Here is a 47,400-nt window from a genome sequence, read left to right on the forward strand (position 1 = left end):
GTCCTGCGTATAAACGCATCGTACCCTAAACGTTTCACCAGCATTCAAATAAGAAATAGAAGATAAGTTGTGGTTGACTGTCAGTGTTCTCTCACCGTGTCCTGTTGATATTGAAGCCAGCGTCACTGTGGAAGAAGAAACTTTTTGGATCGAAGATTTTGCTGTTCCTGCAGTATATCCGTTTCCATTCAAGCTCAGGTCATAAGTGATGTAAGGCACGATATTGTAAAAACCAGCCTTCACGACTGTAAACAATCCCGTAGTTGAATTATAAGTCAGATACGCATTGTCGATTTTGTTGCTCACGTTATACACATACGTCTGCGTGTAGCTTTCGTGCGTGCTTACGGGGTTACTTCCTGTTCCTGTATAGCTTCCGGATGAAGGATTGATGTTTGTTTTGTTTCCGACAAAAATTACTTTCAGAAAATTTTCAGAAGCAATATTTTTCCAAACCGGAGCATTTCCGGAACCATTGGATACCAAAAAATCACCGGGGTTTCCGGAGCTTCCTGTGGTTTTCGGACCACCACCGACGTTCAGATCTTTTACAACCTGTAAAGAACCGTTGACGTGCAATGTGTGTTGTGGAGTTGGAGTAAGAATACCTACTTGTGCATTTAGGCTGCAGGACATGACAAATAATGCCATATATGATAGCTGTTTTTTCATCGAATGTTTATTTTTTGTTGAAATAATTTTCGACAAATATAAATTCTTTTAAAAATATCAATATTTTAAAGAAATTTTAAACATATTCATCTATGGGTGTGATCTGAATACTTTGTAGAAAATATGATCTTACTTTATCAATCGGAAATATTTTATCCTTATCGATCAGGAAATGAAAAGTACAAATGTTAAAGTTTAAAAAAAAGAAAAAGCATATTAATTTCTTTCTCAAAAAACTAATATGCTGTGATTTATAATTTATAAAATGTTGATTTTTTAGAATGTCATTCCGACAGTTCCGGAGATTCTGCCGCCGTCTGATCCAGTGAAGTAATTCAGCCTTGCGGAAAACATATCCAGGATACTTAGCCATAATCCGCCTCCAATAGACTGGTGCCATTTTCTTGAATTTTCATGATCGTTCCAGACTCTTCCAATATCGTAACCAACTAAAATTCCCATATTAGCCGGAATAATAGTATTTTTTACTCTTCCAAAATCCCAACGAACTTCAGAATTATTGGTAAAATAAGATCTTCCTGAGAACCTATCGTTTCGGAAAGCTCTCATTCCGTTATTTCCGCCGATACTTGCCGCCTGATAGAATTCAAAATTATTATTGTTGATCCACATCGCGTTGCTGGAATTTGCAAAGACAAAATTTCCGCGACTGTCGAGTCTGTGGTCGAAAGCCAATGTTCCTGTTAAGATTAAAAAGTTTTTATCAAAATCCGAAAGGTTGGTTTTCCAGTCGGCGTTTACCGTAAATTCCAAACCTAAAGTAGGGAACGCGGTATTATCAAAGTTTTTATAGCTGAATGTATAATTTGCCCCTCCAAATTGCTGATTTGTAAATACTTCAGGCTTTACATCGGGAGAAACATCTACAAAACGGTCTCCATTTCTCTGAACTTTATTATTTTCAAAGGTTAGCTGAAATTGGTTAAATATATTCGACCAGCTTTTCTTGGAAACAGAAGGCGCAAAATTGATCTTTGAAATCCTTGCTCTATTGTATTTTCTATCATCTGCCTCTTTGTCGTATTCACTTTCATTTGATAATCCGAAAAAGTTTTCAGAAAAACGAGGAGTGGTAAATCCGGCATCAATGTTGAAATCCCAGTCCGAAATCGCTTTCTTGAAAATTCCCTTGTACACAGCCTGGAATCCACCTGTTGCCGTATAAAAATTAACTTTAAGGCTATGTTTTTGCGTGAAAGGATCGCGGATGAAATTATTCACCGTATAATTGGCCAAAACTCCTAAAATTACCCCATCGTCCGGGTTGTAATCTGCATTGGGATAGCCTGCGACAAAACTATATTTAGGATGTTTATAATCGTAAGTATTGATATCATAGTCGTCCGAAATATTTTTCGTCGCACCGTGGGTATTGTATGTATTTTTTTGAGATTTAAAATCATAGATTTTTACCCTGCTTCCATCGGCAACATTATACGTGTCGTGATTGTAACCGCCGATCAGCCTGATGTTCATTTTCGGGTTTCCGTCTCCTGAAACTTCGTAGATATCATCGTCTTCAAGACCATAGATCCACAGTTCTTTAGTTTTTGAGTCGTCATACGTTTTTTCAAAAACAAGTTCAGGATTTTCTTTGTTTTTATCTAATTTGTATTGTTTTACATTAACAGATTTTCCTGTTTTTGTGATCACAAATTTATCAGGATTTACGGTTCCTGCCAACGGAACTTTTTCCTGTAAAACGTTGAAATACTGCGTCGCGTAGGACTGTAATTTTGCTTTTCTCAGTTTTAATTTTCTTTGAATATCAGCAATTGTTTCATCTTTTACTTCCTTCGGAACGTTGTTGAAAGCTTCGTCAATATCTTTATCCGTCAGATGTTCCTGGATATATTTTGCCTGTGCAATCCAGTCTTCTTCATTGGAACCTTTTAAGAAAGCCAAATCCAGAGGATAAGGCTCTACAGCCAGCCATTTTACACTTTTAAGATCTTCTTTAAATGTCTTGATGTGGCGGATTGCCGGAATGTTCATAATGATTTTGAAGGCATTTCCGTCATATTTACTGAAAGCCTGATCTCTGTCTCGCGGAATCGGCTTGTAGATCACTTTGTTGCCCTCTTCATATTCTGCCCATTTCCATTGGTCGGAATGCCTGTCCCAGTCACCGATCAGCATATCAAAAATTCTGGCTCTGATGTAAGATTCCTGGTCGATTGAATATTTATAATTTTTATTTAAATTTTTCAAAACATCCTCAGTCGAAACAATGTCTTTTGCATTATTAAGCGATGCCAATGTCTTCGGATCAGAAGAAAAACGTTCTTCCACCATGTACATCTCATCACCGTAATTCATGTTATAATTTCCCAAAGCTTGCTGTTTAGGAATATAATATAATCTTGGATTACTGTGAAAAATATTTATTTTATCTGCCATATTTCCAACTGAAAACGGCGTAAACGGATGGTTTGCGGTATAAAAATCCAGCAAGAATTTTTCAGGTAAGGTATTATTCAATTCATTTCCGAAAGTGCTTTTCTTGAAAGCCACATTATTAAGGAAACGAACCGCGCTTTTTTTTACTCCTCTCATCACATATTCCTGTCCGTCCTGGCTCATTAATCTTAAACTGTTCGACTGATTGCCACCTCCTTCTCGGAAAGGTTTGTAACCGCCATCGAGTTCAGAAAGATTAGCCGTCGGAGCTTCGATAGGCATTCCGTAATATTTTCTGTAGTGCTCACCCCAAAGCCACCTGTAAATTTTCCCTTTTTTTGTTAATTTTACAGGATAAATTGTAGATGAAACGGTGGCAGGAAAAGAGTTGGGATAATTGTTGACAAATTCTTTCGGTTTTTCAATAACCTGAATATGGGAAAGTTTTTCTAATTTATTATCTTTTGTAGAAAAATATTCAACATCTGAACTTTGATCTTTCCTGATGTTTAAAACAGCAAAACCACTTCCGCCGTATGAAAAATCTGTTCTTTCGCCAATTGTCGCAGGATCGACCTTTGAGCCAGCTCCACTGATAATTTGCCTGATATTCCTGTCGGCATGATATTGTAAATTATGGTCGTGTCCGGATACAAAAATGATGTTGTCTTTATCCTGAACGATGCTTTTTAATCTATTGGTAAGGTCTGCATAATGTTGATTGTTAATATCTTCCGGGCTTGCTCCCGAAGAACTCCTCAAAACATTCAAGACACTTGCTACTCCCGGAACTGGTATTTTGCTTTTGAAAGGAAAAAGGTGGGATTTTGCAGAAGTATACCCCGCATGAGTTCCGGTGCTGATAATCGGGTGATGAAGGGCAACGATGATTTGTTTATCCTGATTTTTATTAAGCAAATCTTTAAATTCAATGAAAAGATCTTCTCTGGTTTTGATATCACAGTTTTTATTAATTCCTGGATATTTGTCCCAGTTTAGCAAAGCCCATTCTGTATCTATTACAATTAGCTTAATATCTTTTGTAAGACTGATGTCATCAATAGGGCAGGAATTTTTTGGAAGAAAAGCTTTTTTATCATTAAAATAATTTTTCACAAAGTCTTCCTGAGCTTTCCTTCCGTCTAAACCGCTGTACCAGTCATGGTTTCCGGGAATCACCAATGTTTTTCCGGGAAAATTTTTTACAATCGATAATTGATCTTCCAGCTTTTGTTTGGCCAAAGGATACTCTTTATCAGATTCTTTAGGCATACCGTTTGGATAAATATTATCTCCCAAAAAGATAAGCATAGAGTTTTTATCTGCAGTTTCGAGCTGTCCTTTAAGTAAATTCAACGTATTCTGAGCCTGAGCTTCATCTGCATTTCCTGCATCGCCAACTAAGAAAATTTTAAAGTCATTTTCAGATTTTATATCAGAATTTTCTACTTCAGATAAGTTTTTACCCTTTTTTACGTTATATGTTGCGCAGGAATAGAGAACTCCGGCAGACAATACTACTCTAAGGACAATAGAAGTATTTTTTAGATGAGTTTTCAAGGATAAATTCATAAATTTACATTAACAAAATTTCAGTGATGAGCATTTTACAAAAAGCCAAAGATTATGTTGAAATCTTATTCAAAGATAAGCTATCTTCAGTATATTTTTATCATAATTTTATACATACTACGTATACAGTAAACAAGGCTGAAGAAATTATGAGAAATACTTCCGTTTCCCAAGAAGATCAGGAAAAGGTATTATTGGCTCTTTGGTTTCACGATACCGGTTATATAGAATGTGCAAAAAATCATGAGGAAAAGGGAGTTTCTATAGTGAAAGATTTTCTACAAAAAGAAAATTATCCCGAAAATAAGATCGAAGAGGTTACAAAATTAATTTTAGCAACCAAACTGACTTATGAACCTCAAAATCTTCTGGAAAAGATCGTAAAAGACGCCGATTGCAGTCACTTTGCGAGCCATTATTTCAACAATATATCAGATGCGTTAAGAAAAGAATGGGAGCTCACCAATGTGCGATGCTTCACCAATGATGAATGGAATGAAGAGAATCTTGATATGTTGAAAAATAAACATCGATATTATACAGATTACGCGAAAGAAAACTGGCAGCCTCTCAAAGAGAAAAATATTAAGAAAATTGAGAAAAAGCTGGAAAAAGATAAAGATGAAGACAAGAAGGAAAATTCTGAAGGTAAAAAAGATAAGGATAAAGAAAAAGAGCCTAAATCGGACAGAAGCGTAGATACGCTGTTCAGAGTGACATTAAACAATCATACAAGATTGAGTGATATTGCTGACAGCAAAGCGAATATTTTACTTTCTGTAAATGCGATCATCATCTCGGTCTGTCTTTCTGTTTTGGTTCCGAAATTGGATACTCCGAAAAATTCTCATTTGATTATTCCAAGTTTTTTACTGCTTTTGTCAAGTGTTTTAACGATTATTTTTGCGATATTATCTACAAAACCAAACGTTACAAAAACAAGATTTACTAAACAGGATGTGGCAGATAGAAAAGTAAATCTTTTATTCTTTGGTAATTTTAATAGAATGCTTTTCGACGATTATCATGATGCGATGAAAGATTTAATAAAAGATCGTGACTATATTTATGATTCGATGGTGAAAGATTTATACTATTTAGGTAAAGTTTTAGATAGAAAATACAAACTTTTGTCGACTACGTATAAAATTTTTATGGCCGGAATTATTATTTCGGTATTATCTTTCGGATATGCTTTTCTTAGACTTTAATAAATAGTAGAAATTTATATAACGAAATCGTTCTTTTGTAGAACGATTTTTTTTATTGTGCTAAAGAAACTCTTAAGGCAAGAAGCCCTGTAATTCCCTGTAGATCTTCTACTTTTAAAAACTCAACATCATTTTGAAGAATATTTTTTTTCTGAAGTTTATTGATGTATTCCAGATATTCTTTTTGGTTTTCCATGCCGAAATATACGATCGTGATTTTTCCCGGACAGGTAATTCTTTCCGTTGAATCTTTTATATGTGCTTTATCAAGGCGTTTTTTGATGATTTCGTAGTAAGAATTATAGGCTCCGTCTACATCAAAACGTTTTTCATCCATTCGGAAACGGATGTCTATTTTTTCATTATAAACAAAAATCAGCGAGGCAATATCCAAAGGAATCGGAAGATCTCTTTTGAAATTCTGAAACTCAAGTTCCATATTACAGATCGTTTTCAACTGCCAATATCTCAGCTTATGAACAACTTTTGAGCTATAGTGAAGTTCAGGAGCTATATTCTGACCTGTGTACAAATTATGTTCTACACCATCAGATTTAAATCTTTCATAATAATGCGGAAAAATAAGCTGGGCTTTTTCCTGGCCTTCATCCAATAGGTCGGCTAATTTCCTGTTGACCAATGTGATAGAATCGTCAAGGCTTTTTCTATTGGTATAAAAAAGATCACTTTGAGTAAAAACCTGCATGAAATAATCTTTGATTTTAGCCTTCACTTCACTAGAAGATTTTATCTCTAGTTTTGCCTGTAAATAAGGATGAACTTCTTCTCTCAATAGCCTCTGGAAGCGCTGTTCGGTATCAGCTTTAATCTCGTTATTCAATTCATTTTCAAAAATATCCAAGGCTAATAAATATTTTTCTGAATCTGAATTAAGCAAAGAAAAAATTCCGTGCAGAGAATCAATCTGCTGATTGAGGTCTTCAAGCATTAAATTGAGCCGTTTTTCAGAAGATGAACGAATGTCTGAAAATCCGAATAATGGCGTAAGATTTTTAAACGAAATTTGCTTTAAAGTGTATATTTTTTTCGAAAGAGAAGCATTGAAATATTTCTCGGCCTCATTTCTGAATTTCCACACAACACTGTCATGGATGGTCGTATATTCTCTTTGGATAATAGCTTCAATCTGATAATTTTTCTCAAAACTAAAACGGTTCAGGGAAAATAATATCATATCAGTAAAAAACTCCATTTTTTTTGCTTTCAAGCCATTGAAACTATTGGCAATCGGTGAAGTAAATTCCATAATGGCCAATAATTCACTGTCCTTCATGATAGGGATTACCATGAAACTGTTGATTTTATTCCTTTTTAAAATATCAAAAGAAGGTAGTGATTTCACCTCATGCTCCAAATTGTCAACATTGGAAATAACGATGGGCTTCGAGTTTTGATTTAAATTATCAAAAGTAGTTTTTCGGATTTCGTCATCAAATGTATTGATCCAAAAATCCAAAATATGATTCGTAAAAAGGTTTTCATAAATCGGAACTTTTTCAAGTCTTTGATCTTTTTTGTTGAAAAGCATTAACCCAAAATTGAGTTCTGAAACATCAAAATATGATTTAAAAATTTCAATCAGATTTTCATCTGGCGAAAGATTTTCCGGATCGATACTTATCATGCTTGATTTTAAGTCTGATAAAGCGACTTCCGACGTACAGTCAACAAGGGAAATAATGGTAAACCCTCTCAAGATCCATGATTCTGACGGGAAATATTTTTTCCAAAGTTTAAAATCGTCCAGGCTTTCCAGCAGCATGTCTATGACTTCATCGGAAGGGATTTTTGCTTTCTCGGTAGGAAAAATTTCAGTAAAATCTGAATTTACCGTAATTTTATAATGTTTCATGATTCCGTGTTTGTTCGGAATATCATAATAAAGGGGGAGGTTACTTCTGATGTCTCTTTTAAAATAACTTTGCAGAATCAGGCAGCAGCAGAACACGTAAAATTCGTCGTCGTCGATATTTCTAAGCTCTATTTCAAAATCTTTTCCTGCATCTTTCAAAATATTTTTAAATCTCTCGGTATAATTGAAAGTAATGTTGGAAAGCGGAATGCTTGCTGCTTTTATTTCGTTGTTAGTCAGTCCGGTAGGGAAAAGGTCTGCCAACAAAAGCTTGATAAGCTCTTCATGTTTTTCCAGTAAAGAAATATCCTGAAATCCATCTTTGAATTCCTGAAAATTTTTCGTTTTGTCAATCAAAGATTGTGCATAATTGACACGGTACTCCAAACGGTCGTTATATCGAATATGCTCAAGCACATCCAAGTATTTTTTGAACGAAATGTATACCTTAAATGGAGCGTCTTTTTTGTAGAGATTTGACAAAAGATGAAATTTAGAGTAAAGTTAAAAAAAAACCACAACTTTGGTGTTGTGGTTTAATATATTTTGTCGTGACTTTTTACAATCCGAACTGTCTCGCAAACAAGTCAGGGAAAACTCCCAACACAATAATGGAAGCTATTACCACTACTGCAACAATATTGTACGTAAGTGTTACTTTTTCTGAAGATTTGAATGAACTTTCTTTGAAGAAGAACATCGCAATAATTAATCTCAGGTAATAAGCAATTGAAACTGCGGAACCCAAAACAGCTATTAAAACCAGGAAAGCCGCACCGTTCATTGCTTGGGAAAATAAAGCAAATTTACCCATAAAACCAGCTGTTAATGGAACTCCCGCCATTGAAAGCATGGAAATTGCCGCTGCCGTAGCCAATAAAGGTTCTGTTTTTGCCAATCCTTTGAAAGCTCCGAAAGATGTTTCTCTTTTTAGTTTTTCCACGTAGATCAGACACATGAAAACTCCTACTGTTGATAAGGCATATGCAAACAAATAGAATGCTAAATTATACGTAGAAAGGCTTGTCATTCCGAAGAAAACCAACCCGATGTATCCTGCGTGGGAAACTGAAGAGTAAGCCAACATTCTTTTTGCATTGGTCTGGGCAAGACCCATAACGTTTGCCAAAAGTAATGTGATGATCAGGAAAACTCCTAAAACATTGATCCATTCGTGAGTCACGCCCGCAAAACCAATGGTCATTAATCTGAATAATGCGAAAAATCCGGAGATTTTTACCACACTCGCCATGAAAGCTGTGATCAATGAAGGTGATCCGTAATAAACATCAGGGCTCCACATGTGGAAAGGTGCTAATGCTACTTTGAATGCCAATGCACAAAGGATTAATAAAACTCCTAAAATGAACATGACATCCTTAGGATTTGACGTTCCGAAATCATGGATTTTATATAAATCGAAACTTCCTACACTTCCATAGATAAATGCAATCCCGAACAGTAAGAAACCTGTCGCGAATGCACCCATTAAGAAATATTTAATAGAAGCTTCATTAGATCTTAGATCAGTTTTGTTGGCTCCAGCCATTACATATAAAGGAATAGAAAGAATCTCAACTCCTAAGAATAGCGTCACCATATTCTGGAAACCGAAAAGGATAATTCCACCGCAAAGAGCAAAAAGCATCAATGCATATAATTCTGACTGGTGGCTTCTGTGGTTGCTGAATGCAAAACCTCCCAAAAAGAATAGTAATAATGTCGTTACGATTGATATTTTAGTGAATAACGCAGTATTTGCGGTATAGTCATACATATGTCTGTACTGTTCGAAGAACGCACATTCTGGCATGAAACTTACACATAATGCGATGATTAATCCCAAAATCCCAATGTATCTTGCGAATTTCCCTTGTTCAAAAACTCCTGAAAATAACGCAACAACTGCCGTTAGGAAAACAATAATTAAAACACTCATTTTTTAAAATATCAAATTAACTTACCATTGATTGGTAGATAAACTTCAACGAACTATTCACCATTTCGATTACCGGTTGTGGGAAAATACCAAGTAAAATCACAAAAACCGCTAAACTTGCCAATACAGAAAATTCTACTCCGGATAAATCTTTTGCTGTACTTAAAACCGCTTCATCACCCTGTCCAAACATTGCTTTTCCGTAGAATCTCAATAAGTACACTGCACAAAGAATTACCGTAAGACCGGCGATTACAGCTGCCAATCCGTTAAAATCATATACAGATTTCAACAAGATAAATTCTCCGATGAAGCCATTTGTCAATGGAACTCCCATAGAACCTAATATAATGATCAGAAATAAAACCGCAAACTTAGGAGCTACTTTTGCAAGACCTCCCATTTGTCTGATGTCTCTTGACTTAAATCTTTTGTATAAAATATCACAACAGTAGAATAGACCCACCACGTTGATACCGTGAGCGAATGTCTGTACCAATGCCCCTTCAGCACCTTCAATATTGAAAGTTCCTCTTAAGGTAATCACTGCAGAAGCGAAGATACCTGCCACCATTAATCCAACGTGAGAGAAAGAAGAATACGCAATGATTCTCTTCATATCTGTCTGGATGATAGCGATTAATGCACCGTGAACAATTCCTACAATCGCCAGAATAATTACAATCTGCCCTGAAATTCCGGCAATCGGAATCGGAGTGATCGGTAATAAATAACGCATAACTCCGTACACCGCCATTTTCAGCATGATCCCCGATAACAACATCGATCCTTGAGTAGGAGAGTAGGTATACGTATCAGGCTGCCAAGTATGGAAAGGGAATACCGGTAATTTCACTGCAAAAGCAAAGAAAATGAACCAGAATACCACTGTTTGCTGTGTTTCGTTAAGCTGAGCATTATATAAATCCGTTAATGCAAATGATGCAGAGTGATTGTAAACATAAATCAATCCTGCTAACATGAATAATGACCCAACGAATGTATAGACGAAGAATTTCGTAGTGAATTCAAATCTTTTATTTTCCTGCCCCCAAAGTCCGGCAATGAACCAGATCGGAATCAAAGTTACTTCCCAGAAAATGTAGAACAACAATCCGTCAAGCGAAGTGAAAACTCCCACCAATCCGAACTGCATCAGCAAAATCAAACCGTAGAAAGTGTTTCTGTAGCTTACATTTTCATTAAAAGAAGATAAAATAATGATTGGCGATAAAATATTCGTCAACAATAAAAGAAGCATGCTCATCCCATCGATACCGAAGTGAAGAGAGCTCTTCATGAATTGTGACCAGGGATAATTGATCTCATGCTGCAATACACTATCTACAGTCGGAGTAAAATTGAAATCCGAAAGTATATAGAATGTAAGAAGCATCTGAACCAATGCAATTCCCAGTGCCAAATATTTGCTGGATTTATCTTTCCATGCAAAAACTAATCCCGAACCTACTAGAGGTAATAGTAATAATGTTAATAATAAACCAGACATTATTGTAATATAAAGTTAACAATCAGTATAATTCCCACAGCTAAAGACATGATAAGAATGTAATTCTCAACATTTCCGTTTTGGATACGCTTCATCGCTTTTCCGCTATCTTCAGCACCATCACCCACAAAGTCTACAAAACGGTCTAAAATACCCTTATCAAACATCTTTCCTCCGCGTCCTAATCCTTCAACAGTTTTTACAATTAATGCATTGTAAAGTTCGTCAATATATAGTTTTCTGGCAGACAGTTTTTCCCATCCTGTGTATTGCTCCTCTGGTAATGCTTGTTTTTTCTTATTGACATAAGTATTTTTAACAATGAACCAAACGGCGAAGAACATAAGAACAGTCGCTGCCAAAAGTGTCATTTCAGTACCAAACGGAACTGCAGATAGCGTAGTTTCCATTTGTTTAAAGCTTTCCTCGGTAAGAACCGGCTTCAGCCATTCCATTAATTTGGCATAATGACCGTGACCGATAAAGTGAGGAAGATTAATCAAACCACCCAATACAGAAAGAATAGCCAATACGATTAATGGTAATGTCATATTCGACGGGCTTTCGTGTAAGTGGTGTTTTTGTTCTTCCGTACCTCTGAACTCTCCATGGAAAGTAAGATAGTACAATCTGAACATATAGGTTGCTGTAACAGCCGCTAATACAAATAAGAATACCCAATAGATTGGATTTTTAGCAAAAGCTGCTACTAAAATTTCGTCTTTAGAAATCATCCCTGATAATAAAGGGAATCCTGAGATAGCCAATGTCCCGATAAGGAAAGTAGCGTGTGTAAGAGGAATGTATTTTTTCAAACCTCCCATGAAACGCATATCCTGCTCGTTGCTCATGGCATGGATTACAGAACCTGCTCCCAAGAACAATAATGCCTTGAAGAAAGCGTGTGTCATTACGTGGAACATTGCTGTTGTGTAAGCTCCAAGACCTAAAGCGATGAACATGAATCCAAGCTGTGAAACTGTAGAATATGCCAATACTTTTTTGATATCGTTCTGACGTAATGCGTAGAATCCTGCCAAAGCAGCCGTTAAGAATCCGATGAATAAAATTCCTCCCTGAACCGTAGGTGCCAAAGTAAATAAGAAGTTTGATCTTACTACCAAATAAATACCCGCCGTTACCATCGTCGCCGCGTGAATCAACGCAGAAACAGGAGTCGGACCGGCCATCGCGTCCGGTAACCATGTATATAATGGAACCTGAGCAGATTTACCCGTTGCACCGATAAATAAACTCGCTGTAATAAAGATAATTACTGTTCCGTCTAATTCAAATTTTCCGGCGTTTTCCGCTACCGAAAGATAATCCAAAGCATTGGTCTGAGAAGCAATCATGAAAATACCAATCAATAACGCAAGGTCACCGATTCTGTTCATGATGAATGCTTTTCTCGCTGCTTTACCATATTCTTCGTTGGTATACCAGAATCCGATTAGTAAATAAGAACAAAGACCTACACCTTCCCATCCGATGAAAAGGATTAGATAATTGCTTCCCATTACCAATAACAACATTGAGAAGATAAATAGATTAAGATAAGTGAAAAACTTATAGAAACCTTTATCGTGGCTCATATATCCGATAGAGTACAGGTGAATCAAAGAACCGATTCCTGTAATGATCATTACCATCATTAAAGAAAGCTGATCGATCTGGAATCCGAAATTGATCTGAACTCCATTTACTCTAAACCATTCAAAAGCTTTTACGATTACGGGCTGGCTCTCAGAATTGAAATTCATGAAAAGGCTTACAGCGATACAGAAAGATCCGAAAACCACTGCCGTTGCCAAAGATCCAACCAATATTTTTGGAAGATTTTTCCCGAATAAACCGTTTATAAGAAACCCTAAAAGTGGTAGAAGTACTATTGCATATACTAAATTTTCCATTCTTATCCTCTTAATTTATTAAATATACTTACATCTACAGAACGGGTATTTCTATATAGCATAGCAATAATTGCCAAACCTACCGCTACTTCAGCAGCAGCAACCACCATAATGAAGAAAACTAAAAGTTGTCCGTCTCCGTTGCCCTTATACGCTGAAAAAGCAGCCAATAAAAGGTTTACAGAATTCAGCATAAGCTCTACACAACCCAAAATAACAATAGCATTTTTTCTCAATAATACTCCCAACACTCCCAGACAGAATAATACTGAAGAAAGAATGATGAAATAATTCAGAGGGATGCTTTGTATAAATGTATTTACTTCTCCCATAATTTATAAATCTTTTTTACCGATTAATACCGCACCTACAATACCTGCCAAAATAAGGATGGATGCAAGCTCAAACGGTAAAACATATTCATTAAACAAAAGTCTACCCAGATTTTTCGTAAGACCAACGCCCTTGTCTACATTCTCAACAACAACATGATTGTCCTGAACTCCTCTGAATACGCCTAAAACTCCAATTAATAAAAGACCTGCCGTAAAAACTCCAACAAATTTTAAAGTATTGTTCTTCTTACTTTCGTCTTGCTTATTAAGGTTAAGCATCATCAGGATATAAAGGAACAATACCATGATCGCCCCGGCGTAAACAATAATCTGGATAATCGCAAGGAATTGTGCATTCAGAAGAATGTACATGCCCGCAATAGAAAACATTGTCACAATTAATGACAAAATAGCATATAAAGGATTTCTGGCAAATACGAAATACACCGCACTGGCCACTGCTAAAAACGCTACCAAGAAAAATAAAAACTGATCCATTATTTTACCGCATTTTTTTGTTTCTCGGATTGTCTTTCTGTGATATCAATCCTTTCATTTATTTTTTCAACCAATTTATCTTTTCCATAGATGAAAGAACCTCTGTTGGTTTCCACATCTACCAATCTGTCTGTAAGATAGATCGCAGATTTCGGACAAGCTTCTTCACACATACCGCAGAAAATACATCTCAGCATGTTGATTTCGTATACCGATGCATATTTTTCTTCTCTGTAAAGGTGCTTTTCTTCCTTGGTTCTTTCAGCAGAAGTCATCGTAATTGCTTCTGCAGGACATGCCACTGCACAAAGTCCGCAAGCGGTACATCTTTCTCTGCCTTCCTCGTCTCTTTTCAAAACGTGCTGACCTCTCCAGATATCTGCTCTCGGTTTCTGTACTTCCGGATACGAATATACTGCGGGAGCACCTTTCAATACGGTTCTTACAGCATGCTTAAATGTAATCCCCATTCCTGTAAAAATTGCAGGTAAGTAGATTTTTTCAGCAAGGGTCATTTCTTTATTAGAAACAACTTTTGATCTGTTCGTAAGTTTCATTTATTTTAATTTTTTAGGCTGAACTTCTATTCAGCATTTAAAAATATATTCTTATCTCTTAGTTTGCAAACGCTAAAATTACAGCTCCTGTAATTAATAAGTTTACCAATGCCATCGGAATTAAAGTTTTCCAACCCAAGTGCATTAATTGATCATATCTAAATCTTGGAAGCGTCCATCTGATCCACATAAAGATCAAAATTCCGATTATCGCTTTTGTTAAGAATGCTACGATACTCAAGATTCCTGCCGTGTTTTCACCCCAGTTCTGAGTTACCCATTCGATTCCCGGATAGTTATAACCACCGAAGAAAAGAACCACCATGAAAGCATTGGAAATAAACATGTTCACGTATTCCCCGAACATATACAATCCTAATTTCATTGAAGAATATTCTGTAGAATATCCTGTTACCAATTCAGATTCACACTCAGGTAAATCGAAAGGGTGTCTGTTGGTTTCTGCTAAAGCCGCTACGAAGAACACAAGGAAAGCGATCGGCTGGTAAAAAATATTCCAGTTAAGACCAGAAACCCAAGGAATGAATCCCCAAAGTTTGCCTGTTGTCTGGCTTTCCGTAATTTCTTTTAAATCTAAACTTCCCGTCATCATAATGATAGAAAGCAAAGCCAATCCCATTGCCAATTCGTAAGAAATCATTTGGGAAGAAGCACGGATGGCGCCTAATAATGAATACTTGTTGTTCGAAGCCCAACCTCCGATCATGATTCCGTATACCCCGATTGAAGCCATTCCGATGATGAAAAGTACACCAACATCGATGTTGGCAACCTGAAGATCATAAGAAGTACCTGCAATATTTAAACTTTTACCCCAAGGAATAACCGCTCCCGTGATTAATGAAATAAACATTACCAAAGCCGGTCCCAATACGAAAAGAAATTTTTCTGCATTGGCAGGTGTAAAATCTTCTTTAAAGAAAAACTTTCCACCGTCAGCAAGAGGCTGCAGCAATCCGAAAGGTCCTGCTCTGTTGGGACCAATTCTATCCTGCATGATAGAGGCAACTTTTCTTTCTGCCCAGGTAGAGTAGGCTGCAATCGTTAATGAAAGCAGGAAAAGCGCTAATACAAGTATAAGTTTAAATGTAAGTAAATCCATTTTTTATTTTAAATGTTTGAAGATGGGAGTTGGAAGCTGGACGTTTATCACGTCATGGTATCAACTCATCATCACATTACCAATTTATTTTATTTTTAAATGATTGAAATTAAAAGTAGAAGTGTAATGTTTTACGTTACAAACTTCCATCCTCCAGCTTCAAGCATCCAACTATTCTATTTTTCGTCTTTTTCACTGATTTCCTTAGCCATCGGATTGTCTAAAACTCTTAGCTCATCCTTAGGTTTTTCATAGTGATTCAATGAAATAACTGAATGTCTGTCGATGTGTCTAGGACCTTCGATATTCCAGTCAGAAAGTTCTTTTCTTTCGAAACGGCAAGTATCGCAGATGAATTCTTCAACTTCACCCCACTGATCTTTTCTTGCAGTTACTCTCACAATTTCGTCACCTTTCATCCAAACGGTGGCTTTTCCGGAACATTTATCGCATTTACAAGAAGCGTTCATTGGCTTTGTAAACCAAACTCTGCTTGCAAAACGCGCTGTTCTATCTGTTAATGCTCCAACCGGGCAAACGTCGATAACGTTTCCGATGAAGTCATTATCTAAAGCTTTATTTAAATAAGTAGAAATTTCAGCATGATCTCCTCTGAAAAGAATTCCATGTTCTCTTTCACCTGTTAACTGATTGGCAGCTAATACACATCTTGCACAAAGAATACAACGGTTCATGTTCAATTTGATGTGTGGCCCAAGATCGTCGGCTTCGTAAGTATTTCTTTCGAATTCTGTTCTTGTATTCTCAACACCGTGCTCATATCCTAAATCCTGAAGATGACATTCACCAGCCTGATCACAGATAGGGCAGTCCAGCGGGTGGTTTACCAACAAAAACTCGGTAACAGCTTTTCTACCTTCCTGAGCCTTATCAGAAGTAAGATTTTTTACTTCCATGCCATCCATCACATTCGTTCTGCAGCTTGCAACCAATTTTGGCATAGGACGAGGATCTGCTTCAGACCCTTTAGAAACTTCTACCAGGCAAGTTCTGCATCTTCCTCCACTGGTTTCCAATTTGCTGTAGTAGCACATTGCAGGAGGTACAGATTTTCCACCGATTTGTCTTGCTGCTTCCAGAATAGAAGTACCAGGCAAAACTTCAGTAGTCTGTCCGTCTATAGTTATTTTGAATTTTTTAACCTCTTCGCTCATATTCTATGCTTTTTGCTTATGCTGTTTAAGCGGATAAGCTCTATTTTATTTTTGCTTTTTTGTATTAAATGTATATCCAATCCCAAATACCAATTCGCAGAAGGTAAAATCCTGGGTTGCTTTATCCACTTTTACATTTTCTACGGTTGTTCTTACACTTGGTAAATTGATATATCCATATTTTATATCAGCTTTTGCCACAATATGGTTCCATAATACGACATTAAGACCTGTTCTTGCATCCAAACCAAATCCGGCTAAATGGAAATGATCACTTTCTTCTTTCCCCATCAATGTAGCATCAGTTTTTGGAATTAAAGCACCGGCTCCTAAACCATATGCCCAAAATACATCAAAATTCTTTTTATTAAGAATCTGCTTGTATTGCTGAACACCAACGTTAAGGTAATTTAACCCGTTCGTATGCTCGTATTTCAAAAATTTGGCATCTGAAAGATCTATTTTTCCATTTTTTACCATGGCTGCATATTCCGGATTAGAAATATTCCCATTAAAATCTACCACCTGATCCTGATCCATCACATATTTCATATGATCTAACCCAAGCGTAATTCCTAAATTATCCTTAATAAAGTAAGTGATGTTATAGTTTACCTGTGGAATAGACATTTTTAAAGGATTGATATAATGGTCAAATTCCTTTATTGGAGTAGGTCTGTCATGTGCCGATACATTTTGCAGGGTAAAGTTGTAATCCTGACCAGTAAAATGAATATCAGAATCTCCAAACCAACCTCTGTTCCAGCCCCAAAATACCATTACTGATCCTTTTTTGAACGCTTCTCTCTGAGCACTTACGCTCATGGTTACTGTTAATAAAAACAGTAATAAAAATTTATTTCTCAATTTAAAATTTCTCTTTTATTAGGTACTAAACTGTTGGCGCCGGAATAGGATCTGCATAGTTTGCCAAACCGTAGTTTTGTGTCAAACACAATTCCGGGTTTTTAATGTGCCATTCAAATTCATCCCTAAAATGACGGATCGCTGCTGCAACAGGCCAGGCTGCAGCATCACCTAACGGACAAATGGTGTTTCCTTCAATTTTTCTCTGGATATCCCAAAGAAGATCGATATCTTCCATTTTTCCTTCTCCTTTTTCAATTTTCTTTAAAATTTTGTACATCCATCCCGTACCTTCACGGCAAGGAGTACACTGTCCGCAACTTTCGTGATTGTAAAATCTTGCTAAAGTCATGGTATGTTCTACGATACACTGGTCTTCATCCAATACGATGAAACCTCCTGAACCCATCATTGTTCCGGTAGCGAAACCACCGTCTGCCAATGATTCGTAGTTCATGTATCTTGGTTCTCCGTTTACAGTTTTAAGCAACAAATTGGCTGGAACGATCGGAACAGAGCTTCCTCCAGGGATACAAGCTTTTAATCTTTTTCCGTCTTTTATTCCGCCGCAATATTCATCAGAGTAAATGAATTCTTCAACGGTAATCGTCATGTCGATTTCATAAACTCCCGGTTTGTTGATGTTTCCACAAGCAGAAATCAATTTTGTACCTGTAGATCTTCCAACACCGATTTTAGCGTATTCCGCTCCTGTAATATCAATGATAGGAACAACTGCTGCGATAGATTCAACGTTATTTACAACCGTTGGTCTTTCCCAAAGTCCTTTTACAGCTGGGAATGGCGGTTTTAATCTAGGGTTTCCTCTTTTACCTTCAAGAGATTCAAGCAATGCAGTTTCTTCACCGCAGATATATGCTCCACCACCTCTTTGAACGTAGATTTCACAATCGAAACCGGTTCCTAAAATATTTTTACCTAAAAATCCTGCTGCTTTTGCTTCTTCAATAGCTTCTTCTAAAATATCGGGAATCCATGAATATTCTCCACGGATGTAGATATAAGAAACATTTGAGCCTAAACAATAAGACGAAATCAGCATTCCTTCAATCAATAAATGAGGAAGAAATTCCATCAGATATCTGTCTTTGAAAGTTCCCGGCTCAGATTCATCGGCATTTACTACCAAGTGTCTTGGAACACCTTCCGGCTTTGCCAAAAAGCTCCATTTCATCCCTGTCGGGAATCCGGCTCCACCACGTCCACGAAGTCCTGAAGCTTTTACTTCTTCAAGAATTTCATCGGGAGTCATCTTCAAGGCCTTTTCAGCTGCGGTGTAACCTCCCTGTTTACGGTATGTTTCAAAGTAGCGGATGCCTTCTATATGTGCGTCTTTAAGTAAAAGTTTTTTACTCATTTTTATTATGCTTTTAGCGTTGGCTATTGCACTTCGACAAGCTCAGTGTGACAGCTTTCAGCTTTTTATAATTATTTTTAAAAATTAACTCAAATTAGTCTAAAGCGATTTGTCCCTGTCTGCAAAGATCAAGGATTTCGTCCACTTTTTCTATCGTTAAATTTTCGTGAAAGAATTTTCCTAACTGCATCATCGGTGCATATCCACAAGCGCCAAGGCATTCTGCCGGTTTTAATGTGAACATACCGTCTTCAGTAGTTTGTCCGTCTTTAATGTTCAGTTTGGTTCTGATATGATCCAGGATTTTTTCGCTTCCGCAAACCATACAAGGTCCCGTTCTGCAAACTTCCAAAACATATTTACCTACCGGCTTCATATTGAACATGGTATAGAAAGTTGCCACTTCATATACTTCAATTGGCTTAATACTTAGTAATCCGGCAACATAATCCATTACTGGAACGTCTAACCAACCTCCGAATTCTTTCTGTGCCAAATGCAGAACAGGAAGAAGAGCAGATTTTTGTCTTCCTTCAGGATATCTTGCGATGATTTTGTGTACCTGTTCTAAACTTTCCGGTTTAAAAGCTATTGTTTCGCTCATTTTTTATCTAAGATTAAAGAACATAGAAAAAAGAGTATAGACTCTGAGATTCGTGTTCTAAATTCAATTTATATTGGGGTGATGAAAGTCTTTTATCTTTCATCTGTTTCTTAATTCTAATTATGCGTCTAATTCTCCCGCAATAATATTCATACTACACATCGTTACAATCGCATCAGAAATTACAGAACCTGTAATCATCTCAGGATAAGCTTGATAGTAGATGAAACATGGTCTTCTGAAATGCAGTCTGTAAGGACTTCTTCCGCCATCACTCACCAGATAGAAACCTAATTCTCCGTTTCCTCCTTCTACAGCGTGGTAAACTTCACCTTTCGGCACATCTGTTTCTCCCATTACGATTTTGAAATGGTAGATTAATGCTTCCATTTTTTGATAAACATCAGCCTTTTCAGGAAGATAGAAATCAGGAACATCCGCGTGGAATGGCCCTTCAGGAAGATTTTCGTATGCTTGTTTGATGATTTTAATAGATTCCCAGATCTCCTGCTGACGAACCATGAAACGGTCGTAAGTATCTCCTGATGTTCCCACAGGAATAATAAAGTCGAAATCCTGGTAAGAAGAATAAGGCTGTGCAACTCTTACGTCATAATCTACTCCTGCTGCACGTAAATTCGGACCTGTAAAACCGTAGCTTAATGCTCTTTCTGCAGAAATAGCTCCTGCTCCGATGGTTCTGTCCATAAAGATTCTGTTTCTTTCCAATAAAGTACAGAATTCTTTGAATCTTGGTGGGAAAGTTTTAAGGAAATCCTTTAATAACTCATGGAATTTTGGAGTGAAATCTCTTTCGAAACCTCCGATTCTTCCCATATTGGTAGTCATTCTCGCTCCGCAGATCTGCTCGTACATATCATAAATACGTTCTCTTTCGATGAACATATAGGTAAGACCGGTAATTGCTCCGGAGTCCATTCCGGTTACCCCGTTACAGATAAGGTGGTCACCGATTCTTGCCAGTTCCATTAAAATTACACGCATATAATCTACACGTTTTGGAACTTCAACTCCGATTAATTTCTCAACTGTCATGTGCCAACCTAAGTTGTTGATCGGTGCAGAACAGTAGTTCATACGGTCGGTAAGGGTAGTGATCTGAGAATAGTTTCTTCTTTCAGAAATTTTCTCAAATGCTCTGTGGATGTATCCCACCGTTTGCTCAGCGTGAAGGATTCTTTCTCCGTCCATCGTTAAGATATTCTGGAAAATCCCGTGCGTTGCAGGGTGAGTGGGTCCTAAATTGAGGGTATAAAGCTGTCCGTCAATTTGCTCCTTACTGTCGTATTGGTTAAGTATATTAGATAATGAGTTATCTTTCATAATTTAAATGCTTTAGGCTCTAGGCTTTAGGCTTTAAGCTCATTGCTTATAGCTTACTGCTTATTGCATTATTTTTATCTTCCGAACATGCTATCGTTCTTATCGGTTCTTGTTCCGTCTTCCAAACGATATTCCTTCAACATTGGGTGGTATCCCAGATCTTCCATATTTAAAATAGGTCTAAGATCAGGATGTCCTTTAAATTTAATTCCGTAGAAATCATAAGTTTCTCTTTCCATCCAGTTGGCTCCGGCGTATAATTCTACTAAAGAATCTACCTCGATGTTTTCTCTGGACATAAAGATTTTCAGACGCAATCTGAAGTTAGCCATCATATTATGTAGGTGGTAAATCACTCCGATTTCTTTTTCTGGAAATTCTGGGTAATGGATTCCACAAATATCTGTAAGGAAATTAAATTCCAATGATGAATCTTTCAGATAGTGAATGATCTTTTTAATATCATCTTTCTTTACTTCAATAGTCAACATCCCATAAGGTTCTGAACTCGCGATTACAGACTCCGGAAATTCTCTGGTGATTGCTTCTAATACAAATTCGTTTGTCATTTCCGTTAGTTGCTAATATTGTAAGAATCTAATAATTTTTGGTATTCAGGCATATCTCTTCTTCTGATGCTTTCGCTTTCTGCCAAAGCCTGAACCTGCATTACACCTTCGATAATCTGTTCCGGTCTTGGAGGACATCCGGGAACGTATACGTCTACAGGGATGATTTTATCAATTCCTTGCAATACAGAATACGTATCAAAAATACCACCGCTGGAAGCACAGGCTCCAACTGCCACCACCCATTTCGGCTCTGCCATCTGAGTGTAAACTTCTTTTAGGACTGGTCCTAACTTCTTAGATATAGTTCCGCAAACCATCAGCATATCCGCTTGTCTTGGTGAGAAAGAGTTTCTTTCCATACCAAATCTCGAAGCGTCATACGTAGGGTTCAGGGTAGCCATAAACTCGATACCACAACAAGAGGTTGCAAAAGGCAAAGGCCAAAGAGAAAACTTTCTAGCCATCCCGATTACACTGCTCAGTTTCGTTGCGAAAAACCCTTCTCCTTCAAATCCTTCCGGAGCAGGTGCATCTGTTCTTATTACTGGTTTGTTATCTGACATTTTAGTAGATTTTAGATTTTAAATTAGATTCTAAATTATTGTTAATGTTAACTTTAACTGAGAAATCATCATCTAAAATGTATAATTTTTAATTTAAAATTTTTATTTATCCCAATCTAATGCGCCACGTTTCCATACATAGAAAAATGCCATGAAGAAAATCGCTACAAATGTAAGCACTGCCAGGAATCCTTCCATACCGAATTCTCTGAAGTTTACAGCATAGGGATAAAAAAATACGATTTCAATATCGAATAATACGAATAATACCGCCGTCAAAAAGTATTTAATGGAAAACGGTGTTCTTGCATTTCCTTCTACCGGGACTCCACACTCCCAGCTTTGGTTTTTCACAGAATTTCCTTTTTTCTGTTTCGGACCTAAAAAATGCGCTCCAAGCAAAGAAACTGCTACGAATGCTACCGCAACACCTGCTTGTAATAGGATTGGAATATAACTTTCAGGTAAATTCATTTTTGCATTATTATCTCAATTTGCAAATTTACAGAATAAACAAGAAAGCATGAAATTAATCAGCCTAAAAGTGGAATTAAAATAAGGAAAACCGATAATTTAGAATCAATAAAAATAACGCTTATTTCTTCATTTTTTTAAGGAGCGAATAGGCCATAAATGAAATAAAGCCAAATAAGATGCTCGCATAGATTATGTTAATTAAAGTATTCGTTTTGTCATCTTCCACCTGAAAAAAGAAATTGTAAATAGCAAACCCTGCAATTAAAATTCCGAAAATAATGAGATGCGGCTTCATGAGTAAAGTTTATAAGTTTTGAGTTATGAATGATAAGTTTTAATTTTTAGAATGACAACTTATCATTAATAACTAATTATCGTTTATAGTTAATGAATACGTTCTTCTTCTTTTGTGATTCACAGGGTTGTAGTCTTGCCATAACAGCTGAACACTCTTGTTTTCTTCCAGTTCAGGATTGGTTTCCAGGTATTTTACTCCTTTTTTTCGGAATAATTTCCAGATTTCTTTGAAAATAATGGATGTTACGCCTCTTCTTTGATAATCCGGATGAATTCCGATCAGATAAAAATTGGCTCTGTCATTCCTTTTTCCGGCTCTCAGGAAATGCCACCATCCGAACGGAAGTAATTTTCCTTTTGATTTTTGTAAAGCTTTTGAATAAGAAGGCATTGTGATCGCAAAAGCAATAAGCTGATCTGCATCATCTGCGACACAAACGATATAATCTTTATCGATTAGCTTAAAATATTTTTCCTTGTACGTTTTACGTTGTTCATCGGAAATAGGAGTGTAGGTCGAAAGATGTTTGTACGTTTCATCCAAAAGGTCAAACATAGGATCTACATATTCCAAAATTTGTTCTTTAGATTTGAAATTTAAAACTTTAAGCTTATATTTTTGTGAAATCAATTCGTTGAACTTGTGGATTTTATCCGGTAAAACCTCTGGAAAGACCAGTTCAAATTCTACCCATTCTTTTTCCTTTATTAATCCTAATTTTTCAAGATGTTTCGGGTAATAATCATGATTGTAGATGCCGATCATTGTTGCCAATTTGTCAAATCCTAATGTCAGCATTCCGGCTTTGTCAAGATTGGTAAAGCCCATCGGTCCCTCGATTTTGTCAATGTTTTTTTCTTTAGCATAATCAATTGCAGTCTGAATCAATGCCTGAGAAACTTCCTCATCATCAATAAAATCGATCCATCCGAAACGGACCTTTCTGATGCCCAGTTCTTTTTCTTCTTTATGATTGATAATCACAGCGATTCTTCCTACAATTTTATTGTCTTTATACGCTAAAAACTGTTTGGCTTCAGAATATTGCATGGCCGGATTTTCACCCGAATTCCATATATTGATTTCATCGTTGATAAATGCGGGAACATAATACGGATTGTTCGAATACAAATCCATGGGAAATCTTACAAATTGCTTTAGCTGATCGTTCGATTTTACTTCAATAACTGAAACTTTTGACATAGTGTTTTAGAGGAGAATTAAAGAGCAAATATAATTAATTTAAATCTAATACTTTGGCATAGTTTTTACATCATTTTGGTTAAAATTATACATTAAAATTTCATAACAAAATGACAGGTTACTATATAATCATTGGAATTTCGATGCTGATTAGCTGGTGGGTTTCTTCGAGGCTGAAATCGAAATTTGAGTATTATTCCAAAGTACACCTCAAAAATGGGCTCTCGGGAAAAGAAGTTGCTGAAAAAATGCTGAGAGATAATGGTATCAATGACGTTCAGGTAATTTCTGTTCCGGGACAATTGACAGATCATTATAATCCTGAAAATAAGACGGTGAATCTTTCGGAAGGAGTTTATATGCAGAGGAATGCGGCAGCGGCGGCTGTTGCGGCTCACGAATGTGGTCACGCTGTACAACATGCGGTTGGGTATTCGATGCTTCAATTGCGATCGCGGTTAGTTCCGGTCGTTAATATAAGTTCTAATCTCATGCAGTTTGTCTTGATTGCGGGTATCGCCATCATGGCAGCGACAAGAACGATCCATGATCCCAATGGAAACACGACTGTTTTGGCCATAGGGGTGATCATGTTTGCATTTACAACAGTTTTTGCATTTGTGACGCTTCCTGTAGAGTATGATGCGAGCAACAGAGCGATGAAATGGCTGAAAGACACGGGAACCGTAACGTCTGAAGAATATGCAGGAGTGCAAGACAGCTTGAAATGGGCGGCAAGAACCTACGTCGTAGCAGCTATCGGATCACTCGCACAGCTTCTCTACTTTGTATCTTTATTGATGGGTGGAAGAAGGAATTAATCTTTAAATTTAAAAGAAATATACTGCATCTCGGACAATTTGTCTGAGATGTTTTTTTATTATGGAGGTTTTGTTTAATATTAATTGAAATTTGATATTTTTGATAAATATTCCTATAAAACATCAATGCGGGAAAAAGATATATCAGAAAACCAGATCGGCAATCTCATAAAAGTGATTGCTTTTTTCTGGCTTCTTACAAAAGTCTGGAGCTATAAAACTTGGATTACAGAAAGGGTTTATCCTGTAATTCCACCATTGGATATCTTAAAAAATGTTCCTGATTTTTTGCACCAATTTTTATTCGGATTCTCTCTTTTAGCCTTACTTACTGTTTTATGTTTTAAAAATAACCTTTGGTTGCTTATCGCTTTATTTTTTTCTGAAGTCTTAAGCTGTTCGTTGGATACCGTAAGATGGCAGCCCTGGGAATATATGTATTTATGTTTCTTGTTGATGGTGATCATTAATTTTTACAAACCAAAAAATATTTTATTACTAAGTCATCTGTTTTTAGTTTCAATTTATTTTTTCAGTGGTTTGCATAAATTTAGCAGGGATTTTCTTTCTGCAGTATGGCTGAATATGGTGCTTGTCGATTTTTTTGGACTTTCAATGAATTTTATATTAAAATACAAACTCTTTTTTACGGGTTTGCTGATTCCTTTTGTAGAAATCGCTCTGGCAATATTACTGTTTATCTCGAAATCAAAAAAGAAGATCAGTTATTTATTGATTTTAATGCATTTAGGTATTTTAATTTTTATAGGTCCATTAGGCTTGAAATACAATTCTGTGGTTTGGCCCTGGAATTTGGCAATGATTTTTATTTTAATAATTATTTATTCAAAACCAGTTGATCCTGTAAATAAAAATATTCTTATCCCTAATCTATATTGGATTGTACTTTGGTTTGTAATGCCGGTTTTTAGTCTTTTCGGGAGTTGGTATCAATATTTTTCGTTCAATTTGTATTCAGGAAAAGGAGATCAAATGTATATCTGTATCTCCGGAAATGAAAAAGAACTCGAACCTTATTTTGAACACAAAAAAAATACTCTTTGTAAAGGAAAGCCTTATATCAATTTGCAAAACTGGGCATTGAAAGAAATAAAGTCTGCACCCCTTCCAGAAATTGAAATTTACAGAAAAATAGGAGTTCATATGAAACAGAAATACTCAAAGGATCATTTAAAAATAATACTTTATAATCATCAGACACAGAAAAGCATAGAATTGTAAAGGTTTCTGAATTTATAATTTATATTCCACAAATTGTAAGTTTGACAGCAACTCCAAAATTTCATCCTGGTGCTTTAATTTTATTCTTGCCAAAATTGAGGCTTTTTCCTGCGAATCGAAATTGATAATTTTTGCATCAAATTTTGAGAGGAGAGTGAAGATAATGTTTTGTTGATTAAAATTAAATGTAATCTCAATCTCCGTTTCCAGTTCTCTGGTTACGATATTAGCATCTTCCAAAGTTATTTTTGCAGATTCTTTATAAGCCTTCACCAAACCGGAAACCCCCAATTTTGTTCCGCCATAATAACGGACAGAAATCACCAGAACATTCGTAATCTCATGAGCCAAAAGCTGATTGTAAATGGGCAATCCGGCACTTCCGGAAGGTTCTCCGTCGTCATTAGCGCGATAATTTTCACCATTAAGTCCCATTCTGAAAGCATAACAATGATGAGTTGCCTTCGGATGCTCTGCCCTTATTTTTTCCAACGCAGCCTTCAGTTCTTCTTCATTATTTACCGGAAAAGCAAATCCGATGAACTTGCTTCCTTTTTCTTTTAATAAAGTATTTTCTATGGGTTTTTCTATGGTTTTGTATTCGAACTGCATTTTTAATCTGGTTTTCTTATTGGATGCTTCGACAAGTCTATTTAATTTAACCACAAAAGATTAAGCATCATTATTTTAAGTTTATTATTAAACTGCAAATAAGAACACATAAGTTTAAAAAAAATCTTTAATTTTTAACCTTTTGCGGGCTTTGTTTTAGTTAAACTTTAAATAGTCCAATAATAGCTTTTGTCTCTTTTGTAGTTAATAAAAAGTTTGAACAAACTCAATTGATTTTTAACGATTTCTATAAAATCCAACAACATTATCCCTGAAATTTTCAACCCTTTCCGGCTCAAAATCAAACTCAGGAGCTTTGGTGCCATTTTCCAGCTTTAGATTTTCATTTTTAATAACAATCGCCTCATCCCAAAGACCTGCATCAATGAATTCCTGTAAAGTAAATCTTCCCCCTTCAATGATAACGGACTGAATCTGTTCCTTATACAAAGCCTTCATTAAGCCAGATAAAAAATTCTCTTTTTCAATTTTAATAAACTGAATATTGTTTTGAGTTTCTTCTTTAATGGTATTAAACACCAAAGTTTTCGCTTCCCTGTTATAAATACTGAAATCCTGCGGAACTTTTAATTCAAAATCAATTAAGATTCTTACCGGATTTACCCCTTCTACATTTCTTACCGTCAAACTCGGATTGTCGTTCAACGCAGTTTGAGTTCCGACTAAAATGGCGTGTTCGTCGGCTCTCAGCTGGTGTACAAACTGATTCGCCAAAGAATTTGAAATGGAAACAGGCTTAAAATTTTTATCTAAAAATCCGTCACCCGATTCTGCCCATTTTAGAATAATATAAGGTCTTTTCTTTTCGTGATAGGTGAAAAATCTTTTGTTTAATTCAATACATTCTTTCTCCAAAATCCCGGAAACCGCTTCAATTCCGGCATCCTGAATGATTTTTTTTCCTTTTCCGTTCACTTTATCATGAGAATCCATCGCGCCGATGACCACTCTCTTGAATCCTAATTCTTTGATTTTTAAAGCACAAGGCGGCGTTTTTCCATAATGCGCACAGGGTTCCAGAGAAACATAGATCGTAGATTCCGGAATCAAAGTTTTATCTTTTACAGAATTGATAGCATTGATTTCTGCATGATTTTCTCCGGCTTTGTGATGATAACCTTCGCCGATAATTTTCCCATTATGCACGATAACGCTTCCCACCAAAGGATTCGGATATGTTTTACCAATGGCTTTCTGAGCCAGCACGATGCATCTTTTTATATAAAATTCGTCTTGCATATTGAATGAAAAAAGCGAAGACAAATTTCTCCGCTCCGCTTTTTAGATTTTTAAATTATTTTATTCTCCTGCGATGATGCTGTGAAGATTTTGCTTTAAAGTTTCCAAATGAGCCTTCTTCTCGTCGATAGAATCGAAAGTATCTTTCAACATAGGATTTTCTCTCGATGGCTTTTTGAAGAATGCCAGGTTGTTCTCCAGTTTTACGATTTCAGCTTCAAGGTCAGAGATCTGGCTCTTGATTTTTCTTGCTTTGTCGGTGAGCTGATTTTCAGATAAACCTTCTTCTTTAAGTTCTAACTCGTTGATTTTGTTTAATTTCAATTTCTCTCTCAACGTTTTGTTGAATTCAGTATTAATTGAAATTTTATCTCTCGGAACCTTCCCGATATTATTCCACGCAGTTTTGATAGCTTCGATTTTTTCGATGCTGCCTTCTTCGTTGCTAACGGTTTTCAGCTCGTCAAGAAGCGTTTTTTTGTTTTTATAATTTTCTTTCCAGTTATCGGTAGAAGCATTGCTTTTTTCTCTGTAATTGTTGAAGAAAGCATTACAAGCATCCCGGAATTCGTCCCAGATTTTGTTGGTCATGCTCTTTGGAACGTGTCCTACTTTTTTCCAGTCTTCCTGAAGTTTTTTAAACAACGGAACCGCGATATCCCATTCTTCATTATTCTGATTGTCTTTTGCCGTCTGGATTAGTTTTAATTTTTCTTCCAGATTAGCCTGTTGAGAACCTTTTAATGATTTATAATAAGTGTTTTTTGTTGTATTAAAACCTCTCAATGTTGTTTTAAAATCATTCCAATTTTGGTTGGAAAGTTTTCTTGGAACACTTCCTGTTTTTAAAAACTCTGCACGAAGATCTTCCACTCTTTTGATCGAGTTTTGCCAGTAATTGTGATTAGGCGTTTCAGATGGCTCAGAAAGTTTTTTAATTTCTGCGATGATCTGATTTTTCTTTTCAAGATTGGCGTTTTGCTCAGACTCGATGGCAGCGGAAAGTTCAGATTTTCTTTCGTGAATTTTGTTGGAAATTTCTTTAAACTCTTCCCATGTCTTTTCACGGAACTCTTCTGCAACCGGCTCTGCTTCTTCCTTCCAAAGCTTATGAAGATATTGTAATTCGTTTAATGCTTTCTGAATGACAGGCTCATGCTCAAGCTCTTTTGCACGCTGGATAATGTGCTGTCTTTTTTCAAGATTGTGGCTGTATTCTTGCTCCAGGAATTCTTTATTAAGATCCAGCATCTGGTAAAACTGATTCAGATGGTGAAAATAATTGTTATTAAGAATCCTGAATTCAGATTTTGCAACCTGTCCGGCTTTTGACCAGTCTTCTTTAATCTCTCTAATCGATTTGAAGAGGTTCACACCCGGTTCGGAGTTGGTATAAAGATTTTTAAGTCTTTCGATAATGTTTTGGCGGTGTTCAAGGTTTTTCTTTTGCTCTTCTTCCTGACCTTTTTGGTACGTGTCATATTTTTCCTTGAAAATATTCACCAATGCAGAAAATCTTGCCTGTAAAGGATGCTCATAGCTGAAGTTTTCAGGAGCATTTCCGGCATCTACATATTCATGTTTTTTATCTTCCACTTCGTCGTGGATCTGATGATTTGCTTTTTCTTTAAGCTGATTGAATTTTTTTGAATTTTCCCCTGCATTCGGAGCATTGATGATTTTCTCCATTTCCTTCAGAGCATCAGCCAGCGAGATGTCTACATCTTCATGTTCTTCCTCGTGTTCTGTATCCTCTTCATGCACGTTTTCATCCTGAGAAACGGTGTTTTCGGATGTTTCTTCGTGAGATACGTCTTGAGAATCTTTCTTTTCTTCGTTTTCAGAAAGGTTGTTTTCTGTAATCATAGCAAATCTTTTATGAGTGGCGTTTAATATCCTTTAAATATAGCAAAAATGCCAATTAAAGTACTAATTTATGTTATTTTTTTTGAAAATTCCAAATTTCCCACGCTTTTTCTGCCTGCTGCTCCAGCATATAATATCCATTCACTGTTTTGGCTCCTTTTTCAGAGGCATTGATGATGAATTGCGTGTAGTTTGGATTGTAGATTAAGTCTATGATTAAGTGGTCTTTGGAAAGCCCATCAAAAGGAAAACTAAGGCAGTCCTCCACATTGGGGAAAGTTCCGACAGGGGTACACTGGATGATAATTTTGTGGTTTTCCACCGTTTCTTTATCGAGATTTTCAAAATTGATTTCTGTGTTTCTGGAAACTGTAATAGATGAGATCCCGTTTTTATCCAACACATATTTTACGGCTTTGGCAGCGCCTCCGTTTCCAAGAATGATAGCCGAAGTATGATGTGGTTTTTTATGGAGAAGCAATGTTTTTTCAAACCCGAAAGCATCTGTATTGTAGCCTGTTTTTTTTCCGTTTTGAATTAAAACACAGTTCACCGCACCGATTTTTTGAGCTTCATCACTCAGTTCATCCAGGTAATCAATGATTTTTTCCTTGTAGGGAATCGTTACATTGAAGCCCAAAAGATCAGGAGCAGAGAAGAGATTTTCCACTTCTTTAATTTCGCTGAGATCAAAGATATTATAAGAATATCCTTTCAGCATCAGTTTCTGAAATTTGTCTTCAAAGAATTTTTTTGAGAAAGAATATGAAATATTTCTTCCTACTAAACCTAATTTTTTGTTGGAATCCATACCATAAAAATAAAAAAAAGACCGGAAAAAACCGGTCTTTAACGTAAAATATTTTTTAATAATTACTCAACAATAAATTTTGTAGAGAAAGTATCTGTTTTAAGAATGTAATTTCCTTTTACTAAGCCTTTAAGGTTAATTTTATTAGAATTTTTAAAAGGATTTTCAATAGTTTCGATCAATTTTCCTGAAAGGTCATAGATCTGAGCTTTTGAAATTGTTTTTAAGTTTTCACCTTTTACAAATAATTCGTTGTTTCTTACAGGATTTGGATAAACGCTGAAAGATTTTTCTTTTATGGTTTCAACCGTTCCTAATGCCCCGCTGTAGCAAGTCCAGCTTAGGTCGTCGATGGCTACTCTTGGTCCGTTTGTATTTGTAGTAGGATTTGTGATTTTGATAACTACATTTCCGGTTACATTAATATTGTTGATGGTAGTTGTTGTGGTAGTATTCGTTGTAGCGCTGTAAGGAACCGTACCTACCTGAACGCCGTTTACTTCAACATTTAAAACTCCTGCACCGCTTCCGAATTTTAAAGAAGTTGTCACCGTAAGACTTTGAATACCTCCTGAAACGGAAGAACTTGTTAAGTTTCCAACTCTTAAAGTAATAGCTTTATTGTTAATCGTCTGGTCGGTTCTTGCATCTGTAGCGTTCCATGTAATTCCATCATTTGTCCATGTTCTTAATCCGTAGCCGTTTCCGCCGTTAGGAATTGATTCAAATGTTTCCGTTCCGCAGCTTCCACCGCCAGGTTGCCCAGCAAGAGTAGTTCCTGTAGCCGTATTGCTAGATGTTGATGGATTTCCTGCCGCATCTTTAGCGATTATATAAAAACTATAGGTTGTAGAAGGATTTAATCCTGAAACCGTTGCGGTAGTTCCTGAAACCGTTGCATAGAAAACACCATCCTTATAAATATCATAACCGGCAACACCTACATTGTCTGTAGAAGCTGTCCAGCTTAAAGAAATTGAATTGGCAGTCGGATTGTTTGTGGCAAGATTTGTCGGCACACTTGGCGCTTCTGTATCTACAATTGGTGTTCCCCAGATCTGATTTACATATTCCGGATGATCGATGTATGGATTTCTGTTTCCCTGGAAAACATAAGATTTGTTGTTTCTCTCGATTTCAGCTGCAGATACAGGATCTAAGGCATTCCAAGCCAAAAGCTGATTAAGTTCCCAGGTTTGTAAGCCGGGAAATGCAGAATCTCCCAACATATTTCCTGTAGAGAATGATGAAAGCTGATTTTCATATCTTGTTACAAAATAAAAAATCATTCTGGCAACATCACCTTTAAAAGCATCGATCGGCTCAAAAACAGTTCCCGAATATCCCGGAGAAGCGGAGTTTCCAAGTTTTGATCCGTTTTGAGAGTTAAAAGAAGCCGTGCTTACTTTTCCGAAAGGGTAGTTTGATCTCATTCCGTTTACTTTTCCATCTGTTGGGCGGATAAAGTGAATATCGGAAACCATCGGGGGTTGTTCATTAAATAAACTTTGAGGCACAATATGCTCTCTGTTGTAGCAATCGCCTTCGCTGTTGTAGTTTCCACATTGGTTTGACCCAGGTGTGTAATTGTAAGGATCTGCTCCGTTGGGATTTTCAGAATAAATATCTAAAACTGAATTGTCGTTTTCGTAGAATTTATCGATATCTGTGGTTTGATAACCAGTCCATAAACCATTATATCCATGATCAACGTGACCATTCGTAATGATTTGTTTAAGTTTAGTTTTTAAAGGGGCTCCGGTAAGACCTGATGTGCCATCATAGTATCCCGCAGGAATCTGAGCAAATGCACTGATAAAGGCAAAACTCATTAAAAAAGAGAGTAAAGTTCGTTTCATTTTTAAAAATTGGGGCGTAAAGATACAAAAAAATGAAACCGTATCGTGTTAATTTTTAGTAATATACTCTTTACTTATTTTTGAAAATACCCAGGAAATGATGAACCCAAACAGGGAAGCGGTAATGGCAACGATAAAATAATTTTTACCGACAATTTTTACAGGAAAAGGCAGGGTTTCATTAGCCTTGAAAAATTCTGTGTACTGTTGGAAATAGCAAAGTGCCGTTCCTAAAATAAGCCCGGAGATGATTCCGGAAACAACGATAAGAACTCCCGTATAGAAATAGATTCTTCTTAAATGACTTAAAGGAAAGCCTAGTGAAATCAACGATTTTGCCTGTTCTTTTTTATCAAGTTGTAAAATAATAATCGCTCCCGCCAAATTGAAAGTCGTAATGAAAATGACCAATGCAAAAATCAGATAAATGAATAATTTTTCAGTATTAATCATTTTCCAGAATGCTGCATTTTCCTCTTCTTTGGTTTTTATCTCGATGTTTTTTCCTAACGATGACAGAAGCTGCTGCTTTACAGAATCTGTGTTGTCGGAATTTTTAAGCTTTACAACAATTTGATAGGCAGAATGTTTCGGTAAGTTTAATAATTCTTCCGTAAGCTCAATAGGAGAAATGATATAATTGTCCAACTGATCTTTTCCCGGAAATACTCCCGTAACAAGAACGTCTTTTTTATTATAAATATCTTCTTCTTTATTAATAATTCCAGTTCCTGGCTTCGGCATGAAAATCGTCGCATAATCTGTATTGGAAGCCACCGGAATCGATAATCTGTTGTCTAAAGAGTTTTCCATCAAAACTTCATTGGAATATTTGAAGCTTGGATACGCTCCGTAGAAAACATCTTTATCGATAGGATTTACCTTTGTATAAGCAGAATCAACACCTCTCAGGTAAGCGATGTCGCCCTTGCCGTTAAAATTAATATAAACCTTCTCTTCAATAACTCTGGAAAAATTGCGGATTTCTTTATTGCTTTTTAAAACAGCATTAATTTTATTGAAATCTTTCAGTGTTTTTCCCGTAGAACTTTTAATGGTAAGATCGGCATGAAGATTGGAAATCAGGTCTTTATTAAGATCTTCAAGACCCGAAAAAACGGAAATAATGACAAACATTGCAGTCACTGCCACCATCATAGCACCAACGGCCAGCCACGTAATAAACGTAACGGCAGTACTGCCTTTTTTGGCTAAAAGGTACCTTGAAGCTATATAAAATGCAATGTTCTTCAAAATTTTTATAAAATAGGATTGTCGCCTTCTCCTCTTAGTTCTTTTTCTATTTTTTCAACATCATCAAGGGAAGTGTCTAAGTAAAAGTTAAGATTAGGAATCACACGAACCTGTTTTGCCATTTTCTGGCCGATGAAATTTCTGTATTGGGTTTTGTTTTCCTCAATTTCTTTCATCACCGCAGCACGGAATTCCTGTGGAAATATGCTTAAATAAATTTTGGCAATACCAAGATCTGCAGTCACTTTTACATCCGAAACTGTTACTAAAATGCTTTGTTTGCTTTCTGCAGCCTGTTTGCGGAAAAGTTCTGCGAAGTCTTCCTGTATGATCTGAGCTACTTTTCTTTGTCTGTTACTTTCCATAATTTGTGCAAATTTAGTACTTTTGTTTGAATTGATACTTTGAAATTTGGTGTCTGTATCAAATTTACGACTTAATTTATAGAATTATTTTATGAAATTAGAACATATCGGCATTGCCGTGAAATCTTTGGGTGTTTCGGATGAGCTTTTTGCGAAACTTTTAGGAAAAGAATCTTATAAAAAAGAAAGTGTAGAAAGGGAAGGGGTAGTCACTTCATTTTATGCGGCGGGAGAAAGCAAAATAGAGCTTCTGGAAGCCAGTAGGGAAGAAAGCCCGATCTCAAAATTTATTGAAAAAAAGGGTGAAGGCATCCATCATTTGGCTTTTGGCGTTGAAAATATTATTGAAGAAATAGAAAGATTAAAAAAAGAAGGATTTCAGTTTATCTCAGAAGAACCGAAAGAAGGTGCTGATAATAAATTGGTTGTATTCCTACATCCTAAATCTACAAACGGTGTTCTGGTAGAACTTTGCCAAGAAAAGCCTTGAAAAATTTTGTAGTGAAAGAAATTTTACTATTTTTGCAATCACAAAATTTAACCAAATTTTGAGGTCCTATAGCTCAGTTGGTTAGAGCACCTGACTCATAATCAGGTGGTCCCTGGTTCGAGCCCAGGTGGGACCACTTTTTAAATCAAGCACTTACAGAAATGTAGGTGCTTTTTTGTTTTGTTGGGTGAAACATAGGTGAAACATTTGTATTTTTGACTATGGCTGATAATAAATTATTATTCTTCAAAGAAATTGAAGATTGCCTTACTTCTGAAGGTATTACAAAATCCCAAACTAACTTTACAGAATCCTTTTACAAATATGGAATTAATTATAGCCATATTGAAGAAAAAGGCGATGATATTATTTTACATTTCTCAAATGATAGCTGTTCATCTTGGCTGTCTAACTTTGAAAGAAATATTGGAGAACTGTTTGAGAAAGCTAAACTTCTAATGGAGGAAGCTTATATTAAAGAAGAAATCAAAGGCTTTAAAGACTATGTTGAAAAATCCTTAAGGAATATATTAAGATTAGACACTTATGGTTTCACTAAAAAATATATAGACAAACTGATTAATTTTTTTCAGGTAAAATACAATTTTGAAATTTCTATTGCTTCCTTTGTTGCTAATCAAAAAGTTAATCCATACCTAAGATTAAAAGGAGGGCTTAGAAAATCTGATATTACTAATCTATATAATTTAAGTGTTGATGATTATATTGAATATGAAAATTTGGATGTAAACGATTTCTTTAATGTGCTGTCAGGTGATAGTAATAAAAATATAATCTTTAAATGTTCAACAGCAGAAATGGTAGAGTATATCAGAAATTTATTACCAATATTAGAAAAAGGGAGAATAAAAAATATTGAACTATCAGGACTTTTTTATACATCAGGCAATAAAATTCTAAAAGTTAATAATTATCAAAGATACAAAACCAGCAATAAAAAATCAGGAATATCCTTATCTATAGATCTGTTGGATTTCTTTACCAAACTACATAATAAACTACAGTAATAGCAAGTAATATTACTCTAATATTATCCACTTCTTACAATTTGAGAAGTGGATTTTTTCATGCTACTACCTTTGTCACCACAAAATGTAAAACAATGAATAAAACTGAAAAAAACATTTTGAGTTTCAAAGAATCCATTGAATTTATGGATGTCAGCAAGTCTTTCTTGTATAAATTGACATCAGAAGGCAGAATCAACTTCTTCAAACCTAATAATGGTAAAATCTACTTTAGAAAAGAAGATTTGGAGAACTGGATGATGCAGAATGAGATGAAATCTGTTGAAAGTTTAGAAAAGCATTTATTAACCAAAAATTTTAAATCTAATGGAAAGACAAACTAAAACACCATTAATTCCTAACAAAGTTTATAAGAATTTACCACTTATCCTTAGAGATGTTACTAGAGATTTTTCAGGCAGGGAGAAGGATATGCTTCTTACATCATCTTTAGGAGTGTTAAGCAGTTTATTACCTCATATCTGTGGATATTATGACTCTGATATAGTTTATCCTAATTTACACACTTTTATAACTGTACCTATTGCATCAGGTAAAGGAGTTATAATGAAAGCTAGAAGTTTGGTAGATATTACTAATGAAGCTATCATCTCTGTATCTACCTCAGATTATGAATTTGAAATGAAACGTAATAATAAAGTGGTCACACCATGTTTTGATTTAAAGATTTTGCCTGTAAATATTAATAGCAAAGATTTTTACAGCTTTATGGCCAGAACTGATGGAGGATTGTTGATTATAGAGTCAGAAGCAGATATCATTAAATTTATGATGGATAATTTCTCACATATTCTGAAGAAAAGTTTTCACCATGAACCAATATCATTTAAGGAAGAAGATTTTTATATGAATATTGAAAAACCTAAACTTTCACTTGTATTAAGTAGTACTCAGGAACAGTATAAATCTATAATGAATTCTGCTGGAAATGATTTAGCATCAATGTTTCTTACTTATTCTTTTGATGAGGTTACTAAGTTTAAAGATGTTTTTGCCAATAAAGATAAAAATAAAAGAGGTGTATTTGAGTATTATTCAGAAATGTTAAAAGACAAGTATTCTTTTTCTAGATATGGAGACAAATTGGAATTTGAGTTGACAGAGCGTCAAAAAAGAATTTTTCATCAGCATTTTCAAGATAAGCAAACTTATATACTGAATAAAGAATCTTTAAACTTTACTTCTAATAACAATAGATTAGCCTTAATTTTTTTTAAATTATGTATGATAATTTCTGCTTTAAGGTTTGTAGAAGAAAGAATAGAGCCTAATAAATTAGTTTGTACAGATGCTGATTTTGACAACTGCTTAAAATTAATAGATATTTATTTTCAACATTCTCTTTATAATTTCAAAAGTTTGAATTTAAAAAAATAATCTAAACTTCTTAAGTCTGCCTATTTCCAGGCAGGCTTTTATCAACTAACTAAATCTAGAAAAATGAATAACCATGCAACAATAAAAGTTGTTATGGGTAGTAAACCTTTGTCTGATGGTCAGTATCTGGTTTACTTGCGTATAACAAAAAATAGAAGAAAAAAAGAAATCTCAATTGGTTTAAAAGGTTTTAAAGAACATTTTGATAGTGAGCAGTTTATAAAGCCTCATCCAAACTTTAAAATTGAAAATAGTTTTATTATAAAACAAAAATATGAAGCATTAAGTATAATCAGAAATTTTCAGCTCAACGATGAAGATTTCACCCTAGAATCTTTTGAAAGAAAATTCAGGGGAATGCCAGAAACCAATGACAATTTTTTTGACTTTACAGAAGAAATTATTACAGAAATGGAACAGTCAGACAGATTAGGAAATGCAAGAGCCTATAGGGAAGCAAAAGAATCTCTGTTAAAATTTATAAATGATAACCATTCAGGCAAAACAACACTGAAATTCAAAGAACTGACCCCAGAGTTACTTGAAAAATATGAAGTATATATGCGTTCAAAAGGAAATGAAAATGGAGGAATGGCTTTCAAGATGAGGCAAATTAGAGCAATATTTAATAAAGCTATTAATAGAAAAATCATATCACAGGATATTTATCCCTTTAAATACTACAAGGTTTCCAAGCTCAAAGCAAAACCCAACAAAAGAGCATTGACAGTAGAAGATTTTAAAAAGTTGAAAGATGTTAATTTGTTGCAGTTTCCCCATCTTATGGAAGCATACAATTACTTTATGTTTTCATTTTACACAAGAGGGATGAACTTTGTGGATATGATGTACCTTAAAAAATCAGATATAGTTAATGACAGATTATATTATACCAGAGCCAAAACCAAAGGCAGATTTAATATAGAAATTGTTGATAAGGCGCAGGAAATAATTGATTTTTACAAAGATAAAACAAAGAATACTTCTTATGTATTCCCAATACTGTTAAGTGATGATATGACACCAAAACAGATTGAATACAGAAAACATAAAGTTTTAAGTCGTTATAATAGAAAATTAGGAGAGATAGCTAAAATTGCAGGTGTTGAATCTCATGTAACCTCTTATGTAGCTAGACACAGCTTTGCAACCATCCTTAAAAAGAAAGGAACAAGTACAGATTTGATTTCTGAACTGATGGGGCATTCTAATGTACAAATAACTATGACCTATCTGAAAGAATTTGATGATGAAGAACTGGATAACGCCAACAGAAGATTATTAGATTTATAAACCAAGATTAAACTTAATCTGAAAAAATAGAAATATCCTTGTGTAATAAAATTAAGAAAATTCTTAATTTCAATTTTTACAAATTTTTAACTCATTAATATTATGAATGAATTCCCTTTAGAAGAGGATTTTCATAAAGAAAATGGGATTGAAAGTAATCTCCCTTCCCAGAAGTTACCTGGAGAATATAGTGAAGATTTTGAAGAGAGGTCTGAAAAAATAGAACTCTACAATCACGACATTACTCTTGAAGAAAATTTCCAAGAAAACAACAATCCAAAGTACATTTTAGTAAAAGTTACAGAAGATGGCAGTATGGCTGTTGAAAATAATACACCATCATTAACCCCTTTTGACAGGATTGTAGTCAATATGAATGTCTATGATTACTCTGCATTTGAGAATTATATGATAGATTATGATACAATCTTTGGAACAAGACTACTAACTTTTATGAAATATGACAGCAATTTCTTTGTTTGTGATGAAAGAGTCTTTTTTGAGGCACTACTTATCAAGTACAAAAAATCAGACTTTACCTCATTTTACTGGTCTAAAGAAAAGATATTTAAAGAAGTAGGCATCAAGAAAGACAGGGCAGAAAAAATAATTAGCAGATTTAAAGAATTGGGAATTATTTCTGTTGAGAAGAAAACAAGAACATTTGAAGGAAAACCACAGCAGGTTAATTACTTCTTTCTGCATCCTGAAAAAGTTATTGAATTACTTCCCAAAATGTTTGGAGAAGAGAATGAAGAGGATTTTATTTTTCCAGGACACAGAGATATTCAAAAATATCTTAAACCTGGATTAGAAAAAAAGACAGGCAGGAAAAGAAAATAACAGACACCTTTCCCCAATGGAGGATTTCCCCCAATAAAAGATATTGTTAAAAAGATTATATACGATATCTTTTATTTGAGGATTTCCTCTAATGGCTTTTTGTCCTGAATGTGTATTCCTTTATCAGTAGGATTAAGCTATAAATCTATTTTTAACATCAACCTTTGACAATTAAACAACACTCTTAATTCCAAGAGTAAATATTAACCATTTAAAACTGTAAAAAATTATGCAATTAAAACAATCACAAAGACAACAAGTAAAGCTCAGATTAGGATTATCAGGAGCATCAGGATTTGGAAAGACCAAATCAGCATTATTATTAGCCTATGGAATGACACAGGACTGGAGTAAAATAGCAGTCATAGATACAGAAAACTCCTCAGCTTCCCTGTATTCTGACCTGGGCAGTTATAATGTTCTGGACTTACAGGCACCCTACAGTCCTGAAAGGTACATACAAGCCATTGAATTGTGTGAAAAGTCAGGAATAGAAGTTATTATTATAGATTCAGCCAGTCACGAATGGAATGGCTCTGGTGGATGTCTGGAAATTCATGAAAAATTGGGTGGCAGATTTCAGGATTGGGCTAATGTCACACCCAGACATCAGGCATTCATTAATAAAATTCTGCAATCAAGTTGTCACATCATTACCACTACTAGAAGAAAGATGGATTATTCTTTAGATATTGGTAGCAATGGTAAGACTAAAGTAGTAAAGCATGGAACTAAAGAAATTACCAGAGATGGCTTTGAGTATGAACTAACTATCAATTTTGAGTTAGTGAATGATAATCATTTGGCTAAAGCAAGTAAAGACAGAACTGGACTATTTATGAACAAACCTGAGTTTCTGATAACTTCTCAAACTGGTAAGATGATTCTTGACTGGTGTAATACAGGAGAAATTACTAAACTCCAGGTAACCTCTTCAACCTCTGAACAAAGTTACCTGGGCTCTAATGAGATTAATAATCTGATTAATAAGATAGAAAGCTGTAATACAATAGCAGAATTATTGGCACTCTACAAGCAATACCCAGACTATCAGGAAAAGCTAAAATCAGAATATGAAGTCAAGAAATCATTTTTAATCAAATTGTCTAACCCTCAAAACTTTTCAACTAATGGAGTACACAGATAATACAGCAGTAATGGAACTGCACAATGTTCAAAGAAGCAGTCACCTTAACCTGGAGGCTGTAAATATCCAAGATGCAGAGGTATTTTATCCAAGTAGAATGAATGAAATAAAGGAGGTTGAGCCAAGAAGTGTTCAACCTCTTTTGATTTCTAATACAATCAGTACTATTACTGATGCAACAGTCTCTGCCTATATTCACAAACCATTCATTGAAGCCAACACCTTACAGGTAGATTTAAGTCACCTTAAAAGTGATTGCATCATTCCTGTATTCAGTAAGGACAATGAAAAGACCATTGCCCACCAAGAATTTATAGAGATTGTTACTAATACAGTCATGAAAATGTTTCCTCACCATAGTGTCAGTAATCCTGAAATCAGGGTATCACACCAAATCAAAGGTAGAACTCCTGATGCTATTTACAAGAGTGCTAAAGATTTATTAGACCATGAAAAAACTATCTATTATGAAAGAATGGCATTTATTATTCAGATACCATCTATTGTAGATACTATTAATGGTAATGAGTTGGCTTTAACTTTAGGTGGGGTAAGAAGCTACAACCTGGAGAACTTATACAACAAGAAAACTTTTGAAAAATTCAAGTTTTTCATTGGCTTTCAAAATAAAGTATGTTGCAATCTTTGTGTAAGTTCTGATGGTTTTGTTGAAGAAATGAGAGTGGGAAATTATCATGAGTTACAAGAGAAAGTTACTGCTGTTATTCAAAATTACAATGCACAAAGTCACCTGGAGGTTATGAAATCTTTATCCCATAGTCATCTTACAGAGCATCAATTTGCTCAACTCTTAGGTAGGTCAAGATTGTATCAACACTTACCTAAGAAAGAGAAGTTGGCAATCCCAAGCCTGAATTTCAATGACAGTCAGCTTAATATAGTGTCAAAAGACTATTACGAAGATGAAAGCTTTTGCAGGAATGATGATGGAGATATTAACCTTTGGAATGTCTACAACCTCTTTACACAGGCTAATAAGAGCAGTTATATAGACACTTTTCTTGACAGGAATTTGAATGCTTTTGAATTTTCAAAAGGCATTCAGAAGGCGCTTAATGGTAATTCTGATTATCATTGGTTTTTGAGCTAGTTTGTCTGTCCCATATTTCTATGGGACAGTTTCTATATAAAAAATTGTGCATATATTTTAGCAAGTTCTTCATCATACTTTGCTTTTAATGCAGTTTCAATAATTTTTTTAAGAGGTTTTATTTTTTTAAATTCATTATAAAATATCTTATGATCAAATAAATAAAGCCATTCTACTTTAAATTTTGAAAAATCATATTTTTCTCTAAAAATACAGAACTTCATAAACTCATACAAATTGCTTAACTTTTGTAATCTTTGGTCATTTTCTTTTACTCCTAATCTGTAAAAGAATAATAAATCGTTATAAAATAGGTGATTGTGAAATTTAGGTTTCCCATTTTCCATAAAGTACCCATCTTTTTCACTATCATTACCTTTGTTCCTTTTATTTAAATAGGATATAAAGCTGTCAAAAAAAATATTGTAATCAATTATTTTGTTTAAGGTTGCAGATCTATACAAATCATTATCAAAATTATTCTGTAATCTTTCAGTTATTATTTGGTAATAGAAATTTTTAACTTTATCATTAGAAATAACCCATAGATAAATTATGTTGTCAGAGTGTTTATCTAAATATTCGAAGTCTGAAAGTAGTTTTTGGGCATATTCAATATCATCAATTATTACATATTGATTTGTACTGCATATTTCTGCTACTAAATTAAGAATGTCATGTTTTACACGATTATAAGTATCCCTACAAGAAATCTCCAATAACCTTTTACAATCTTCAATTTTGATACTTTTATAATTCTTATATAAAAACCACTTTAAATATTTTATATTATTATGACTTAGTTTTATATTAAAAGAAAGAAATAGCAGAATATTACTCTTAATTGAATCAAATTGTTCTGAATTCAATTCAATTAAGCTTAAGAAAACCATAATATTACTAAAAATTTTTCTTGTTCTTTCTTCAAATGAGCTTTTTTGAAGTTGGCTTTCCATGATCTCTGATCTTGATTCTATTCCCCAAATATTGCCCTCTTCAAAATATGATTTTAAAAAATTATTTGAATAGCTCAGGATCATTCCTAAATTATCTTTTTTAAATTTAATTTCTTCAATATCATATTCCTCTAGTACTTTAACAAATCTATCTGTATTGATATAAGGTATAGTCAATCCAAAAAAATCTACATCAAATTCTTTTATTTTGCCTCCATATCTATTGTCAGTAGAGTAATTAATCATAAGAGCCTCCACAGCCTTGTTAATAATATTTTTAAAATCAGAGAATTCATCATTGATAATATAATTCTCATTATAAAAGACTAATAATTTGAATAACTCAAAATAGATTAGTTGTGGATAATAAGGTCCTACAGAGTTAGAATATTTATTTTGAAATAGTTTATATGTCTTTAAAATTTCATCATAGTAATTGTCAATTTTGTCTTTTACTTTGGTTAAAACTTTATCATCTCTGATAATTTTTAGGAGATTGTATTCATCATCACTTTTATTTGGGATATGAAAAATCAATTTATCAATATCTATATCATCTATTTTTTCAATAGCAGACTCTTTTTCTTTATCATCAATTTGAAATTCCCAATTAATAAGTGTTCTTAGGGCTTTCATATTGGTTTTAGCAATATAATAAGTGATAAATTTTTGAGTAATCCATGCTTTTGAAGCTACTTCTTCAAACATTTTAAAGGACTGAAAGTAATTTCCAAATTTGTAGTTCAGAAAAGCCTTTTGCATATCCTCTGTAATATCAGTTGTGTCACTTATACTATAGCTGTTAGTTTCTGTTAGACTTTCTTTTAATTGATACTTTTCATATTTGCATTTTGAGCAAGTACATTTTTTAACTGATTTATAATTAATATTTTTGCTCACATCTGAAAATCCTTTATACCCTAGAGAATCTGGTTTTTCATTTTCTTTAGTAACATAAAAAATAAGTCCATTATTTAATGCTTTTAATATAAATTCAATTTTCTTTTTCTTCTTAGAATCAGTATCTGTCAGAATAATTTCTGAACCCTCAATCTCTATTTTATCAAAAAATAAATCTGCAAGTATAGTATTTTTTAAAAGAAGTGCATTATATTCAATTAAATGTTCATGTTCTAAGGTAGATTTAAAAGGATATAGTTTACTTATAAAGTCTTGTGGCAAACTTTTTACTTCTTCAAACCTGATAAGAGAGTTATAAATCTGGTCAACTACATTTTCTTCATTAATTGAAATTTTAAGCTTATCATAAAACCTTAAAAATCTTAAGAAGTTAAGTAATAGCTGTCCTTTTTCACTTAGAGATTTAACTTCTTTTAAATAATTACTTTTTTTCCCATAAATATTATCTTCTTTTAAGAAATCATCTATATAGTTTTTAGATATACTTTCTCCATCTTTTTGTTCAATATAGTTTGCATCAAAATAATTAATCACATTAATTCCTTTGTTTTTCAGATATTGTCTATGAGATTGATGTACCTCTTTATCAATAGATAGCAGATAAGCATTTTGAAAGTTATTACCTAATATATTCCTCACATACTGAACTATTTGTTTTAAATTATAATCATTAAAACTATAGCCAATAAAAAGAACTACTTTAGTTGAAAAAACAGACTTAATAAAAGAATCTAATAATGGGTGATTTTGTGAGTATCCCAAGTAATCATCTTCTTTAAATACCAGATTACCTGTATCTAAATCACCATGTATCTTTACTAGTAACTTTGTATTGTTTGAATAGGGTAAATCTTTGTCTTCTCTGATAATGGAATAAGGCAGGGAGTTTTTTGTAATTACCTGTTCTAATAAATCTTCAAAATTTGTGGTTAAAATGTGTTCAGGATTTAACTCAAATAATTCTTCATGTATTTCATTATATCTTAATTTCTTATGACCAAGAGAGGCTCTTACTTTTTCAATATATTCTTTTTCTTGTCTATCATTAAAATATATTTGGGCAATTTTTAAATAATCCTTTTCATCATCAGGTAAATCAAGCTCATCTTTTATTTTATCAATTAAACTGCTCCAACTTGGTACATTAGCATCAATTGAAATGCCTGCACCTGCAAAAATCACAAGCTTATTTGTATTGATAGCGTTTTTAATTATTTGTATATCTGCCAGAAACTTTTTATTCATACATTTTATATTTCTCTCAAAATTTTTCACACATCTAACTCATTTATCTTAATTTTTATAATCCATAAATAAGTTTAAAATGTTAAAAAAATAGAAAGATAAATTTAACTAAATCTAAGACAATAAGAAAATTATATTCAAGTGAAATTTTGATATCAAACAAGTCTTTCAGCTCAATCTCTAAAGTCAGACACAAGAGATAATAGCTTACTCTTACTACTATCATTCTCAATCTTGAGATATTAGTATAGACTTCATAAAGAAGCTAATCAGTCAGAAATCAACTTCTAATTCAAACCTAGATAAATTTTGTATGAACTTAATTAAATGATTTATTTTTTTCTAATTCATTCATATTTTTATAATACTTTTTTAATTTCGTCATACTCTAAAGAATTTGTATTGAATTCTTTAAGAAGTTTATTTTTATTTATGGATTGCAATTTACTATCTACCATTATAAGTGATTCTCTATGATTTTGATATATCTTTATTGCAGTATTTCTGGAGATACCTAAATTTTGTAGTGCAATAACCACTCTATTTTGTGTTCCATATTCAAGAAGAGTAGCCCAATTTTCTCCTGATTTTTCTTCACCTTTAATTTTTAGTACAACTTGATAATAATGATTAAAATACTTTTCAAATAAAAATCTTAAAACATATTCAATATCATCTATTACATCTTCAATAATAATATTAATATGCTTTTTGTCTGTCTTATCAAACTTTATATAGTCTTTATATGAAATCTTAATTGTAGAGTTTGGATTATTTGCTTTCCAATCGATGGATTCCTTAATTATGTGACTTAATGTAAGCCCATTAATCCATTGGTTCATCAATGTTGCATAATATCTTAAACTATTTTTATCCCTTAGTTTTTTCTCTGCTTTATCCCATTTGTATAAAGAATACATTCTTGTTAAAATACTTAAGCAAGTCTCATACTTAATACCACTACTTGGTAATTGAATATTTCTTGGATTAGAAGATAAAATATTAAAGACATTGTTCTGTGTTTCAAAATCAATGTTTTGATTGTTATTTAATATAAATTTTGGGATTTGATAATCTTTAGATTTGCTTTTAGCAAGTTGAATTATTTTATCTTTATTCTTTTCGATTAATTTGTTAATTATAGGACTCTTATAATTAGAATCTGTCTCTAATGAATCTACTTTTATAATATTTGCAATATATTTCAAGATTTCTTTTTCTAACTCTGATCCAGAAATATCATTTCCATTAATAATTGACTCTATTTTTCTTAAATTTTTATCTACTTTATTATATACTGTTGGAACCAATTCAATTTTTTCTTTTTTAAATATGTCTACGTTCTCCCATGATTGTTCATACTGTAGACAATATATATTTCCTTCCAATTCTTTTGTGAGCCTACCTGCTCTCCCTGATAAATTCCAAAAGTCAATTGAGTTAAATTCTTTATTAAAAATTCTATTATCTAAAATGAAAATATTTTGAGTTGGCATATTGACACCCTCAAGTAATGTGGAAGTGCAAAAAACATTTCTTATAAACTCTTTTTTATATAAATCCTCAACAATATTTCTTATTGCTTGAGGAAGTTTGCCATGATGATAGGCTGCACCTTTTATTAACAGATTTGTTAAATAGTAGTCAGGATGTACATAATCGCTAATATTTTTAGCAGCTTTTATTACAGCATCATTAGGAACAAAATCTGTTTTGAATTCAACAAACTGATTTGCTTTTTCAACAGTTGTACTTTTAAAGTTACAATAGATTAGGTTGTTTTGATTTTCCCCTATTTTTTTAATAAAATCAATATCATTTTTAACAGAAATTATTGATGGAGATATTCCAATAATAATTTCTGTACCATTATAATACTGTTTTATACTCTTTCCAACAATATCTACTAAGTATAAATTTTGAGAAACAGGAGATTCATCTGTATAGTAAAAAGAGTTTCTTGACTTTCGATTGAATAGTTTCAAAAAAATATCTGGGTTTGAAACATTGGGAGATGAAAAATATAATTTAACACCTTTATATTTTTTTTGTGTTTTTTCAATACATGTATACAAGGTAATACTGCGTGCATCATTTAGATTACCTAATTTATGTGCTTCATCAATAAATAAAAAGCCAATAGGGGGTGTATTTTCCTGTGAAAGATAGCTTATCAATCTTTCAGGAGTTAATACAAAAACATAGCTGTAATTTTCTTCAAGAGCAATATCAGTTATATTCGAATTTACAAGAACCTTATATTTGTATCTTTCAAATAACTCTGATAATTCATTTTTTAAATCAATAGAAAATTGATTAATAAGTGCTCTTGTTGGCACTACTATTACAATATTTTCTGGAGGAGAGTTTTTTATTACTTTTTTAATAAATGACTTTATTATGAAAGACTTCCCCATAGAAGTAGGACCAGAAAAACTAAATTCAACACTACTACTTAGTTTTGAAAATAATTTATATTGAGAATCAGTAAAATATAAATTATCACTATCTGGAACTTTCTGAAAAATTTTCTTAAATTCTTCTTCTAATGTCCTAGAGATAGGTATTTCAGCATTATTGTCATTTTTATTTTCTAAATAATTAATAGCAGGAAAATTTCCCAATTTACTAAAAACAGCTTTTGATATTGTCTTATATGTTGGATGATAACAATAAAGTGTAATAGCCACGACTTTATCTGACAGTTAGGGGTTAAAAATAATTGTCAGTTATCCAATATTGTCCTTACTTCCAAAAGTAAGGATTTTTTGTT

The 47,400-nt window shown here is 34.1% G+C and carries 39 protein-coding genes and 1 tRNA gene (1 of these 40 cut by a window edge); 12 read left to right on the top strand and 28 right to left on the bottom strand.

The window, feature by feature from the left end:
* Together BMX24_RS20440 and BMX24_RS20445 are read right to left on the bottom strand one after the other, a co-directional pair.
* Positions 1 to 672 carry the 5' portion of a hypothetical protein gene (locus BMX24_RS20440; protein ID WP_089796214.1) on the bottom strand. It extends 48 nt beyond the left edge of the window, so only the first 672 of its 720 coding nucleotides appear in the window; its start codon is at positions 670 to 672; its stop codon lies off the left edge, out of view.
* 276 nt (positions 673 to 948) lie between these two features.
* Positions 949 to 4,653: a metallophosphoesterase gene (locus BMX24_RS20445; protein ID WP_317040900.1), complete on the bottom strand. Its 3,705-nt coding sequence runs from the start codon at positions 4,651 to 4,653 to the stop codon at positions 949 to 951.
* Between the two features lie 38 nt (positions 4,654 to 4,691).
* On the opposite strand from BMX24_RS20445, the gene BMX24_RS20450 reads away from it, so the two are divergent.
* Positions 4,692 to 5,876: a Pycsar system effector family protein gene (locus tag BMX24_RS20450; RefSeq protein ID WP_089796218.1), complete on the top strand. Its 1,185-nt coding sequence runs from the start codon at positions 4,692 to 4,694 to the stop codon at positions 5,874 to 5,876.
* A 52-nt stretch (positions 5,877 to 5,928) separates the two neighbouring features.
* Here the strand turns inward: BMX24_RS20450 and BMX24_RS20455 are convergent, their stop codons facing one another.
* The 17 genes from BMX24_RS20455 to BMX24_RS20535 form a co-directional block, all read right to left on the bottom strand.
* The gene (locus BMX24_RS20455; RefSeq protein ID WP_089796220.1) at positions 5,929 to 8,232 is read right to left on the bottom strand and encodes a GAF domain-containing protein; all 2,304 of its coding nucleotides are present in this window, start codon (positions 8,230 to 8,232) and stop codon (positions 5,929 to 5,931) included.
* Positions 8,233 to 8,308: 76 nt separating this feature from the next.
* Positions 8,309 to 9,688, bottom strand: a complete 1,380-nt coding sequence (locus tag BMX24_RS20460; protein ID WP_089796222.1) for an NADH-quinone oxidoreductase subunit N — start codon at positions 9,686 to 9,688, stop codon at positions 8,309 to 8,311.
* 16 nt (positions 9,689 to 9,704) lie between these two features.
* The gene (locus BMX24_RS20465) at positions 9,705 to 11,198 is read right to left on the bottom strand and encodes a complex I subunit 4 family protein (protein ID WP_089796224.1); all 1,494 of its coding nucleotides are present in this window, start codon (positions 11,196 to 11,198) and stop codon (positions 9,705 to 9,707) included.
* A complete protein-coding gene (gene nuoL / locus BMX24_RS20470) occupies positions 11,198 to 13,111 on the bottom strand; it encodes an NADH-quinone oxidoreductase subunit L (RefSeq protein ID WP_089796226.1) in 1,914 nt (637 codons plus the stop codon). Before nuoL ends, BMX24_RS20465 begins: the two co-directional genes overlap by 1 nt.
* Before the next feature lie 2 nt (positions 13,112 to 13,113).
* Positions 13,114 to 13,443: an NADH-quinone oxidoreductase subunit NuoK gene (nuoK, locus tag BMX24_RS20475; protein WP_027380123.1), complete on the bottom strand. Its 330-nt coding sequence runs from the start codon at positions 13,441 to 13,443 to the stop codon at positions 13,114 to 13,116.
* 3 nt (positions 13,444 to 13,446) lie between these two features.
* On the bottom strand, positions 13,447 to 13,944 hold the full coding sequence (locus BMX24_RS20480; RefSeq protein WP_027380122.1) for an NADH-quinone oxidoreductase subunit J family protein: 498 nt from the start codon (positions 13,942 to 13,944) through the stop codon (positions 13,447 to 13,449).
* Positions 13,944 to 14,501, bottom strand: coding sequence for a NuoI/complex I 23 kDa subunit family protein (locus BMX24_RS20485; RefSeq protein WP_062160095.1), 558 nt, complete (start codon positions 14,499 to 14,501; stop codon positions 13,944 to 13,946). Before BMX24_RS20485 ends, BMX24_RS20480 begins: the two co-directional genes overlap by 1 nt.
* A gap of 58 nt (positions 14,502 to 14,559) precedes the next feature.
* Positions 14,560 to 15,624, bottom strand: a complete 1,065-nt coding sequence (nuoH, locus tag BMX24_RS20490) for an NADH-quinone oxidoreductase subunit NuoH (RefSeq protein WP_089796229.1) — start codon at positions 15,622 to 15,624, stop codon at positions 14,560 to 14,562.
* A 176-nt stretch (positions 15,625 to 15,800) separates the two neighbouring features.
* Positions 15,801 to 16,799: an NADH-quinone oxidoreductase subunit G gene (locus BMX24_RS20495; protein WP_089796231.1), complete on the bottom strand. Its 999-nt coding sequence runs from the start codon at positions 16,797 to 16,799 to the stop codon at positions 15,801 to 15,803.
* Between the two features lie 45 nt (positions 16,800 to 16,844).
* Positions 16,845 to 17,624 (bottom strand): hypothetical protein, encoded by a 780-nt coding sequence (locus tag BMX24_RS20500; RefSeq protein WP_228404947.1) that lies wholly within the window; start codon positions 17,622 to 17,624, stop codon positions 16,845 to 16,847.
* A 67-nt stretch (positions 17,625 to 17,691) separates the two neighbouring features.
* Positions 17,692 to 19,044: an NADH-quinone oxidoreductase subunit NuoF gene (nuoF, locus tag BMX24_RS20505; RefSeq protein WP_089796235.1), complete on the bottom strand. Its 1,353-nt coding sequence runs from the start codon at positions 19,042 to 19,044 to the stop codon at positions 17,692 to 17,694.
* Positions 19,045 to 19,138: 94 nt separating this feature from the next.
* Positions 19,139 to 19,648: an NADH-quinone oxidoreductase subunit NuoE family protein gene (locus tag BMX24_RS20510; RefSeq protein ID WP_089796237.1), complete on the bottom strand. Its 510-nt coding sequence runs from the start codon at positions 19,646 to 19,648 to the stop codon at positions 19,139 to 19,141.
* Between the two features lie 120 nt (positions 19,649 to 19,768).
* On the bottom strand, positions 19,769 to 20,992 hold the full coding sequence (gene nuoD, locus BMX24_RS20515; RefSeq protein ID WP_089796239.1) for an NADH dehydrogenase (quinone) subunit D: 1,224 nt from the start codon (positions 20,990 to 20,992) through the stop codon (positions 19,769 to 19,771).
* A gap of 74 nt (positions 20,993 to 21,066) precedes the next feature.
* A complete protein-coding gene (locus BMX24_RS20520) occupies positions 21,067 to 21,561 on the bottom strand; it encodes an NADH-quinone oxidoreductase subunit C (protein WP_089796241.1) in 495 nt (164 codons plus the stop codon).
* A gap of 5 nt (positions 21,562 to 21,566) precedes the next feature.
* Positions 21,567 to 22,127 carry an NADH-quinone oxidoreductase subunit B gene (locus tag BMX24_RS20525; protein ID WP_047397471.1) on the bottom strand — a complete coding sequence of 187 codons (561 nt, stop codon included), beginning with the start codon at positions 22,125 to 22,127 and terminating at the stop codon, positions 21,567 to 21,569.
* 102 nt (positions 22,128 to 22,229) lie between these two features.
* Positions 22,230 to 22,601, bottom strand: coding sequence for an NADH-quinone oxidoreductase subunit A (locus BMX24_RS20530; RefSeq protein ID WP_089796243.1), 372 nt, complete (start codon positions 22,599 to 22,601; stop codon positions 22,230 to 22,232).
* Between the two features lie 370 nt (positions 22,602 to 22,971).
* Complete coding sequence (locus tag BMX24_RS20535) at positions 22,972 to 24,105, bottom strand: GNAT family N-acetyltransferase (RefSeq protein WP_089796245.1); 1,134 nt, start codon at positions 24,103 to 24,105, stop codon at positions 22,972 to 22,974.
* 110 nt (positions 24,106 to 24,215) lie between these two features.
* Here BMX24_RS20535 and BMX24_RS20540 point away from each other — a divergent pair, with 110 nt between their 5' ends.
* Positions 24,216 to 24,926 carry a zinc metallopeptidase gene (locus tag BMX24_RS20540; protein WP_089796247.1) on the top strand — a complete coding sequence of 237 codons (711 nt, stop codon included), beginning with the start codon at positions 24,216 to 24,218 and terminating at the stop codon, positions 24,924 to 24,926.
* Positions 24,927 to 25,010: 84 nt separating this feature from the next.
* The gene (locus tag BMX24_RS20545; RefSeq protein WP_170835763.1) at positions 25,011 to 26,168 is read left to right on the top strand and encodes a hypothetical protein; all 1,158 of its coding nucleotides are present in this window, start codon (positions 25,011 to 25,013) and stop codon (positions 26,166 to 26,168) included.
* A gap of 12 nt (positions 26,169 to 26,180) precedes the next feature.
* On the opposite strand, the gene BMX24_RS20550 is transcribed toward BMX24_RS20545, so the two are convergent.
* From BMX24_RS20550 to rbfA, 7 genes are all read right to left on the bottom strand, one after another.
* Positions 26,181 to 26,780 carry an IMPACT family protein gene (locus BMX24_RS20550; RefSeq protein WP_089796252.1) on the bottom strand — a complete coding sequence of 200 codons (600 nt, stop codon included), beginning with the start codon at positions 26,778 to 26,780 and terminating at the stop codon, positions 26,181 to 26,183.
* Between the two features lie 237 nt (positions 26,781 to 27,017).
* Positions 27,018 to 28,040, bottom strand: a complete 1,023-nt coding sequence (ribD, locus tag BMX24_RS20555) for a bifunctional diaminohydroxyphosphoribosylaminopyrimidine deaminase/5-amino-6-(5-phosphoribosylamino)uracil reductase RibD (RefSeq protein WP_089796254.1) — start codon at positions 28,038 to 28,040, stop codon at positions 27,018 to 27,020.
* A gap of 60 nt (positions 28,041 to 28,100) precedes the next feature.
* Positions 28,101 to 29,906, bottom strand: coding sequence for a DUF349 domain-containing protein (locus tag BMX24_RS20560; protein WP_089796256.1), 1,806 nt, complete (start codon positions 29,904 to 29,906; stop codon positions 28,101 to 28,103).
* A 73-nt stretch (positions 29,907 to 29,979) separates the two neighbouring features.
* The gene (locus tag BMX24_RS20565; RefSeq protein ID WP_089796259.1) at positions 29,980 to 30,717 is read right to left on the bottom strand and encodes a shikimate dehydrogenase family protein; all 738 of its coding nucleotides are present in this window, start codon (positions 30,715 to 30,717) and stop codon (positions 29,980 to 29,982) included.
* Positions 30,718 to 30,779: 62 nt separating this feature from the next.
* Entirely contained in the window at positions 30,780 to 32,576 is a 1,797-nt protein-coding gene (locus tag BMX24_RS20570; RefSeq protein WP_089796260.1) for an endonuclease, read from the bottom strand.
* 48 nt (positions 32,577 to 32,624) lie between these two features.
* Positions 32,625 to 33,830, bottom strand: a complete 1,206-nt coding sequence (locus tag BMX24_RS20575; RefSeq protein ID WP_089796262.1) for an ABC transporter permease — start codon at positions 33,828 to 33,830, stop codon at positions 32,625 to 32,627.
* Positions 33,831 to 33,835: 5 nt separating this feature from the next.
* The gene (gene rbfA / locus BMX24_RS20580; protein WP_089796264.1) at positions 33,836 to 34,195 is read right to left on the bottom strand and encodes a 30S ribosome-binding factor RbfA; all 360 of its coding nucleotides are present in this window, start codon (positions 34,193 to 34,195) and stop codon (positions 33,836 to 33,838) included.
* A 91-nt stretch (positions 34,196 to 34,286) separates the two neighbouring features.
* On the opposite strand from rbfA, the gene mce reads away from it, so the two are divergent.
* The 9 genes from mce (at position 34,287) to BMX24_RS20625 (ending at position 41,505) form a co-directional block, all read left to right on the top strand.
* Positions 34,287 to 34,685, top strand: a complete 399-nt coding sequence (gene mce / locus BMX24_RS20585; RefSeq protein ID WP_089796266.1) for a methylmalonyl-CoA epimerase — start codon at positions 34,287 to 34,289, stop codon at positions 34,683 to 34,685.
* Positions 34,686 to 34,747: 62 nt separating this feature from the next.
* Positions 34,748 to 34,821 (top strand) — tRNA-Ile (locus tag BMX24_RS20590).
* 85 nt (positions 34,822 to 34,906) lie between these two features.
* Positions 34,907 to 35,713: a hypothetical protein gene (locus BMX24_RS20595; protein ID WP_089796268.1), complete on the top strand. Its 807-nt coding sequence runs from the start codon at positions 34,907 to 34,909 to the stop codon at positions 35,711 to 35,713.
* A gap of 95 nt (positions 35,714 to 35,808) precedes the next feature.
* Entirely contained in the window at positions 35,809 to 36,057 is a 249-nt protein-coding gene (locus tag BMX24_RS20600) for a helix-turn-helix domain-containing protein (protein WP_089796271.1), read from the top strand.
* Positions 36,041 to 37,111 carry a DUF3987 domain-containing protein gene (locus BMX24_RS20605; protein ID WP_089796273.1) on the top strand — a complete coding sequence of 357 codons (1,071 nt, stop codon included), beginning with the start codon at positions 36,041 to 36,043 and terminating at the stop codon, positions 37,109 to 37,111. The genes BMX24_RS20600 and BMX24_RS20605 overlap by 17 nt, the downstream gene beginning before the upstream one ends.
* A 63-nt stretch (positions 37,112 to 37,174) precedes the next feature.
* Positions 37,175 to 38,404: a site-specific integrase gene (locus tag BMX24_RS20610; RefSeq protein WP_089796275.1), complete on the top strand. Its 1,230-nt coding sequence runs from the start codon at positions 37,175 to 37,177 to the stop codon at positions 38,402 to 38,404.
* A gap of 102 nt (positions 38,405 to 38,506) precedes the next feature.
* On the top strand, positions 38,507 to 39,247 hold the full coding sequence (locus tag BMX24_RS20615; RefSeq protein WP_089796277.1) for a hypothetical protein: 741 nt from the start codon (positions 38,507 to 38,509) through the stop codon (positions 39,245 to 39,247).
* A gap of 229 nt (positions 39,248 to 39,476) precedes the next feature.
* A complete protein-coding gene (locus BMX24_RS20620) occupies positions 39,477 to 40,394 on the top strand; it encodes an AAA family ATPase (RefSeq protein ID WP_089796279.1) in 918 nt (305 codons plus the stop codon).
* A complete protein-coding gene (locus tag BMX24_RS20625) occupies positions 40,378 to 41,505 on the top strand; it encodes a DUF3871 family protein (protein ID WP_089796281.1) in 1,128 nt (375 codons plus the stop codon). The genes BMX24_RS20620 and BMX24_RS20625 overlap by 17 nt, the downstream gene beginning before the upstream one ends.
* Positions 41,506 to 41,537: 32 nt before the next feature.
* Here the strand turns inward: BMX24_RS20625 and BMX24_RS20630 are convergent, their stop codons facing one another.
* Both BMX24_RS20630 and BMX24_RS20635 read right to left on the bottom strand, forming a co-directional pair.
* On the bottom strand, positions 41,538 to 44,627 hold the full coding sequence (locus BMX24_RS20630) for an SIR2 family protein (protein ID WP_089796282.1): 3,090 nt from the start codon (positions 44,625 to 44,627) through the stop codon (positions 41,538 to 41,540).
* Positions 44,628 to 44,986: 359 nt separating this feature from the next.
* Positions 44,987 to 47,317 carry a DEAD/DEAH box helicase gene (locus BMX24_RS20635; RefSeq protein WP_139176916.1) on the bottom strand — a complete coding sequence of 777 codons (2,331 nt, stop codon included), beginning with the start codon at positions 47,315 to 47,317 and terminating at the stop codon, positions 44,987 to 44,989.
* Positions 47,318 to 47,400 lie beyond the last annotated feature (83 nt).

The organism is Chryseobacterium wanjuense, from assembly GCF_900111495.1.
Taxonomy (GTDB): domain Bacteria; phylum Bacteroidota; class Bacteroidia; order Flavobacteriales; family Weeksellaceae; genus Chryseobacterium; species Chryseobacterium wanjuense.

Excerpts from the sequence above, each read along its gene's own strand:
- BMX24_RS20450 (WP_089796218.1), top strand. The coding sequence starts at position 4,692 with ATGAGCATTTTACAAAAAGCCAAAGATTATGTTGAAATCTTATTCAAA.
- BMX24_RS20460 (WP_089796222.1), bottom strand. The coding sequence starts at position 9,688 with ATGAGTGTTTTAATTATTGTTTTCCTAACGGCAGTTGTTGCGTTATTT.
- BMX24_RS20465 (WP_089796224.1), bottom strand. The coding sequence starts at position 11,198 with ATGTCTGGTTTATTATTAACATTATTACTATTACCTCTAGTAGGTTCG.
- nuoL (WP_089796226.1), bottom strand. The coding sequence starts at position 13,111 with ATGGAAAATTTAGTATATGCAATAGTACTTCTACCACTTTTAGGGTTT.
- nuoK (WP_027380123.1), bottom strand. The coding sequence starts at position 13,443 with ATGGGAGAAGTAAATACATTTATACAAAGCATCCCTCTGAATTATTTC.
- BMX24_RS20480 (WP_027380122.1), bottom strand. The coding sequence starts at position 13,944 with ATGGATCAGTTTTTATTTTTCTTGGTAGCGTTTTTAGCAGTGGCCAGT.
- BMX24_RS20485 (WP_062160095.1), bottom strand. The coding sequence starts at position 14,501 with ATGAAACTTACGAACAGATCAAAAGTTGTTTCTAATAAAGAAATGACC.
- nuoH (WP_089796229.1), bottom strand. The coding sequence starts at position 15,624 with ATGGATTTACTTACATTTAAACTTATACTTGTATTAGCGCTTTTCCTG.
- BMX24_RS20495 (WP_089796231.1), bottom strand. The coding sequence starts at position 16,799 with ATGAGCGAAGAGGTTAAAAAATTCAAAATAACTATAGACGGACAGACT.
- BMX24_RS20500 (WP_228404947.1), bottom strand. The coding sequence starts at position 17,624 with ATGAGCGTAAGTGCTCAGAGAGAAGCGTTCAAAAAAGGATCAGTAATG.
- nuoF (WP_089796235.1), bottom strand. The coding sequence starts at position 19,044 with ATGAGTAAAAAACTTTTACTTAAAGACGCACATATAGAAGGCATCCGC.
- BMX24_RS20510 (WP_089796237.1), bottom strand. The coding sequence starts at position 19,648 with ATGAGCGAAACAATAGCTTTTAAACCGGAAAGTTTAGAACAGGTACAC.
- nuoD (WP_089796239.1), bottom strand. The coding sequence starts at position 20,992 with ATGAAAGATAACTCATTATCTAATATACTTAACCAATACGACAGTAAG.
- BMX24_RS20520 (WP_089796241.1), bottom strand. The coding sequence starts at position 21,561 with ATGACAAACGAATTTGTATTAGAAGCAATCACCAGAGAATTTCCGGAG.
- BMX24_RS20525 (WP_047397471.1), bottom strand. The coding sequence starts at position 22,127 with ATGTCAGATAACAAACCAGTAATAAGAACAGATGCACCTGCTCCGGAA.
- BMX24_RS20530 (WP_089796243.1), bottom strand. The coding sequence starts at position 22,601 with ATGAATTTACCTGAAAGTTATATTCCAATCCTATTACAAGCAGGTGTT.
- BMX24_RS20535 (WP_089796245.1), bottom strand. The coding sequence starts at position 24,105 with ATGTCAAAAGTTTCAGTTATTGAAGTAAAATCGAACGATCAGCTAAAG.
- BMX24_RS20540 (WP_089796247.1), top strand. The coding sequence starts at position 24,216 with ATGACAGGTTACTATATAATCATTGGAATTTCGATGCTGATTAGCTGG.
- BMX24_RS20550 (WP_089796252.1), bottom strand. The coding sequence starts at position 26,780 with ATGCAGTTCGAATACAAAACCATAGAAAAACCCATAGAAAATACTTTA.
- ribD (WP_089796254.1), bottom strand. The coding sequence starts at position 28,040 with ATGCAAGACGAATTTTATATAAAAAGATGCATCGTGCTGGCTCAGAAA.
- BMX24_RS20560 (WP_089796256.1), bottom strand. The coding sequence starts at position 29,906 with ATGATTACAGAAAACAACCTTTCTGAAAACGAAGAAAAGAAAGATTCT.
- BMX24_RS20565 (WP_089796259.1), bottom strand. The coding sequence starts at position 30,717 with ATGGATTCCAACAAAAAATTAGGTTTAGTAGGAAGAAATATTTCATAT.
- BMX24_RS20570 (WP_089796260.1), bottom strand. The coding sequence starts at position 32,576 with ATGAAACGAACTTTACTCTCTTTTTTAATGAGTTTTGCCTTTATCAGT.
- rbfA (WP_089796264.1), bottom strand. The coding sequence starts at position 34,195 with ATGGAAAGTAACAGACAAAGAAAAGTAGCTCAGATCATACAGGAAGAC.
- mce (WP_089796266.1), top strand. The coding sequence starts at position 34,287 with ATGAAATTAGAACATATCGGCATTGCCGTGAAATCTTTGGGTGTTTCG.
- BMX24_RS20595 (WP_089796268.1), top strand. The coding sequence starts at position 34,907 with ATGGCTGATAATAAATTATTATTCTTCAAAGAAATTGAAGATTGCCTT.
- BMX24_RS20600 (WP_089796271.1), top strand. The coding sequence starts at position 35,809 with ATGAATAAAACTGAAAAAAACATTTTGAGTTTCAAAGAATCCATTGAA.
- BMX24_RS20605 (WP_089796273.1), top strand. The coding sequence starts at position 36,041 with ATGGAAAGACAAACTAAAACACCATTAATTCCTAACAAAGTTTATAAG.
- BMX24_RS20610 (WP_089796275.1), top strand. The coding sequence starts at position 37,175 with ATGAATAACCATGCAACAATAAAAGTTGTTATGGGTAGTAAACCTTTG.
- BMX24_RS20615 (WP_089796277.1), top strand. The coding sequence starts at position 38,507 with ATGAATGAATTCCCTTTAGAAGAGGATTTTCATAAAGAAAATGGGATT.
- BMX24_RS20620 (WP_089796279.1), top strand. The coding sequence starts at position 39,477 with ATGCAATTAAAACAATCACAAAGACAACAAGTAAAGCTCAGATTAGGA.
- BMX24_RS20625 (WP_089796281.1), top strand. The coding sequence starts at position 40,378 with ATGGAGTACACAGATAATACAGCAGTAATGGAACTGCACAATGTTCAA.
- BMX24_RS20630 (WP_089796282.1), bottom strand. The coding sequence starts at position 44,627 with ATGAATAAAAAGTTTCTGGCAGATATACAAATAATTAAAAACGCTATC.